At 62.9% G+C, this 55,058-nt stretch carries 56 protein-coding genes, 4 tRNA genes and 1 riboswitch (1 of these 61 running past the window's edge); of the genes, 36 read left to right on the forward strand and 24 right to left on the reverse strand.

The annotated features are described in order from the left end of the window. Positions 1–49 precede the first annotated feature (49 nt). A complete protein-coding gene (locus MOD31_RS15430; protein ID WP_142936987.1) occupies positions 50–259 on the reverse strand; it encodes a hypothetical protein in 210 nt (69 codons plus the stop codon). A gap of 135 nt (positions 260–394) precedes the next feature. Here MOD31_RS15430 and MOD31_RS15435 point away from each other — a divergent pair, with 135 nt between their 5' ends. Then, positions 395–1,132, forward strand: a complete 738-nt coding sequence (locus tag MOD31_RS15435; RefSeq protein ID WP_250821050.1) for a GAF and ANTAR domain-containing protein — start codon at positions 395–397, stop codon at positions 1,130–1,132. Here MOD31_RS15435 and MOD31_RS15440 read toward each other — a convergent pair. After that, positions 1,129–1,422, reverse strand: coding sequence for a hypothetical protein (locus tag MOD31_RS15440; RefSeq protein WP_250821051.1), 294 nt, complete (start codon positions 1,420–1,422; stop codon positions 1,129–1,131). The two genes, MOD31_RS15435 and MOD31_RS15440, sit on opposite strands and share 4 nt — an antisense overlap. Before the next feature lie 368 nt (positions 1,423–1,790). On the opposite strand from MOD31_RS15440, the gene MOD31_RS15445 reads away from it, so the two are divergent. Continuing rightward, positions 1,791–2,171, forward strand: a complete 381-nt coding sequence (locus tag MOD31_RS15445; RefSeq protein WP_250821052.1) for an META domain-containing protein — start codon at positions 1,791–1,793, stop codon at positions 2,169–2,171. A 31-nt stretch (positions 2,172–2,202) separates the two neighbouring features. On the opposite strand, the gene MOD31_RS15450 is transcribed toward MOD31_RS15445, so the two are convergent. Both MOD31_RS15450 and MOD31_RS15455 read right to left on the reverse strand, forming a co-directional pair. Then, positions 2,203–3,519, reverse strand: coding sequence for an MFS transporter (locus MOD31_RS15450; protein WP_250821053.1), 1,317 nt, complete (start codon positions 3,517–3,519; stop codon positions 2,203–2,205). A 78-nt stretch (positions 3,520–3,597) separates the two neighbouring features. After that, the gene (locus MOD31_RS15455; protein WP_165450140.1) at positions 3,598–3,765 is read right to left on the reverse strand and encodes a hypothetical protein; all 168 of its coding nucleotides are present in this window, start codon (positions 3,763–3,765) and stop codon (positions 3,598–3,600) included. A gap of 199 nt (positions 3,766–3,964) precedes the next feature. Between MOD31_RS15455 and MOD31_RS15460 the strand changes: the two genes are divergently transcribed. The 3 genes from MOD31_RS15460 to MOD31_RS15470 are packed head-to-tail and all read left to right on the forward strand — an operon-like array spanning position 3,965 to position 6,358. Continuing rightward, positions 3,965–4,780 (forward strand): hypothetical protein, encoded by an 816-nt coding sequence (locus MOD31_RS15460; RefSeq protein WP_250821054.1) that lies wholly within the window; start codon positions 3,965–3,967, stop codon positions 4,778–4,780. Further along, complete coding sequence (locus tag MOD31_RS15465; RefSeq protein WP_223941550.1) at positions 4,764–5,513, forward strand: LamB/YcsF family protein; 750 nt, start codon at positions 4,764–4,766, stop codon at positions 5,511–5,513. The genes MOD31_RS15460 and MOD31_RS15465 overlap by 17 nt, the downstream gene beginning before the upstream one ends. Before the next feature lie 35 nt (positions 5,514–5,548). Further along, on the forward strand, positions 5,549–6,358 hold the full coding sequence (locus MOD31_RS15470; protein WP_223941551.1) for a biotin-dependent carboxyltransferase family protein: 810 nt from the start codon (positions 5,549–5,551) through the stop codon (positions 6,356–6,358). 90 nt (positions 6,359–6,448) lie between these two features. Here MOD31_RS15470 and MOD31_RS15475 read toward each other — a convergent pair whose 3' ends face one another. Together MOD31_RS15475 and MOD31_RS15480 are read right to left on the reverse strand one after the other, a co-directional pair. Continuing rightward, positions 6,449–6,877, reverse strand: coding sequence for a VOC family protein (locus MOD31_RS15475; protein WP_142936979.1), 429 nt, complete (start codon positions 6,875–6,877; stop codon positions 6,449–6,451). Between the two features lie 40 nt (positions 6,878–6,917). Then, complete coding sequence (locus tag MOD31_RS15480; protein WP_250821055.1) at positions 6,918–8,264, reverse strand: DUF445 domain-containing protein; 1,347 nt, start codon at positions 8,262–8,264, stop codon at positions 6,918–6,920. A gap of 50 nt (positions 8,265–8,314) precedes the next feature. Here MOD31_RS15480 and MOD31_RS15485 point away from each other — a divergent pair, with 50 nt between their 5' ends. The 4 genes from MOD31_RS15485 to MOD31_RS15500 all read left to right on the forward strand — a co-directional run bounded on the left by MOD31_RS15485 (position 8,315) and on the right by MOD31_RS15500 (position 10,792). Then, positions 8,315–9,202 carry a glycerophosphodiester phosphodiesterase family protein gene (locus MOD31_RS15485; RefSeq protein WP_250821056.1) on the forward strand — a complete coding sequence of 296 codons (888 nt, stop codon included), beginning with the start codon at positions 8,315–8,317 and terminating at the stop codon, positions 9,200–9,202. A 98-nt stretch (positions 9,203–9,300) separates the two neighbouring features. Then, positions 9,301–9,735 (forward strand): hypothetical protein, encoded by a 435-nt coding sequence (locus MOD31_RS15490; RefSeq protein ID WP_142936976.1) that lies wholly within the window; start codon positions 9,301–9,303, stop codon positions 9,733–9,735. Next, positions 9,732–10,484: an AzlC family ABC transporter permease gene (locus tag MOD31_RS15495; RefSeq protein WP_250821057.1), complete on the forward strand. Its 753-nt coding sequence runs from the start codon at positions 9,732–9,734 to the stop codon at positions 10,482–10,484. Before MOD31_RS15490 ends, MOD31_RS15495 begins: the two co-directional genes overlap by 4 nt. Further along, entirely contained in the window at positions 10,481–10,792 is a 312-nt protein-coding gene (locus MOD31_RS15500) for an AzlD domain-containing protein (protein WP_142936974.1), read from the forward strand. Before MOD31_RS15495 ends, MOD31_RS15500 begins: the two co-directional genes overlap by 4 nt. A 7-nt stretch (positions 10,793–10,799) precedes the next feature. Here MOD31_RS15500 and MOD31_RS15505 read toward each other — a convergent pair whose 3' ends face one another. Then, a complete protein-coding gene (locus tag MOD31_RS15505; protein ID WP_250821058.1) occupies positions 10,800–11,429 on the reverse strand; it encodes a TetR/AcrR family transcriptional regulator in 630 nt (209 codons plus the stop codon). A 92-nt stretch (positions 11,430–11,521) separates the two neighbouring features. Between MOD31_RS15505 and MOD31_RS15510 the strand changes: the two genes are divergently transcribed. Genes MOD31_RS15510 through MOD31_RS15520 form a run of 3 tightly spaced genes read left to right on the forward strand, consistent with a single transcriptional unit; the run spans position 11,522 to position 13,073 of the window. Next, the gene (locus MOD31_RS15510) at positions 11,522–11,854 is read left to right on the forward strand and encodes a thiamine-binding protein (RefSeq protein ID WP_142936972.1); all 333 of its coding nucleotides are present in this window, start codon (positions 11,522–11,524) and stop codon (positions 11,852–11,854) included. A gap of 40 nt (positions 11,855–11,894) precedes the next feature. Beyond that, a complete protein-coding gene (locus MOD31_RS15515; protein WP_166841142.1) occupies positions 11,895–12,566 on the forward strand; it encodes an O-methyltransferase in 672 nt (223 codons plus the stop codon). Between the two features lie 3 nt (positions 12,567–12,569). Further along, on the forward strand, positions 12,570–13,073 hold the full coding sequence (locus MOD31_RS15520) for a GNAT family N-acetyltransferase (RefSeq protein WP_250821059.1): 504 nt from the start codon (positions 12,570–12,572) through the stop codon (positions 13,071–13,073). Positions 13,074–13,079: 6 nt separating this feature from the next. Here the strand turns inward: MOD31_RS15520 and MOD31_RS15525 are convergent, their stop codons facing one another. Then, the gene (locus tag MOD31_RS15525; protein WP_250821117.1) at positions 13,080–13,616 is read right to left on the reverse strand and encodes a hypothetical protein; all 537 of its coding nucleotides are present in this window, start codon (positions 13,614–13,616) and stop codon (positions 13,080–13,082) included. 14 nt (positions 13,617–13,630) lie between these two features. Here MOD31_RS15525 and MOD31_RS15530 point away from each other — a divergent pair, with 14 nt between their 5' ends. Beyond that, complete coding sequence (locus tag MOD31_RS15530; protein ID WP_250821060.1) at positions 13,631–14,836, forward strand: cupin domain-containing protein; 1,206 nt, start codon at positions 13,631–13,633, stop codon at positions 14,834–14,836. Positions 14,837–14,880: 44 nt separating this feature from the next. Then, positions 14,881–15,786, forward strand: a complete 906-nt coding sequence (locus MOD31_RS15535) for a sucrase ferredoxin (RefSeq protein WP_250821114.1) — start codon at positions 14,881–14,883, stop codon at positions 15,784–15,786. Between the two features lie 67 nt (positions 15,787–15,853). Here MOD31_RS15535 and MOD31_RS15540 read toward each other — a convergent pair whose 3' ends face one another. Beyond that, entirely contained in the window at positions 15,854–16,024 is a 171-nt protein-coding gene (locus tag MOD31_RS15540; RefSeq protein WP_166841145.1) for a hypothetical protein, read from the reverse strand. Between the two features lie 117 nt (positions 16,025–16,141). On the opposite strand from MOD31_RS15540, the gene MOD31_RS15545 reads away from it, so the two are divergent. After that, positions 16,142–17,068, forward strand: a complete 927-nt coding sequence (locus tag MOD31_RS15545) for a fused MFS/spermidine synthase (RefSeq protein WP_250821061.1) — start codon at positions 16,142–16,144, stop codon at positions 17,066–17,068. Here the strand turns inward: MOD31_RS15545 and MOD31_RS15550 are convergent. The 3 genes from MOD31_RS15550 to MOD31_RS15560 form a co-directional block, all read right to left on the reverse strand. Then, positions 17,051–18,805 (reverse strand): ABC transporter ATP-binding protein, encoded by a 1,755-nt coding sequence (locus MOD31_RS15550; RefSeq protein ID WP_250821062.1) that lies wholly within the window; start codon positions 18,803–18,805, stop codon positions 17,051–17,053. The two genes, MOD31_RS15545 and MOD31_RS15550, sit on opposite strands and share 18 nt — an antisense overlap. After that, entirely contained in the window at positions 18,802–20,589 is a 1,788-nt protein-coding gene (locus MOD31_RS15555) for an ABC transporter ATP-binding protein (protein WP_250821063.1), read from the reverse strand. Before MOD31_RS15555 ends, MOD31_RS15550 begins: the two co-directional genes overlap by 4 nt. Before the next feature lie 71 nt (positions 20,590–20,660). Continuing rightward, positions 20,661–21,557, reverse strand: coding sequence for a LysR family transcriptional regulator (locus MOD31_RS15560; protein ID WP_250821064.1), 897 nt, complete (start codon positions 21,555–21,557; stop codon positions 20,661–20,663). A 137-nt stretch (positions 21,558–21,694) separates the two neighbouring features. On the opposite strand from MOD31_RS15560, the gene MOD31_RS15565 reads away from it, so the two are divergent. Together MOD31_RS15565 and MOD31_RS15570 are read left to right on the forward strand one after the other, a co-directional pair. Then, positions 21,695–23,086: an MFS transporter gene (locus tag MOD31_RS15565; protein ID WP_250821065.1), complete on the forward strand. Its 1,392-nt coding sequence runs from the start codon at positions 21,695–21,697 to the stop codon at positions 23,084–23,086. 4 nt (positions 23,087–23,090) lie between these two features. After that, positions 23,091–23,840, forward strand: a complete 750-nt coding sequence (locus MOD31_RS15570; protein ID WP_250821066.1) for a 3-hydroxybutyrate dehydrogenase — start codon at positions 23,091–23,093, stop codon at positions 23,838–23,840. A 12-nt stretch (positions 23,841–23,852) separates the two neighbouring features. On the opposite strand, the gene MOD31_RS15575 is transcribed toward MOD31_RS15570, so the two are convergent. Next, positions 23,853–24,230 carry a helix-turn-helix domain-containing protein gene (locus MOD31_RS15575; RefSeq protein WP_024819232.1) on the reverse strand — a complete coding sequence of 126 codons (378 nt, stop codon included), beginning with the start codon at positions 24,228–24,230 and terminating at the stop codon, positions 23,853–23,855. A 104-nt stretch (positions 24,231–24,334) separates the two neighbouring features. Here MOD31_RS15575 and MOD31_RS15580 point away from each other — a divergent pair, with 104 nt between their 5' ends. Both MOD31_RS15580 and MOD31_RS15585 read left to right on the forward strand, forming a co-directional pair. Next, positions 24,335–25,198, forward strand: coding sequence for an SDR family oxidoreductase (locus tag MOD31_RS15580; RefSeq protein WP_250821067.1), 864 nt, complete (start codon positions 24,335–24,337; stop codon positions 25,196–25,198). A 127-nt stretch (positions 25,199–25,325) separates the two neighbouring features. Beyond that, a complete protein-coding gene (locus MOD31_RS15585) occupies positions 25,326–26,705 on the forward strand; it encodes a DUF222 domain-containing protein (protein WP_250821068.1) in 1,380 nt (459 codons plus the stop codon). A 109-nt stretch (positions 26,706–26,814) separates the two neighbouring features. Here MOD31_RS15585 and MOD31_RS15590 read toward each other — a convergent pair whose 3' ends face one another. After that, positions 26,815–28,275 (reverse strand): amino acid permease, encoded by a 1,461-nt coding sequence (locus tag MOD31_RS15590; protein ID WP_250821069.1) that lies wholly within the window; start codon positions 28,273–28,275, stop codon positions 26,815–26,817. A 316-nt stretch (positions 28,276–28,591) separates the two neighbouring features. On the opposite strand from MOD31_RS15590, the gene MOD31_RS15595 reads away from it, so the two are divergent. Further along, positions 28,592–30,601, forward strand: coding sequence for an ALF repeat-containing protein (locus MOD31_RS15595; RefSeq protein ID WP_250821070.1), 2,010 nt, complete (start codon positions 28,592–28,594; stop codon positions 30,599–30,601). Positions 30,602–30,784: 183 nt separating this feature from the next. Further along, a complete protein-coding gene (locus MOD31_RS15600) occupies positions 30,785–31,591 on the forward strand; it encodes an IclR family transcriptional regulator (RefSeq protein ID WP_142936957.1) in 807 nt (268 codons plus the stop codon). A 7-nt stretch (positions 31,592–31,598) separates the two neighbouring features. On the opposite strand, the gene MOD31_RS15605 is transcribed toward MOD31_RS15600, so the two are convergent. Beyond that, entirely contained in the window at positions 31,599–32,036 is a 438-nt protein-coding gene (locus MOD31_RS15605) for an SRPBCC domain-containing protein (protein WP_250821071.1), read from the reverse strand. A 162-nt stretch (positions 32,037–32,198) separates the two neighbouring features. Here MOD31_RS15605 and MOD31_RS15610 point away from each other — a divergent pair, with 162 nt between their 5' ends. The 3 genes from MOD31_RS15610 (at position 32,199) to MOD31_RS15620 (ending at position 35,969) form a co-directional block, all read left to right on the forward strand. Beyond that, positions 32,199–33,929, forward strand: coding sequence for a urocanate hydratase (locus MOD31_RS15610; protein WP_166841155.1), 1,731 nt, complete (start codon positions 32,199–32,201; stop codon positions 33,927–33,929). Further along, positions 33,930–35,522, forward strand: coding sequence for a histidine ammonia-lyase (gene hutH / locus MOD31_RS15615; protein ID WP_250821072.1), 1,593 nt, complete (start codon positions 33,930–33,932; stop codon positions 35,520–35,522). A gap of 198 nt (positions 35,523–35,720) precedes the next feature. Beyond that, the gene (locus tag MOD31_RS15620) at positions 35,721–35,969 is read left to right on the forward strand and encodes a hypothetical protein (protein ID WP_250821073.1); all 249 of its coding nucleotides are present in this window, start codon (positions 35,721–35,723) and stop codon (positions 35,967–35,969) included. Between the two features lie 126 nt (positions 35,970–36,095). Here the strand turns inward: MOD31_RS15620 and MOD31_RS15625 are convergent, their stop codons facing one another. The 5 genes from MOD31_RS15625 to MOD31_RS15645 form a co-directional block, all read right to left on the reverse strand. Further along, entirely contained in the window at positions 36,096–36,317 is a 222-nt protein-coding gene (locus MOD31_RS15625; RefSeq protein ID WP_089593406.1) for a hypothetical protein, read from the reverse strand. A gap of 158 nt (positions 36,318–36,475) precedes the next feature. Beyond that, positions 36,476–36,549: transfer RNA gene (locus MOD31_RS15630), tRNA-Cys, on the reverse strand. 217 nt (positions 36,550–36,766) lie between these two features. Beyond that, positions 36,767–37,231, reverse strand: a complete 465-nt coding sequence (locus MOD31_RS15635) for a hypothetical protein (RefSeq protein WP_142936952.1) — start codon at positions 37,229–37,231, stop codon at positions 36,767–36,769. 63 nt (positions 37,232–37,294) lie between these two features. Further along, positions 37,295–38,242: a formimidoylglutamase gene (gene hutG / locus MOD31_RS15640; protein ID WP_250821074.1), complete on the reverse strand. Its 948-nt coding sequence runs from the start codon at positions 38,240–38,242 to the stop codon at positions 37,295–37,297. 74 nt (positions 38,243–38,316) lie between these two features. Then, positions 38,317–39,759, reverse strand: a complete 1,443-nt coding sequence (locus tag MOD31_RS15645; RefSeq protein ID WP_142936950.1) for an NCS2 family permease — start codon at positions 39,757–39,759, stop codon at positions 38,317–38,319. A gap of 115 nt (positions 39,760–39,874) precedes the next feature. Between MOD31_RS15645 and MOD31_RS15650 the strand changes: the two genes are divergently transcribed. Together MOD31_RS15650 and MOD31_RS15655 are read left to right on the forward strand one after the other, a co-directional pair. Further along, on the forward strand, positions 39,875–40,510 hold the full coding sequence (locus MOD31_RS15650; protein WP_250821075.1) for a copper resistance CopC family protein: 636 nt from the start codon (positions 39,875–39,877) through the stop codon (positions 40,508–40,510). 150 nt (positions 40,511–40,660) lie between these two features. Beyond that, a riboswitch (cyclic di-AMP (ydaO/yuaA leader) is annotated at positions 40,661–40,852 on the forward strand. Positions 40,853–40,855: 3 nt separating this feature from the next. Continuing rightward, on the forward strand, positions 40,856–41,653 hold the full coding sequence (locus MOD31_RS15655) for an NlpC/P60 family protein (RefSeq protein WP_142936948.1): 798 nt from the start codon (positions 40,856–40,858) through the stop codon (positions 41,651–41,653). A 162-nt stretch (positions 41,654–41,815) separates the two neighbouring features. Here the strand turns inward: MOD31_RS15655 and MOD31_RS15660 are convergent, their stop codons facing one another. Next, positions 41,816–42,508, reverse strand: coding sequence for an FAD-binding protein (locus MOD31_RS15660; RefSeq protein ID WP_166841160.1), 693 nt, complete (start codon positions 42,506–42,508; stop codon positions 41,816–41,818). 418 nt (positions 42,509–42,926) lie between these two features. On the opposite strand from MOD31_RS15660, the gene MOD31_RS15665 reads away from it, so the two are divergent. Then, the gene (locus MOD31_RS15665; protein ID WP_166841161.1) at positions 42,927–43,964 is read left to right on the forward strand and encodes a universal stress protein; all 1,038 of its coding nucleotides are present in this window, start codon (positions 42,927–42,929) and stop codon (positions 43,962–43,964) included. 19 nt (positions 43,965–43,983) lie between these two features. Then, positions 43,984–46,746: a PEP/pyruvate-binding domain-containing protein gene (locus tag MOD31_RS15670; RefSeq protein ID WP_250821076.1), complete on the forward strand. Its 2,763-nt coding sequence runs from the start codon at positions 43,984–43,986 to the stop codon at positions 46,744–46,746. 12 nt (positions 46,747–46,758) lie between these two features. Here MOD31_RS15670 and MOD31_RS15675 read toward each other — a convergent pair whose 3' ends face one another. Both MOD31_RS15675 and MOD31_RS15680 read right to left on the reverse strand, forming a co-directional pair. After that, a complete protein-coding gene (locus MOD31_RS15675) occupies positions 46,759–47,679 on the reverse strand; it encodes a cation diffusion facilitator family transporter (RefSeq protein ID WP_142936938.1) in 921 nt (306 codons plus the stop codon). 10 nt (positions 47,680–47,689) lie between these two features. Then, positions 47,690–48,184, reverse strand: coding sequence for a metallopeptidase family protein (locus tag MOD31_RS15680; protein WP_223941580.1), 495 nt, complete (start codon positions 48,182–48,184; stop codon positions 47,690–47,692). 91 nt (positions 48,185–48,275) lie between these two features. Between MOD31_RS15680 and MOD31_RS15685 the strand changes: the two genes are divergently transcribed. Further along, positions 48,276–49,199 carry a carbohydrate kinase gene (locus MOD31_RS15685; RefSeq protein WP_142936936.1) on the forward strand — a complete coding sequence of 308 codons (924 nt, stop codon included), beginning with the start codon at positions 48,276–48,278 and terminating at the stop codon, positions 49,197–49,199. Here the strand turns inward: MOD31_RS15685 and MOD31_RS15690 are convergent. Continuing rightward, the gene (locus MOD31_RS15690) at positions 49,196–50,149 is read right to left on the reverse strand and encodes a DMT family transporter (RefSeq protein ID WP_250821077.1); all 954 of its coding nucleotides are present in this window, start codon (positions 50,147–50,149) and stop codon (positions 49,196–49,198) included. The two genes, MOD31_RS15685 and MOD31_RS15690, sit on opposite strands and share 4 nt — an antisense overlap. A gap of 316 nt (positions 50,150–50,465) precedes the next feature. Here MOD31_RS15690 and MOD31_RS15695 point away from each other — a divergent pair. From MOD31_RS15695 to MOD31_RS15725, 7 genes are all read left to right on the forward strand, one after another. Next, positions 50,466–50,538, forward strand: a tRNA-Glu gene (locus MOD31_RS15695). Between the two features lie 84 nt (positions 50,539–50,622). Further along, positions 50,623–50,696, forward strand: a tRNA-Asp gene (locus tag MOD31_RS15700). Between the two features lie 46 nt (positions 50,697–50,742). Next, a tRNA-Phe gene (locus MOD31_RS15705) sits at positions 50,743–50,818 on the forward strand. A 279-nt stretch (positions 50,819–51,097) separates the two neighbouring features. After that, a complete protein-coding gene (locus tag MOD31_RS15710) occupies positions 51,098–51,886 on the forward strand; it encodes a hypothetical protein (RefSeq protein ID WP_250821078.1) in 789 nt (262 codons plus the stop codon). Between the two features lie 243 nt (positions 51,887–52,129). Beyond that, positions 52,130–53,131: an SIS domain-containing protein gene (locus tag MOD31_RS15715; RefSeq protein ID WP_250821079.1), complete on the forward strand. Its 1,002-nt coding sequence runs from the start codon at positions 52,130–52,132 to the stop codon at positions 53,129–53,131. Positions 53,132–53,215: 84 nt separating this feature from the next. Continuing rightward, positions 53,216–54,106, forward strand: coding sequence for a PfkB family carbohydrate kinase (locus MOD31_RS15720; protein WP_250821080.1), 891 nt, complete (start codon positions 53,216–53,218; stop codon positions 54,104–54,106). Positions 54,107–54,192: 86 nt separating this feature from the next. After that, positions 54,193–55,058: the 5' portion of a LacI family DNA-binding transcriptional regulator gene (locus MOD31_RS15725; protein ID WP_250821081.1), read on the forward strand. The gene runs 244 nt beyond the window's last position; 866 of the gene's 1,110 nt are visible here — the first part of the coding sequence; its start codon is at positions 54,193–54,195; the stop codon falls past the right edge of the window.

A 55,058-nucleotide genomic window follows, 5' to 3' on the forward strand; every position in this document is an offset into this window, starting at 1 on the left:
GACGGCGGGGGTCCCCGCCGTCGCCCGCTGACTGTTACGGTGCTTCCGGTCAGAGTGGCGCGTCGATGCCGAGGTCTTCGAGTGCCCAGGACAATATCCGCAGCTCGAAGGGGTGCCGTTCCTGAATCTCAAAGACGTAGGCGTCAAGCTCGAGGACGGGAGCATTCCCTCCCTCGGCCCAGTACCTGATCCATAGGTCTTCGAGATCTATGGTCCGGTTTCGTATGAGCTCTCTCGCTGTTTTGCGTGGATCTTCCATGGCAGGTGTCCCGTTGCAAGCGGCGGGTCGCTCTCGGAGTAGATTAATCAGGTTCCTTACTTATGAACCATACCTTCTGCTCGGATTCCCGGGCAATGGGTGACGGGAAGCCGAAGTGTTCCTACGATTAGGCTCATGGAACCCACTGCAAATGCTGAACACATCAGAAGCCTGCACGAGCTGGTGGTCGGTAGTTCCGACATCCACGGGATTTTGAACGCGGTGACCGGCTTTGCCCGCGACGCGATGAGCAAGGTAGCAGGCGAAAACATCGACTGCGCTCTGACGCTGCGCCGGCGCAAACGCACCGCCACAGTTGCCGGCAGCAGCGAGAGGGCCGTGCAGCTGGACAAAATCGAACAGGAACTTCAGCAGGGACCCTGTTTGGAAGCCCTCGACGCCGGGCATCCTGTGCTTCTGGCTGACGTCGCCACAGACACAAAATGGCCGCTTTACAGCAGAGCGCTCGCAGCTGAGGGCGTCTGCAGTGCGTTGGGCGTTCCCATGGACTTGGGCGAGACATCTCAAGCGGTCATCAACTTCTTTGCACCCACAGCGGGCATCTTTACGGACGCTGTGATTGCTGAAGCTACCGCCTTCGCCGATGTAGTGGGCAGCACGTTGCGTCTGGCCATCAGGATCGAAGCGGTGGAGCAGCTCAACGCCGACCTCAAGACGGCGATGTCCTCCAGAACAGTCATTGACCTCGCATGTGGTGTCATCATGGCCCAGAACCGTTGCAACCAGGACGAAGCCTTCAGCGTGCTGACTAAAGCGTCAAGCCACCGAAACCAAAAACTGCACGCCGTTGCCTCGGAAATCATCGCCAACCTCAGTGGCAGTACTGACAATCAGTTGCGCTTTGACGACTAGTGGTCAGTGCAAGCGGCCCCTTGCTTGCCGCCGCCAAGTGACGACGGCGCTCGCGGCGCACCGCCGTCGGGCTTGCGGGCAGGGGCGGTGGAAACTGTGGCAAGCCTGCGGGGCCTGGTGCGCCCCAGAAAGAGCGTGGCAAAAGGTGCAAGCAGCAGGAGCAGGCTAACAGTGCCCAACCCGGCGAGGCCTGCAACGAAGACCAAACCGGCCATGAACAGAAGGTGGATGTCCGACTGTTCCGTCAATGACAGGGTGGTTACGAAGGCCGGACTTTGAGATAGTTTCATATTTGCTCCTGCGGGGCGTCATTTACTCACTTTTCCTACTGCTGATGAGTGTTGTGAAAAGCCGGAAAGTGTCGGCAATTTTGGCGTGTTTCTTTGGAGCTGAAACTTTAATCCGAATTCTGCATCACGTTTCCGCAGGTCAGAGCACATATCCAGTGCCCATGTCGTTGAATCGCGCACTGCGCCGTTGCCCTTTTCGGCCGCGTTGCGGTTCACCGACGGAGTTAGCAGTGGTGGGTGTGGCGGGTTCTGGGGCCCGCCCGGGGCGCCATCACTGCGTAAACCGGGCTAGTGCGGTCGGTCGTCTGAGTCGCGGCCGACCGCACGATCCGGTAGACGGCCGGATTGCGCAAACCTAGACTGACCGCATGGCGCACACCCAGCCCCGCATCCTCCGCGCTGTTTCCCTGGCATTCATTGCAGCCATCGTGATGGCAGGCTGCGCCGGAAGCGGCACCAGTCCTTTCGTCGGTGTCTGGGGTGACACCAGCGATTCCAAGCAACCCTCCCTGGACCTCACCTCAGATGGCAGTGCCACCGGAACAGATGGCTGCAACAGGCTCATGGGAACGTGGAAAGAGGACGGCAAGACCATCTCGTTCGGAGGTTTCGCATCCACCCGCATGGCCTGCGAGGGCGTCGATACCTGGCTTTCGCAGGCCGCGACGGCCAAGATCCAGGAAGACGGAAAGTTGGCTGTGTTCGGCCAGGGCGGGGAGGTTATCGGGACGCTCGCTCCCGGCAAGTAACCGAAACCCGATTGGAGCCCGAGGCAGCGAACTATACGGAGTCCGGCTGGGTGTCTGCAGATTCCGGATCCGCGGTGCTGGAGGACAAGGGGTTCTCAATCTCGTCGGTCATCATGCGTGCTGCGAAGAGCGCCACGAAGGCCATGATGGGGCACACCAAACCGGCAACGAAGAAGATGAGCCAGATAGGAATTACCTCGGCCATGGGCCCGGCCAGCGCCATGGACACCGGCATCAAGGCCAGCGAAACGAAGAAGTCCAGGCTCGAAATCCGGCCCAGTAAATGCCGTGGCACTCGCCGTTGCAGCAGGGTCCCCCAGATGACCATGCCAACTCCCTCGGTGGCACCGAAGACGAGCATCGCGGCGCCGAGCACCCAGAAATTGTCCATGAATCCGATCGCGGCAACCGGCAGGCTTCCCAACCCCCACGTCACCACCATCACGGTCAGATAGCGTCGGGGAAGGCGGAACGTTGCCGTGGCCAGCGCGGCCGCGGCGCTGCCTACTCCCATAACTGCCAGCAGGAAGCCGAACGTCCTCGAGTCGCCGCCCAATTGATCGCGGACCACGAACGGAAGCAGAACCTCGATGGGACCGATCAGGAAAAGCACGGACAAACACGCCCAGATGAGGGTCCACAGAAGCCACGGCGTGCGGATGGTGTAGCTGAATCCTTCCCGGAGGTCCTTCAATAGTGAGGACTTGCCAGTCGCTGCAGCGTCCGGTCCAGCGTCACCCCAGCCTGGAGCGAGTGGCGCTTGACGGCTCAGGAGGTTCACCATCCCAAACGCCAGCAGGTGGCAAACGGCCACCCCGGCCACTGCATGGGCCGGCGACAGCACTGCCACCAGGATTCCCGCGATGGCCGGACCGGCCGCCTGCTGCAAAACCGGCCGAACTGTTCCTTCCAGGCCATTTGCCGCCAGGAGATCGTCGGCGGGCAGGATCCGCGGGAGCATGGCCGAATACGCGGGGAAGAAGAATGCCTGGCCCACACCTATGACGAAAGCACCCACGGCCAGATGCCACAGTTCAATGACATTGAACATGGCAAGCGCTGTGATGGTGGCAATGACAGCCAGATTGGCGCCCTCCACCGCGATGATCAGGAGCCGCTGCGGGAACCGGTCCGCCGCGATGCCACCGGCCAGGACGAAGCCCACCAACCCGATGCTGGCTGCGGTGGCCACCAAGGACAGTTCAAGCGGGCCGCCGCCAAGGTGTATCACCTCATAAACCATCGCCACCGCCCACATACCGGAGCCGAAGATGGAAATGGACAGCGCGGAAATCAGCACCCGGAATTCCCGGTGTGCAAAGGGACGCAACGCTCTCAGCGAGGCCATTTCACTAGCCTAAACCTGTGTGTTGGTGGCGTGCCTGGCACCCCGGTTACCGAACCCGGGTCCGGGAGGAAACTCCAGTTAGGAAGCGCCCGACGGCGGCGCGTCGTCGTCGTCGATGTCCGCACCTTCTGCGGGGTCCTGGCTGTGCAAACCGGTATCGTGCGGAACCCAGCCTTCAGTTTCACCCTCCGCCGGTGTGTCGGCGTGGTGCCGGACGGCATGTTCGTTCCTGTCCGAGGCGTTCATAACGGATACTCCCTGTCCTTGATTGGACTGCTTCCGTGAGTGCATCCCAGTTTACGCCCGGAGGATGGTCGATGGGGGTCCGCTCTCCGCGGAATACTGTCCACATACGGCCTTTACCGTGTCTCGCAAAGCGAGGGCGTGGCATAGGCTGAAGCAAGCAGTTCCCCGTGAAACGACTAACTGCCAAGGAGAGGTGAAGATGCCCAAGCGCCCCAACCCGGCGGTGAAGATCGCCCAGGAAACAGCCCACAACGCAGTCTTTGACGCTGAAGGCAACACCAAGCCCGGAGTGCACAATATGCTGCTGAAGGCTGTGGAAGTCCAGCGACCCCTGGTCCTGGCCAACCTCCGCCGGCTCCAACGGAGGCACCCCAATGATTCACCGGCGCAGCTGGCCGCCAAGCTGGAGCGCCACTACCTGCTGGCCATATCCGGCGGGGGCGCGGCGGTGGGTGCTACCGCCGTCGTGCCTGGTATAGGAACCGCGGCGTCGCTGGGACTATCCGCGCTCGCAACCGTGGGCTTCCTGGAGACCACAGCGCTCTACGCGTCGTCGCTTGCGGAGCTGCACGGCATTCGGCTGACGGATCCTGTGCGCGCGCAAACCATGGTCATGGCCATCATGCTGGGAGAAGAAGGCACGTCCATGCTGGGTGCCCTGAGCGGTCAATCGCTGGGGCGCGGCAAAGGCGTGACCAATGCCTGGGGCCGGACGCTGACCAAGAAGATTCCAGGAAGCGGCTTCGGAGTCATCCGGGACTCCATCCAGCGCGCCTTCTTGAAGAACCTCCTGAAGCGGCAAGGAACCGCGTTCCTCGGACGCGCCCTGCCGTTCGGCATAGGCGCCGTAGTGGGTGGCGGCGGCAACCTGATGATGGGCCGTGCTGTGGTGTCCACAGCCAAGGAAGCATTCGGTCCGCTCCCGGATACCGTGCCGGGCGAGCTGCTCCCGAACGCACCAAAGAATGCCCTGAACACAACGCTGGAAGGCGGTAACGGTGGATCTGAACGCTGACCTCGGGGAGTCCTTTGGCTCCTGGACCATGGGAGACGACGCCTCGATGTTCCGCATCGTGAGCAGCGCCAACGTGGCCTGCGGATTTCACGCCGGGGATCCCCTCACCATGCTGGACAGCTGCCGTGCGGCGTTCGAACTGGATGTCCGCGTCGGCGCCCATGTGGGGTACAGGGACCTGGCCGGCTTCGGGCGGCGTTCCATGGACATGACTTTTGACGAGTTGTTCGGAGACGTTCTCTACCAACTTGGTGCCCTCGACGGCATGGCCCACGCGGTGGGAGCATCGGTGGACTACGTCAAGCCCCACGGCGCGCTTTACAACAGGATTGTCCGCGACGCTGAGCAGGCAGAAGCCGTGGTGGCGGCCGTCCATGCTTACGATCCCGGTCTGCCGGTTCTCGGATTGCCAGGGTCAGCGTGGCTGACGCTCGCCGAAGAAGCCGGGCACCCGGTGTTCCGCGAAGCATTCGTGGACCGGGCTTACCTGCCGGACGGGACCCTGGTACCGCGTACGCAGGAAGGCGCCGTGCTGCAAGACCCCGCAGCCGTGGTGGCCCAGGCCGTGCGGCTGGCAACACGCAAGGAAGTGCTGGCCATCGACGGAACAGTGGTGCCAGTGCAGGCCGATTCGCTGTGCATCCACGGCGATACGCCCGGCGCGGTGAACATGGCTGCTGCGGTTCGGGAGGGCTTGGAGAAGGCCGGCGTTGAGATTGAAGCGTTCGCATAAATCCGTGTCCGTAAACGTGTGACTGGGGAGGTCCGATGGGTGCGGTGGTGGTGGAGCCGGGATCGAGCACGCTGGTTCTCGGTCCTGAACACGTACTGGACCGCGCGTCCATGCGCTTGGCCAATGCCCTCTTGGGCAACCCGGACTCCGCCACTGGACTTGAGGTGCTGCTGGGCGGGCTGAAGCTGAGGTTCGTGACGGGCTCGGCTGTGGCGGTCACCGGTGCCGAGGGCCTGGTAACCCTCAACGGCAACGAACTTCCGCTGAACAAAGCCGTTAGGGTCCCGCCCGGAGCAGTACTTGAGTTCGGCCCTGCCCTGTTTGGTATTCGCTACTACCTGGCGGTCCAGGGCGGACTGTCGGCGCAAGGAGAGGCCCCACAAGGAAAGGCGCTGCGCGCTGGTGCGGCTTTAAAGTTCGGACGCCCGCATGGTTATGGTTTCCCCGACGTGAACCACCCTGCCCGGCGTGCTTTGGATCCGGAACGCCCGGTGGTGGTCAGGATTTCGCGCGGGCCGCAGGCAACGAACTTCGACGCCGGTACGTGGCTTCGATTGACCAGTGAACCCTGGATTCTCTCGCCGAAATCGGATCGGGTGGGTGCGCGGCTCGCTGGCCGACCACTTGACGGTGCTGCCGCTTCTTTGGATGCCGCTACGGAATCAGGCCAACCCCAACCGCGAATATCGGGCTCTGTCCTGCTGCCGCCGTCGGGCCTTCCTGTTGTTGCCCTGGCCGGCCACCCGGGTACTGCCGAGTCCCCGGTCATCGCAGTGGTCCGGGACGAGGACCTGGACCTGATCGGCCAAGCCAGGCCTGGACAAATGGTGCATCTTTTGGGCTGAGGGGGAAAGCTCAGCTCCGCCCACAGAACCGCGTCCGGGTGCCACAGCACATGTTCCCAATCAGGGTGCGTGGCATGGACGTGTCTCCCTTTAGAGTTTCTGCGCCAGCATGACCAGAATCCCGCTGGGGCCGCGAAGATACGTGAGCTTGTAGACGTCCTGGTAGTTCGCCACACCGCGCAGCGGGTGGCATCCGTGCTTGGCGGCTATCTCAAGGGCGTGGTCGATGTCGTCAACCGAGAAAGCCACGCGATGCATGCCGATCTCGTTGGGAAGGGTGGGATCTGTCTCTATCGCGTCAGGGTGCAGGTATTCGAAGAGCTCAAGTTGGCCCGTGCCGTCCGGGGTTTGGAGCACCGCGATTTTTGCGTGGTTGCCGTCCAACCCCACGGCGGTGTCGGCCCACTGACCGCTGACCGTATCCCGGCCCAAGACTGTGAGCCCCAGATCCGTGAAGAAGGCGATGGTTTCTTCGAGATCCCGAACCGCAATACCGACGTTTTCAAGTTTGATAGGCATGCGTTGAAGCTACCAAGGCAGACTTCATAGCTCCAGCGCCTTAGCCAAAGAGCAGATGCGCCACAGTGAAGATCGCCAAGCCGGCCAGGGCGCCCACCACGGTTCCGTTGATGCGGATGTATTGAAGATCTTTGCCCACCTGAAGCTCGATCTTTTGCGATGTTTCCTCGGCGTCCCAGCGGGCTACGGTATCGGAGATGACGCCAGCGATGTCCGAGCGATACGTATTCACCAGGTACCCGGCAGCATCGCCAATCCAGGTGTTCACCTTGCCGGCCAGTTCGTCATCGTTGACCAGGCGCGTGCCAAAGTCGCGGACGGCACTCTTGAAGCGCTGGCTCAGTTCGCTGTGGGGATCGTCGACGGCGTTGAGCAGCGCAGTCTTTACCGTTCCCCACGTGCGGGACGCCAGTTCGCGGACCTCGGGGTCGCCAAGGATCTGTGCCTTGATGGACTCGGCACGCTCGATCATGGCGGGATCATGCTGCAGGTCCTGGGCCAGGTCTGCAAGGTAGGCGTCGATCGATTGCCGTACTTGGTGGTTTTGGTCCGCCTGCACAGCGCGAACAAATTTGGATAGTTCCACGTAAACCCGGTCACCAACCAGGCCGTCCACGAACGTCGGCACCCACAGGGGTGAGCGATCCGAGACGAGCCGGTTCACCGTTGCATGGTTGGCGTCCACCCAGTCGGCCGCACGGTCTACCAGGAGGTCAACCAAAGTGTGGTGGTGGCCGTCAGCGAAGATCCGTTCGGCCATGCGGCCCACGGGTGGTCCCCATGGCGGGGTGAGCAGGTGCTTGCGGACCATGCCCTCGATGACCGCCTGTACATCGTCGTCATTCAGTACGGTGAAGGCGCCACGGATCACCGCGCCGCCTTCCTTGGCTACGCGCTCTGCACCGCCGGGCGCTGACAACCAGGTGCCGGCTTTGCGTGCGATGTCGATGCTCGCCAACTTGTCCTGTACAACCTCCTGGGACAGGAAATTGCTTTCTACGAAGTCGCTGAGGGATTCGCCGATCTGATCCTTTCGGCGGGGAATGATGGCAGTGTGCGGAATCTTTAGGCCCATGGGGTACTTGAACAGGGCGGTGACGGCGAACCAGTCGGCCAAGGCGCCCACCATGCCGCCTTCGGCCGCCGCCCGGACGTATTCCAGCCACGGGTACTGCTTCTGGAACGCGAACGCCACCGTGAAGATCACCGCCATGGCGATCAGTAGTGCCAGGGCCAACCGTTTCATGCGGAGCAATGCTGCCGCTTTTTCCATGTCTCCTGTGGGGGGAGCGACGACGCCGGAAGCCCTGCGTGGGGGCACGGCGCCAGTGGTGGAATTGGGGTTGGTGAGGTCTACGGTTGGGATTCGTTCAGAGTTCACCTGCATTAGCCCAGCGTAGCCCCCGAGCATGCAGCGGTGTGGGCTAACGTGTCTGCATGACTAGCGACGACTTCGCCCCAAGCCGGCCCAAGGTCTACGCACATCGCGGCGCCAGTGCTGCGTTTGCCGAGCACACCCGGGCCGCCTATTTGAAGGCCATTGCCGATGGCGCCGACGGCGTGGAGTGCGACATCCACCTGACCCGGGACCAGCATCTCGTCTTGCTCCACGACGCAGACCTGGACCGCACGTCCACCGGGACAGGCCCGGTTGCGGAGCGCACTCTTGAGGAACTTCGCGCCTTGGACTTCTCCTCATGGAAGGGTGCACGGATTCCTGAGGCTTATGGGGGTGTGTCGGATCAGTTCCTCACGTTGCCGGACCTGCTGGACATTTTGCGTGAGGCTGGACGCGAAATTGGCCTGGCCCTTGAACTCAAACACCCGAGTCCCTACGGACTGAAACTTGAAGATCGTGTTCTTGCCCTGTTGGAAGAAGAGGGTTGGACGCCGGAGGAGTCACGGCTGGAAAACATCCACATCTCCTTCATGAGCTTCGACTCGGACTCGGTGGGGCGCCTGCTGGAGACCGTTCCCGGGAAGCACATCTGCCAGTTGGTGGACAATTTCACGGCGAAGGAAATTCGTGAGGAGTTTGGTCTGGGATTCTTTACCGGCGGGGCTGTAGCCAACGTCATGAGGGCAACTCAAGAGGATGCGGAGCGTGTACTGGATGAGGGCTTGGTAGGTATTGCGGGCCCTGGCATCGAGTACGTACGTGAGCACGCGCGCAACGTTCAGCGCTGGTTAGAGGCGGGCCGCATCTTCCGGGTGTGGACCGTTGACTCGGAGAAGGACGTGGCCCTGTGTCAGGGACTCGGCATCCACGAGATCACCACCAACAAGCCGGCCCAGGTGCTCGCACAGTTGATGGTGTCCAAGTAGATCGCAGCAGAGCGCGTTTTGAGCGGTCAAAACGCGCTCTGCTGCGACTCAGTTGGGTCCGGCTTTGGACGCCACCCTGCCTGTGATTGAGTGGTCTCATGTCTTTTCGCTGGTCAGCCCAAGCAACCCGAACCACCTCCGCAGTCGCTCTGAGCGCATTGCTTCTGGCCAGCGCCGCGAAGCACTTCCGCACGCCCAGGTTCTATTACCCGGTGGTTCCGGATTACCTGTGCCGCAAGGATGAGCCCGGCAGTCGTCCGAACGGCCCGCTGGCAGTGATGTCACGCGAGGAATGGATCGCCACGTCGGGCCTGCTTGAGGTGACTGCCGGCGTCGGCCTCCTGATCCCCGGCACCCGTAAGGTAGCCGCGGATGCCACTACAGCGATGTTCACTGCATTCCTTGCGGGGCATATAGATGCTCTGCGACGCGCCTACGGTCCGAAGGGCACGGCCGCCGAACGGCGCATCCACACACTCCGCTTGCCTCTGCAGATTCCGCTCATTCTGTGGTCCTGGAGCCTGCGGAAATGAGCAGCAGTGCTCCTCCCATGAAGCTCAGGGAATCACCGGCATTCAAGGTGGCGCTGTCCCTGAGCATTGCGACCGGCCTCTACGGGGTGTCTTTCGGTGCCCTGGCGGTGGCATCGGGGTTTGATTTCTGGCAGACGATGGTGCTGAGCCTCCTGCTATTCAGCGGCGGTTCGCAGTTCGCCTTCATCGGCGTGGTTGCCGGCGGCGGCTCCGGGGTAGCGGCCATGACAGCCAGCGCGTTGCTGGGTCTTCGCAACGGTATTTACGGAATGCAGATCAACGCCATGCTCCGCCCCGGCGGGTGGAAACGTTACGTTTCCGCGCACATCACCATAGATGAATCGACGGCGACGGCGTCCGGTCAGACGGATCCCAACGAGCAACGACGCGGGTTCTGGACAGCCGGAATCGGAATATTCATCTTGTGGAATATTTTTACGGCCATTGGTGCGTTGGCTGGGGACGCCATGGGTGATCCCAAACAGTGGGGCTTGGATGGGGCTGCCGTTGCGGCGTTCCTGGCTCTGTTGTGGCCACGCTTGAAGGGACGCGAACCCTGGGCGATCGCCGCTGCCTGTGCGCTTGCGACTATCCTGGCCGTGCCGTTTGTTCCTTCGGGTGTTCCCATTCTGGTGGCCGCAGTTGTGGCCGGAGTGATCGGCTGGTTCAGCCACGCACGTTTGGATGAAGGTCTGGAACCGGACGTGGATCCGTATGCGGAGAAGCACCAGCGCGGGGGCGGAAAATGAACCTCTGGCTGTGGATCCTCATTGCCTGTGCGCTGGCGTATCTGACCAAGCTGGTGGGCTACTTTGTTCCGGCCAAGTTACTGGAGAGCCCGAGGATCATGCACGTCGCCGGGACCATGACCATTGGCTTGCTGGCATCCCTGACCGTGGTGAACGCCGTGGCGTCGGGACAAGGCCTGGTCCTCGATGCCCGCATGGGCGCGTTGGTTGCTGCCGCCGTCGCGCTGTGGCTGCGCGCGCCGTTCCTCGTCGTCGTGATTTCAGGTGCAGCAGCCGCAGCATTGCTGCGGCTGCTGGGCTGGGGGTAGAACGCGGTTAGTGAACTTCGGTCAGCGTCACGCCTGGTATGGCGGACGGTTCCGGAAGGGGCCGGGACGGCCGCTCGGTCCGGATAGCGTCTTCAATCAATGCCACGGGACGCTTCCACGCTGCTGATCCCGGTTCCATGGTGTCCACGGCGCCGATCAGCATGGCGACGAGCCGGACCATGTCCTCAATGGTGATATCGCGCCGCAGGGAGCCTTGGTCCTGACCGCGCTTGAGGAGGAATTCCATGGAACCGATGATGCCCCGGGTGATTCCAATCAGGAGCCCGCGTCTGCCGGCAACGGCGCCAAGAAGGTTCGCGTCGTCGCTCGCTACCTGCATCACGGCGTCGATGACTTTGATGAGTCCTTCGGCAGCGTCCATACCTTGCGCTGCTTCAGCGGCTACCGGGTCTACGTGCAGCCGCAATTGACGTGAGAGTGCTGCGAGCACCAGTTGCTCTTTGTCCGAGAAGTTGCGGAACAGCGTTGCGGGGCCAACTCCAGCGGTGGCGGCAATGGTCTGAAGCGGTACTTCCGGGCCGTGTTCCCGGAAGCACTGCCGGGCGGCGGTGATGATTTTGTCCACGTTTCGTGCGGCGTCGGCCCTGAGGGGCTTGCGTTCAGAGGGCTGTTCCATGCTTGTCAGGGTAGCAATGGAGCGCCTCGGGTCCGTTGTTACGCGGGAGTACGTTCTTATATGACAAACCGGTACATGAAACACTGGATTTCATGTTGCTTGCATTTTCAGTCGCCCCTTCGGGCCAGCCCGCTTCCGCCGCCAACGGGGGACCAACCCCTGACGCTTCCGTGCACGACGCCGTCGCTGCCGCGGTCAGGATTGTCCGCGAGTCAGGTTTGCCCAACCACACGGACTCCATGTTCACCACCATCGAAGGCGAATGGGACGAGGTTTTCGACGTCGTCAAGCGCGCCACCGAGGCGGTTGGCCGCTACGGCAGCCGCGTCTCCCTAGTCATCAAGGCAGACATCCGGCCCGGCTACAGCGGTGAGCTGACCGGCAAGGTTGAACGGCTCGAAGAGGCTATTTCCGCCACGGAGTAGATCCTTCCCCGAAGGTGCGGTGAGTGCCAGACTGGGGGCCATGATTGAACACGTAACCGAGCCTGGTTGGGTGGACGTAGAGCGTTACCTCACTGACGTCGTCGTTCGTCCTGATCCTGCGCATCAGCGCGCAGTGACATCCGCCGTGGAGGCTGGCATGCCGGCAATCGAAGTCGCCCCCAACGCGGGAAAGCTCCTCCGGATGCTCGTGCAGATGTCCGGTGCAAGGCGGGTGCTGGAGATCGGGACCTTGGCAGGGTTCAGCAGTATGTGGATGGCACAGGGGCTGCCCGACGACGGCAGGATAGTGACGTGCGAATTCCTCCAAAAGCACGCGGACGTGGCACGCGCCAATCTTGATGCCGCCGGTGTGGGCCACAAGGTGGATATCCGGGTGGGCGCTGCCTTGGACACCCTGCCCACCTTGGCAGGGCAGGAAGCGTTCGACTTCGTCTTCATTGACGCCGACAAAGAGAACGACTCCAACTACCTCGACTGGGCTATCCGCTTGGGGCGCTCAGGCACGGTGATTGTGGTGGACAACGTCATCTGGGACGGGGCCATCCTGGAGCCTGCACGGGACCCCGTTAACGCGCCGGGCATCGTGGCGATGCTGGAAAAGATGGGCCAGGATCCGCGCCTCGATGCCACGGCCATCCAGACCGTCGGCAGCAAGGGCTGGGACGGCTTCGCGATAGCCAGGGTGCGGTAGCCGATGGATTTCACGATTCGCCCGGCAACGGTTGACGATGCCGAGGCCATGGCCCACATGCACGTCCAGTCGTGGAAGGAGAGTTACGGGCACTTGCTGCCTCCGGAGTTCTTCGAGAAGCAGGAAGCGGCACTGCCGGACCGCATCGAACGGTACCGGGCGTTCATCGCTGCGGGCCACACCCGGATGTTGGCCCATGACCCCGACGGCCACTTGGTGGGCCTTGGCGCCGCAGGTCCCGGACAAGACGAGGACGGACCGTGCGAACGGGAGCTGTTCATGCTTTACACCTTGGAAAGCGTTCATGGGCGGGGTGTGGGGCAGGCGTTGGTGGAGGCCTTGATCGGCGACGGACCTGCTTACCTGTGGGTGTTGGATGACAACCCTCGCGCCCAGGCTTTTTATCGGCGCAACGGTTTTGTGCCGGACGGAAAGCGCCAACTCTGCGACCCGTCCTGGTACTCCCTGCCGGAACATCGGATGGTGCGTCCCGGCGTCGTGTCTTAGCGGGAATCACATCCGCCCAAGCTGTTCCCACAGCTGACCCATATGGATATGGTGATCACGGGCGGTGCGGCTGAAGATCGCCCGGGTTGAAAGCGGGCGCCGAAATCGGAGCCTGAGTACGCCATTCGATTCTCGGGAGGAAGCATGACTGATCCAGAGCAGGATCCAAACCAGCAGGAAGGCCCCGCGGATGGTGGCGCGGCTGGCGTCCCCGGCACTCACGACGGCGGTGCTGATGGTGGTGCCGATGGCGGTGCTGAAGGCCCCGCGGACGGTGGCGCGGCTGGCGTCCCCGGCACTCACGATGGCGGTGCTGATGGTGGTGCCGACGGCGGCGCCGATGGTGGTGCTGAAGGCCCCGCGGACGGTGGTGCGGCTGGCGTCCCCGGCACTCACGACGGCGGTGCTGACGGTGGTGCCGACGGCGGCGCCGATGGTGGTGCTGAAGGCCCCGCGGACGGTGGTGCGGCTGGCGTTCCGGGCACTCACGACGGCGGTGCTGACGGTGGTGCCGACGGCGGTGCCGATGGCGGCGCCGAACAACAGGGCAGCTGAATTTGAGCTCTACCAGCACTGATTTCCAGGAGCCCGGCGCAGTGAAGGGCGCCGGGGTCCTGGAAACACGACTGATCGACGTCGGCCTTGAAAAGTTTGCCGGCAACGTCTGGGGGCGCACCGCGCTGCTTAGCCGTGGCGTCAGCGACTTCTCCGACGTGTTTTCTGCCTGCGCCGTTGACGAACTGATTTCGCGTCGCGGTCTGCGCACCCCTTTTCTTCGCGTCGCCAAGGGCGGCTCCACGCTTCCCGAATCCTCTTTCACGTCCCCGGCGGGCGTTGGGGCCACCATCTCGGACCAGCTTGATGACACTGCTCTGTGGCGCAAATTTTCTGACGGAGCCACCCTCGTTCTGCAGGCGTTGCATCGAACGTGGGATCCAGTTTCACGCTTCAGTGCTCAGTTGAGCACCGAGTTGGGGCATCCTGTGCAGGCCAACGCTTACATCACGCCGCCTCAGAACCGCGGTTTCGACGACCACTACGATGTTCACGACGTTTTCGTCCTGCAGATCGAAGGAACCAAGCGCTGGATTATCCACGAGCCTGTCCACGTGGACCCGTTGCGTAGCCAGCCGTGGACCGATCGCCGCTCGGACGTCGTCGAGGCTGCTCAAGGCCCCGCTTACATTGACACGGTCCTCGAGCCCGGCGATGTCCTTTATCTCCCGCGTGGTTGGTTGCATGCGGCTCAGGCACAGGGCGAAGTTTCGATTCACCTCACGTTGGGAGTCCACACGTGGACTCGCCATGCGCTGGCCGAACAGCTCGCGCAGGCCGCGCTTGCTGCGCTGTGCGATGACCCGGAGATGCGCGGATCTTTGCCCCTGGGCGTGGATGGACCCGAGGGGGAACTCGCTGCTATCCGTGAACGCCTTGCCGCCGCCGTGCTTGAGGCTGATACCAGCTCCCAGTTCCAGCGCGCACGGAGGGGGCAGGGGCGTCCGGCCCCGCTTGGTCCGGTGGCCCAGCTCGCAGCTGTTCAGCGCCTCGGGCCAGGATCGCTGATTCGACTCCGGGACGCGCTGGAAGCCCGGCTCGAGGGCTCGCGGCTGAATACCCGCGTGGGGTGGCTCGACTTCCCCGAGGCCGATTTGCCGTCCGTGAAACGCCTGCTGGACGGAGGAGAGCACCTGGCAGAGGATCTAGGGGTTGATCTCGTGGAAAGGCTGTTGCGCGCAGGAGTCCTCGTCCCCGCTGAGCATTGATATTGATGAACATTGATATTGATGAACAGGGACGGTGAGCAGTGATGTCCCCGGTGGCTGCAACTCCAGGTTTCTTCTGTGCCAACAGCGCCCGCGTGCGCGGCGACTCGATGGCAGGCACGGCGTCACCGGGCACGGTTTGGGTCCTCATAGAGCATCGGGCCGGATGGCCGCCCAGTGGTTACGAAGGCCTTGATCTTGAGGCCGGGACCAAAGCCCTCGTTTCCAGGGCAGCCCGGACGGCCGGTGCAAGGGTCCTCTTAGTGCGACGTCCAGGCCCCCGCCCGCGGCACGGTCCAAAACGTTGGGCAGTATTGCGTTATGAGAGCTCCGGCGCCCATCGGCAGCTCTGGGGATCGTGGGAGCAGGATGCGGACCTCGCGGGGATCGTTCCTGCATTGGCATCCCCCGGAGACCCTGGACTCCCGCCGGTCATCCTGATCTGCGCGCATGGCCGGCATGATCCCTGTTGCGCAGTGCGTGGCCGGCCGGTGGGGCGTGCGCTGGGCGAGCGTTGGCCGGACCTGGTGTGGGAGTGCTCCCATGTTGGCGGTGACAGGTTCGCTGCGAACGCCGTGCTGGCTCCGGACGGTGTGTATTACGGAGGTCTGGACGCCGAGTCGTCCGTAGCCACGATTGAGAGTCATTTCTCCGATCGCATCCACGCAGAGTATTTGCGCGGGTACACGGACCTTTCCCCGGTGCAACAAGCGGCCATTGTGGCCGTGCTGGCCCGTTTCGGTCCTGCCGGCCGGCACCACTATGTGGTCACGGAAACCGTGCGCGACGGCGAACTGTGGCGTGTTCAGATCACCGGCAGGCCGCCCCGCCCGGCGAATATCACGGTGGACCTGCTGGCCCGCCGCTCCGTGCCGAGCCAGCTCACGTGCCTGGCGCCGTCGACGGGTTCTGTTGTGGTTTACGAGCCGACGTCAGTCCGGTCTGCCTGACGAAACGGCCGTCAGCCTCTCCCTGGGGGCCTCACCTCTCCTGGGGGCCTCACTTCTCCCCGGAGCCTCAGCGCGGTTTCGTTTCCTCGGGTCGATCCATGTCCAGGGGCGAGCCGTCCAGTGACGTGTCGAGCAGGCTGGGTGGTTTGGGCACGCGTGCCAGGAGGAGGCAGACTACCGTCAGCCAAGCGACCGCCACGGTCAACACCTCCGCCCATACCGATGCTCCGAGTTCCATGTAGAGATCATATGGCTCTTACAGGCAAAACTGTAAGTAGCCTTACTTTGTTGTGACGAGTAGAGGTCATGCAGTGCTCCACTAGGCTTGGAGTATGACTCAGGCAGGACGAAAGTAGTGGCGAAACGCGGCAGGATCAGTAAGTCGCAAAGGTCGACGGCGGGAGTCGTCGAGGTGCCCACAGGCACCCAGCCTGACGGTCCGGTGGCGGGGGTCTACTACATCGATACCGGCGATTGCGAGTTGCTTCAGGACCAGGACAACTCCAACGGCTGGCTGCTCAAGATCAACGGCGTCATGAGCTCGCACATTGACCTCTCGGACCCGCTGTTCCTCGATTTTGAGTACATGCGCTGGATTGCGGCGCTGGTGGAATCCCGGTGGCCCCGGGAGCAGAAACCCAAATTGCGTGCCCTGCACCTGGGCGGGGGAGCTTGCTCCATGGCGCGGTACTTCCATGCCGCCTACCCGGAAGCGCGTCAGGTGGTTGTTGAGCTCGATGGGAAGCTGGCCGAATATGTGCGTGGCTGGTTCGACCTCCCCAAAGCACCTATGCTGCGGATCCGCGTGGGTGAAGCACGGCAGGTCACAGAGTCCCTTACCCCGGACAGCCGGGACCTCATCATCCGGGATGTTTTCGCCGGAGCCTTCACGCCCCGCGCCCTGACCACCAGGGAGTTCACAGCTCATGCGGACTCAGTCCTGGCCCCCGATGGACTGTATGTGGTCAATTCCGGCGACGCCCCTGACCTCAAGAACGCCCGGGCCGACGCCGCCACCATCGCGGACACGTTCGAGCACACCATGATCATTGCCGATCCCGCCATGCTCAAGGGGCGACGCTACGGCAACATGATCATGGCCGGCAGCCACGCGCCGTTCGGCGACGACCCCACGTTGGCCCGGAGGCTCCTGGGTGGCGGGGTCCCGGCACACATCTGGGACGACGCCAAAGTCCGTGCTTTTGCCCAGGGAATCCCGGTGCGGCACGATCCCGTTACCGTGGAGACGCTGGGGGAGGGCCCTTCAGCTTCGGCTGAGTGAGCTGTTCCAGGCTTCCCACAAGTGGGCGTAGCGGCCCTCGGCTGCCAGCAGATCCTGATGGGAACCCGACTCGACCATCCGCCCCTGCTCCATGACCACCACGGTGTCAGCCGAGGCTGCTTGGGACAACCGGTGCGCGATCACCACTGAGGTCCTTCCGGCCAAGGCTGCTTCGGCAGCCTGATCCAACATGTGGGCCGATCCCGTTCCGGCCTCAGCTGTAGCTTCATCCAGGACTGCCAAGGGTGGGTCTTTTAGCATCAAACGTGCAAGGGCCAACTGCTGCGCCTGCTCGGGAGTGAGCTGGTGGCCCCCCGCGCCCACGGAAGTCCCCAGTCCGTCGTCGAGCGTTTCAACCCAAGTAGCCCCAACTGCCTCCAGCGCCTGCGTAAGTTCATCGGCGGACGCGTCCGGTTTGGCGAGCCTGAGGTCCTGGGCGAGTGTGCCCGAGAAGACGTGCACCTCCTGGCTGACCATGGCGATGCGCTCGTGGAGCTCTGACGGGGCAGCAGCGGCGGAGTCCAGCCCGCCCACCCATGCTGTCCCGCTGTAAGGGTGTTCCAAGCCCATGATGACTTTGGCGAGGGTGGTCTTCCCCGCGCCTGAGGTGCCCACAATGGCCACTCGCTCCCCGGGTTGCACCGTGAGGGAGACTCCGTGGAGAGCGGGCCGCTGGCCGGGGTAGGCGAAGGTGACGTTGTCCAGGACGATGCCGGCATCAGAGGCCGGTGACGAGGATCGGGCGGTGGTTGGCCCTGCAGCCATGGTGAGCCCAAACATCCTGCCCAATCCGGCCGCGGCTTTCTGAAGCTCATCGAACTGCCCAAGAACCAGCCCGATCGGATCGAACAGCCGGTAGAAGTACAGCGCCGCAGCAGTGGCCGCGCCGATGGTCACGGTTCCCTCGGCGTGAAGCCAGAACCCCACCACCAGGACTGCGGACAAGCCGATGAGTTCGGCCAAGTTGAGGCGATTGTAGAAGCGGGTCAGGTAACCCACCCCGCGCAGCGAATGGCCGATGTTCTCCCGGGACGCGGCCGCCACCAGATCAGCGTGGCGAGAGCCAAGGCCCAGCGCCACAACAGACGGCGAACCGTGCACGGTCTCAATGATCTGCTCGGTCCGGTTGGCCTCAGTGATACGAACGGTCCGGTAGATGGGCGCGGTTCGCTTGAGGAACCATCGCAGGGTGAAGACCTGCAGGGGCGCCGCCACGAGCACGGCCACTGCGAAGCGCCAGTCGATCACACCCAGGCCCAGCAGCGTCACGGCGATGGTGAAGGCAGCGCTGGTGAACGCCGGCAGCACGCCAGAGATGGCCTCGCTGACGGCTTCAACGTCGCCGGACACACGGGCCACGACGTCGCCGATGCCCGCCTTTTCCAGCTGGGCGAGCGGCTTCCGGACGGCGGCGGCGAACACTTCCTCGCGCAGTCCGGCGAGGGCTTCCTCGCAGATCCGTGCCAGCAGGTTCTGGCCCAGAATGCCCAGCAGGGCGCCGAGTCCACCAGCAACCAGCAGCCCGATTGCCAGCCAGAGCAGGGGCATGACGTCCCCGCCAGAGGCCGCGATGTTGACCATCACACCCAAAATTGCCGGGGCCGCCAATCCGCAACAGGACGCCGCCAGCAACACCACAATGGTCAGCGTGAGCCTGGCCGGGCGTTGCGCCAACAGGCGCCACATGGCCCTCCGGGTCTCACGTGGCGTGGCAATGGGCAGGATTTCCGCGCTCATGAGCCCACCACTGCGCGGTAGCCGGCGGACGTGGCAAGAAGCTCCCGGTGCGTTCCGGTTTCCGGTGGCCCATCGGCTCCGCCCACCACCACCCGATGGCAAATGCCCAGCAGTGTGGGGCTCGTGGTCACCAGCACCAGGGCCTTGTCCGGGAAGTTGCGCAAGCCATCGGCAATGACGGCTTCGGTAGCGGTATCGACGGCGGTAGTGGGGTCGTGCAGGACAATCACCGCTTGCTTCTGGTGCAGCGAGCGGCCGAGCACCAGTCGCTGCCGCTGGCCTCCGGAGAGACTCTGGCCGTGCCCGGTGAGAACAGTTTCCGCGCCTTCCGGCAGTTGCGAGACGAAGTCCCCGACGGCGGCAGCCACCAGGGCGCGTTCCTCAAGTTCCGTGCTGGCCACCGCCACGTTTTCGCGGACACTGCCGCGGAACAGGACGCCATCGTGGCGGTCGGCAAAGACCCGTGAACGAACGTGTTGGGGGTCAAGATGGGCGGCATCGCGGCCATCGACGGATATCAGACCCGGGGGAGCCGGTGTGCGGAAGCCAAGAGTGTCAACGAGTTTCCGCGCTTGGTCACCGTCCGGAAGAACGACGCCCACGATTTCGCCGATTGACGCAGTAAAGGGCGGGAACACGCTGTTGTCTGCCTTGCCGCTGAGTTCGAGCAGCGGCGCTGGTTCCCCGTATGGCGCTGGTTCCGTCGGCGAGGTGAGTGTTGCCGCTGAGCCAGCTGCCGCCGTCGTACGTTCTTCCGCGTTCCGGGCGGGTACAGCGTTTGGTTCCTCAAGCAGGACTGCGATGCGTGCGGCCGAGGCGCGTTTGCGTGCGAGTTCCACGCTGAGGAAACCCAGTGACGCCATGGGTCCCTGAACGAACTGGGCCACGCCAACAACGGCCACCAGTTGCCCTACTGTGATGGTTCCTTGGACGGCGAACCAGGCTGCGAAGAAGGCGATACCGGCCAGGAAAGCTGCGGACAGGGCTGTGCTGGCTCCTGTGTAAGCGGACTTGGCGCGAATGGCTTTCAGGGCGGAAGTGAGGGATTCCCGGCTCGCGGCACGGTAGCGCGCGATGGCCGCATCCTCGGCACCAAGGCCCTTGAGGGGTCGCGATCCGGTGATGAAATCGGTGGCAAGGGCGCCGGCCCGAGCAGCCGTGGACTGCTCCATGTCGCTGCGGTTCTCGAGCGGTTTAGTGAGCCGGTGCATCACCAGCAGCATGACCGGGGTTGCCAGGAGAACGGCAAGGCCCAGGGGTACCGAGATTAACAGGAGGGTAACGGCCGAGGTGATCACCCCGGCCGCGGCAGCCAGACCACCGCTGATCAGCCAGGACAGCCCGGCCACCCTGTCGGCGTCGGAAGAAGCAATGGCCACAATTTCGCCGGGTGCCCGCCGCGCGGCCATGCCGCGGTGGTGAAGTGTCCGTTCCACCACCAGTTGCCGGAGGTCATGGGAGCCGTAATTGAAGGATCGCTCAGTGGCCAGCGTGCCCAGGCGCCACGACAAAGCAAGCACAACGAACACCACAGCCAAGGCGCCCAACCATCTCAGGAGGGCGCCGACGTCGTTCGGTTCAATGGCGTTGTCCACCGCGGCGCCGATAGTTGCCGGCACCAAAGCCTCGCTGATCTGATGCAGGGCAAGTCCGGCGCAGCCCACCAGTAACAGCCTCCAGCGGCGATTGGCGAACAAGGTGAGGGTGAAGAGACGGGAAACAGTCCAAGGTGCTCGCTGTTTGAGCCCGGGCGGGCAGGACGTAGTGGCAGAACCGGAGGGCATGCTTAACATAGTAAGGCTTGCCTAACATCGAGAACGTCGGATGGCCCACCAAGCCCGCCACCCCGGGCACGCTATTTAGCCCCCAGCAACTCCTCCCGCCGGCTCTCCGTCTCCTCCCGCAAGGCCTGCACGACGGCGGCAACTGCGGGGCGGCGCATGGAGTCCGGGCGGAGGACCATCCAGTAGGGGAGGAGCTCGGCGAAATCCGAGGGCAGGAGCCGCACCAAATCAGCGTGCCGGTCAGCCATGAAGCACGGCAGAAACCCGACGCCGGCCCCGGCGCGGGTTGCCTCAACATGGACGAACACATTGGTTGAACTCAGGCCGTCGCGCATGGTGGGGACCAGCCGGCGGGGCGCATCCAGATCGTCCACTTGCAGCATCGAATCAACAAAATAGACCAGTTGGTGCTGAGTGAGCTCCTCAATGCTTGAGGGTGTCCCGTTGTCTGCCAGGTAAGCGCGTGAGGCATACATCCCCAGCCGGTATTCGCCGAGTCTGATGGCCTCAGCCCGGTGCACTTGCGGCGTCCCCACCACTACTTCGATGTCCAGCCCCGAGCGTTGTTGCAACGCCCTGCGCGTTACTGTGACGATCTCAACGCTGAGGCCGGGGTGCTGGCTTCTCAAGCGCGCCACGGCCGGAGCCGCGATATACGCGCTGAAGCCATCAGTCGCGGTCATGCGTACGACGCCGGTAATGGGGTCGGGTGCCCGGTGGCTGGGGCCCAGCGCGCCCACCGCAGCCTCGATCCGTTCCGCGACCAACACAGCTTCGGCTCCCAGCTCCGTCACCTCCCAACCACCGGCCGCACGCGCGAGGACCCTGCCGCCCAGAGCCTTTTCCAGCGCCGCTATCCGGCGCGAAACGGTGGTGTGGTTCAGTCCCAAGGCTTGTGCCGCCGTCGTAAATTTCCCGGAACGTGAGACGGCCAGGAGGATGAGAAGGTCGTCGGGGTTTGGATTCATATCTGCAATTTTGCACATACTCAGTGCCACTTTGGTCATTGAGCGCGGAAGAATCTGCAGCAATACTCAGTGGAGCATGTCGTGTTGTGGATCACATCACGTTCACAAGGGTCAAAGAGGACACTGAGGAGATGGATATGAGCGTAGAGCAGCGCTCCGCATCAAGGGCAGGGAAAGGCGCCGGCGAGGGTTCCGGACTTAAGAAGATCGTCGCGGCGTCAATGGTGGGCACCGTGGTGGAGTGGTACGAGTTCTTCCTGTACGCCACCGCCGCCACGCTGGTTTTCGGCAAGTACTTCTTCCCGAGCACCGGCAACGAGCTGGACGGCATCATCCAGGCCTTCATCACCTACGCGGTCGGCTTCGTGGCCCGTCCGCTCGGCGGAATCGTCTTCGGCCAGATCGGCGACAAGCTGGGCCGCAAACCCACCCTGCAGCTGACCATCGTGATCGTGGGTGTATCCACCTTCCTGATGGGCTGCCTCCCCGGCTTCATGGACATCGGCTACTGGGCGCCGGCCATGCTGGTGGCTCTCCGCTTCATCCAGGGCTTTGCCCTCGGCGGCGAATGGGGCGGCGCTGTGCTGCTGGTGGCTGAGCATAGCCCCAACAAGTCCCGCGGCTTCTGGTCGTCGTGGCCGCAGGCTGCAGTACCGGTGGGCAACCTTCTGGCCACGCTGGTCCTGTTCGTCATGTCCTCCACGCTGAGCAGCGAAGCGTTCCTCGGCTGGGGCTGGCGCGTCGCGTTCTGGCTCTCCGCAGTGATCGTCTTTGTGGGCTACTACATCCGCACCCACGTCACTGAAGCTCCCATCTTCCTCGAAGCCAAGGCACAGGTGGAGGAGTCCAAGGCCATCAGCTACGGAGTTGGCGAGGTCATCCGCAAGTACCCCAAGGGCATCCTTCAGGCCATGGGTCTGCGCTTCGCGGAGAACATCATGTACTACCTGGTGGTGAGCTTCGCGATCGTCTACCTCAAGAGCGTGCACAAGTACGACACGTCCTCGCTCCTGCTGGCACTCCTGATCGCCCACGTCATCCACTTCCTGGTCATCCCGCAGGTTGGACGCCTTGTGGACTCGTGGGGACGCAAGCCCGTATATCTGGTGGGTGCTATTACCGGCGCAACCTGGCCGTTCTTCGCCTTCCCCATGTTCGACACCAAGAACGCCGTGGTGATCGTGCTCGCCGTGACTATCGGGCTCTGCCTCCACGCCTTCATGTACGCAGGGCAGCCGGTTATCATGTCCGAGCTCTTCCCCACCCGCATGCGCTACTCCGGTGTCTCGCTCGGCTCGCAGGTCACGTCCATCTTCGCCGGCTCACTCGCACCGCTGCTGGCGACCCAGTGGCTCAAGGACACCGGCTCATGGGTTCCCACAGCGATCTACCTGGTGGTCGCCTGCGCGATTACCGTCGTCGCAGTCGTTTCGCTCAAGGAAACCAAGGGCATCGCGCTGCAAGAGGTGGACGAAGCCGACGCCATCCGGCACGGTCTGACACCGGCCTCCGCAACCTCGAAAGGCTAGTTCCATGGACAACTCCTTGAACGGACGCAAAGCACTGGTGACCGGCGGTGCCAGTGGGATCGGGGCCGCCTGCGCCCGTGCGCTCGCCGCCCGCGGGGCGAAAGTAGTAGTGGCCGACGTCGATGCCTCCGGAGCTGCGGCCCTCGCCGACGAGCTGGGCGGCACTGCCTGGACGGTGGATCTGTTGGATGTGGACACACTGGCCGCGCTGAGCCTCGACTGCGACATCCTGGTCAACAACGCCGGCATCCAGAAAGTTGCGCCGATCGAGGAGTTCGAACCCGCGGAGTTCCGGCGGATTCTGGCCCTGATGCTGGAGGCCCCGTTCCTCCTCATCAGGGCCGCGCTCCCGCACATGTACGCCAACGGGTTTGGCCGGATCATCAACATTTCGTCGGTCCACGGGTTGCGGGCCTCGGCCTACAAGAGTGCGTATGTCTCGGCCAAGCATGGGCTCGAGGGCCTCAGCAAGGTCACTGCCTTAGAGGGCGGCGAGCACGGGGTCACGTCCAACTGCATCAATCCGGGCTATGTACGCACGCCCCTGGTGGAGAAGCAGATCGCCGATCAGGCCCGGCTCCACGGGATCCCCGAGGCGGAGGTCCTGGCCAAGGTGATGCTCACAGAGTCCGCCGTGAAGCGGTTGGTGGAGGTTGACGAAGTGGCGTCGTTGGCCGCCTGGATGGCCTCCGACGACGCCGGGATGGTCACCGGCGCGAGCTACACCATGGACGGCGGGTGGTCGGCCAGGTAAGGCGCCGCCGGGTTAGTTCTGGCCGCCGATGATGGCGTCGGCGTTGTCGAAGGCCCATGTCACCAAGGGAATGAGCAGCGTACTGAGCTCGCGGCCGCGTTCGGTGAGGCTGTAATCCACGCGAGGCGGGATGACGGGCTGTGCGTCGCGGCGGACCAGTCCGTCCCGCTCGAGCGTCTTGAGGGTTTGGGCGAGCATTTTCTCGCTGATGCCCTCGGCCCGGCGGCGCAATTCGCTCCAGCGCTGATCGCCTTCGGAGAGTGAAAGCAGGATCAGCACGCCCCATTTGCTGGTGATGTGATCCAGCACCGTCCGGCTGGGGCAACCAGCCGGGAACACGCCGTCGGCAATGGTTGCGGGGAGCGGCGCCGGGAGGTCACTTACTTTCATGTCAGTACCTTACCTTAAAGTGCGTACTAACTTTTGGGAAGTTTCCGGATGTAGGGCTCGTTGTCCACCATGACAGAGCAAACTTCCGTTGAAAGGAACCACCCATGAGCATCGTTATCACTGGAGCAACCGGACAGCTTGGCCGCCACGTTGTAGAGGCCCTTCTGGAGCGCAACGTCCCCGCGGCGGACATCGTGGCCACCGGCCGTTCGGTGGAGAAGCTGGCTGACTTCGCCGAACGTGGCGTCACGGTCCAGGAGATGGACTACGAAAACCCGGCATCAGTCGCCGCGGCACTGAAGGGCGCCACCAAGGTGCTGCTGATCTCCAGCAGCGCAGTGGGCCAGCGGGTTGAGCAGCACCGCACGGTTATTGAGGCTGCCAAGGCGGAGGGCGTGGACCTTCTGGCCTACACCAGCATTGCCAACGCGGACACCACAGGCATGAAACTGGCCGCCGAGCACCAGGCAACGGAGGAGCTCCTCAAGGAGTCCGGTGTTCCGTTCGTCCTGCTGCGCAACGGCTGGTACTTGGAGAACTACACCGAGCAGCTCCCGGGAACCCTTGCCCAGGGTGCCATTGCAGGAAGTGCCGGCGAGGGCAAGGTCAGCGCAGCCGCGCGTGCTGATTACGCGCACGCAGCGGCGGCGGTCCTGGTGGCGGATGACCAGGCCGGGAAGGTCTACGAACTCGGTGGGGACCACGCGTTCACCATGGACCAGTTGGCCTCTGAAATTTCCTCCGCTGCCGGGCGAGAGGTGACCTACAACGATCTTCCTGCCCACGAATACCAGCAAATCCTGGTGGGCGTAGGCGTGCCGGACGCCTTCGCCGAAATCCTTGCCGACTCTGATCTGGGAATTGCGCGCGGCGATCTTCTGGTCACCAGCGGTGATCTCCAGAAGCTGATCGGCCGCCCCTCGACTCCGCTGTCCGAGGCCGTACGTTCCGCCGCTGCCTCCCTCTAGAACAACCCGCCGATTGGTGGTTGGTTCCAATGTTCGGCGAGAACATTGGAACCAACTGTCTCTTGGGTTTTCCACATAGGCAACTTTGGGTCTGATGTCCTGCGAAGGTGGCTGGAAGAGTGGCTTCATGGACGGAATTCGGCGATCGCAGCGGGCAACAGTGGCTCCTGCACCTTCCGTGGCGGTTGCGTCCGGAGTGGCAGTCAGCGGAGGGAGCATCCGGGAGCTCATCTTTGAGCTGGGGTCACTTCCGATCACCGCCGATAGCTCGGCGCTGATCGATGAGTTACGGGATCTTGAAGACCTGAAGTCTGCCATTTCAGCCCGGCAAGCCCGGATTGCAGTGGCGTTTGATCTGGCGCAGCGGGCCGAGCAGGCCCAGGCCGGGGTTCCTGCGGCTGAACGTGGCATGGGCGTTGCTGCACAGGTGGCGTTGGCGCGGCGGGAATCACCCAATAAGGGATCCAGGCTCTTTGGCTTTGCCAAAGCGCTAGTTACGGAAATGCCGCGAACCATGGCAGCACTGGAGTCGGGTCAGTTGAACGAATGGCGGGCCACGCTGCTCGTGAAGGAAACAGCTTGCCTGTCCGTTGAGGACCGGGCATCGGTGGACGAGGAACTCGCCCCGGACTCCGGGACCTTCGACGGCACGGGCGACAAAGCCATCATCGCCGCTGCAAAAGCCGCCGCATATCGTCGTGACCCGCGGTCCGTGTCGCAGCGAGCCAGCCGTGCGGCTGCGGAACGTACGGTCAGCCTCCGTCCTGCGCCGGACACCATGACGTACCTCACCGCACTGCTCCCGGTCGCCCAAGGCGTGGCCGTCTACGCAGCGCTGACTCGGACAGCTGATTCCGTCCGTTCCAGCGGGGACACACGGACCCGCGGCCAAGTCATGGCTGACACCCTGACCGAACGCGTAACGGGCACGTCGGGTGGCATTGCGGGCATCAACCTCAACCTCGTCATGACCGATCGCACACTCTTTCAAGGGGACCCCGAGCCTGCTCGGCTCGAAGGCTACGGAATCGTACCCGCTGAATGGGCAAGGGCACTTCTGGTTGATGAACAATCAGGGTATGAGGATCAGCTTCATGGGAACCTGGAGCCCACGGACCGCAGCGAATTTAGAGTGCTGCTCCGCCGCCTCTACACAGCTCCCAGCAGCGGCGAGCTCCTGACGATGGACTCAAAAGCACGGTTCTTCCCCCAAAAATTGAGACGCTTCATCCACATTCGGGACAACACGTGCCGTACTCCGTACTGCGATGCGCCTATCCGGCACATCGACCACGTCATTCCCTGGCATTCTGCAGGCAGCACCCACCTCAACAATGGGGCCGGGCTTTGCGAAGCCTGCAACCACACCAAGGAGACTCCGGGCTGGACCGCAAAGAGCATGCCCGGTGATGTGCACACGATCCGCGTCAGCACTCCCACCGGGCACAGCTACAAATCCAAAGCGCCACCGCTGCCGGGAAGCAAGTCCACACGGCTGAGAAACTAGACGCAGCCCGCGAACTACAGCGCAGCCAGCAAACTACAGCGCAGCCCGCGAACTACAGCGCAGCCAGCGAACTACAGCGCAGCCCGCGAACTACAGCGCAGCCAGCAAACTAGGTTGCCTTCACCATTGGCATTTGCGCCGTCTCGTCCACCAGCTCGGCCCGGCGGAGCCCGCCACCGCGGACCCACATCTTGTAGGCCACGAACAGCAACACCAGCCAGGTGCCACCAACGTACAAAGCAACACGCGTGTCCTCGAAGACGCCCAGGATCACGATCACCATGGCCATGAACGCCATGGTGAGAATGGAAGCGACAGGCCACAAAGGCGAACCGAATTCCGACGCCGGCAAGCCCTTGCGCTTGATCTCCCGTTTCATGGCAACGTGCGAAGCCAGGATCATCACCCAAACCCACACGGTGGCAAAGGTAGCGATCGAGGCAATGAGCACGAACACGTCCTCCGGAATCACGGCGTTCAACACGACGCCCACCAGCAGGATGCCGCCCATCATCAACACGGTCATCCAAGGGACGCCATGCCGGGAGATCTTGCTGAAACTCTTGGGTGCGTGACCCTGCTGGGCAAGTCCGAAGAGGATACGTCCGGCCCCGAAGATGTCGCTGTTGATCGCCGAGAGCGCGGCGGTAATGACCACGGCGTTGAGGATGTGCGGTGCGGCCGGGATCCCTAAGCCATCAAAGATCTGCACGAATGGACTACCGCTGCTGCCGATTTCGTTCCACGGGAAGATGCTCATCAGCACGCCCAACGTCAGTACGTAGAACAACAAAACGCGGACGGGCACTGTATTAACTGCTTGCGGGATGACCTTCTTGGGGTTCGTGGCCTCGCCAGCCGTGATACCGATCGTCTCGATCCCGCCAAAGGCAAACATCACGACGGCGAATGCGGCCAGGAGCCCTTCAAAACCGTTCGGGAACAACCCGCCGTGATTCACGAGGTTCCCGAGTCCCGGTGCCACGCCGCCGCCGTCGCCCGTTTGGAAGCCGAACACGACGATCGCTGCACCGCCGACGATCATGGCGATAATCGCCGCCACCTTGATCAGCGAGAACCAGAACTCGAGCTCGCCAAACACCTTCACGCTGAGCAGGTTCATGGCGCCCAGGAACAGGATGATTGCGAGTACCCAAATCCATCTGTCCACCTGTGGGAACCAGAAACCCATATAGATACTGAAGGCCGTGACGTCGGCGATGGCCACAATGGCCATCTCGAACACGTAAGTCCACCCGGTCACAAAACCTGCGAACGGTCCCAGGTACTTGGACGCGTATTGGCCGAAGGACCCGGATACGGGGTGTCGGACGGCCATCTCGCCCAGTGCTCGCATCACCATGAACACGGCCGCGCCGCCGATGATGTAGGCCAGCAGGACGGCCGGCCCGGCTTTTTGGATGGCGGAGGCGGAACCGTAGAAAAGGCCGGTGCCGATCGCGGATCCGAGCGCCATGAAGCGAACGTGACGGACGTTGAGGCCTCGGCTGAGCGCCGTACCCGCGGCGTGGAGGACAGAGCTCTCCACAGCCAGCTTGGTTTGTTGCATAGTAAAACCTTCTCGTCTTTGGGAGGGGATCGCTATCCAGCAGATCACTTTTGGGCGACTTGTGATGGGACTCACGGGGCTTTGGTGTCTTTGATCGCAGACAGTCAGTGGTGTCGACTTTCGGCAACGACATTCACAGTGGTAAAAGTCATAGTTCCCAGTCGGATATGATGACCGCGGACAGCTCGTCACCGGTCAGGCATCCCTCGCATCCGCGTCGCCCCCATTGAATTCCGTGCTGCCGCCGCATCCGTTATTTGGGGGACCCTTGTTTTCTTCATTCCGCGCTACCCGGCGCCGTGTTTCTGCTGCCCTGATGGCCGTTGTAGCTGGGGCTTCTCTGCTTTTCGCTGCGCCAGCCCAGGCCTATGACATTCCCGAATTCGAGGTGCCCCACGCCGCGCAGGCCCCCGTTCCGTTCGTCGAGCGGGCTACTGATACCGCTGGCGTTGTTGAGCTGTGGAAGACAGGTGGCCCCGCAACCCGTGCCGCTGCTGCGACCGCGCTGGTGGGTGGCGCAGATGCGCTTAATGCATTCCTCGACGCCGGACAGGATGTCACGCTCGCCGCGGATCGCAAGCAGCTGGTCACCGAGCTCACGACGCGGGGGAGTGCGCATGTTCGCTCATCTGCGCAAAAGATCCTGGCATTAAACGACCCGGCGGCCATCGATGCTTTTCTCTCGACAGGTTGGGCCGGAGCGTGGCAGCTTGACCTTGATATCACTGCCTACAGGTTTCTAACTCTGAACGGCGTAATCCGAACGCAGGCCTCCGACAGTTTGGACAAAGGCGACCAAGCAATAGAGGAGTTCGTTCTCGGGGGCTGGCTGGAAGCCGCCGAGATAGACGACCGCCAGGCTGCGTTCCAGCTCTTTGATTCTCCTTTTGTGGGTGTCCGCGCTGCGGCCAAGGCAGCGGTCATGACGGACGACAGGGAAATCGTTGCTGATTTCCTTCGCTACGGGCAGCTCGTTGCAGCCGACCGGGACGCTGAGTCGACGGCTGTTGCCGCTCTCCTTCAAAAGGTCAGATCAGACATTGCTTCGAACCCCAACGGCACCGCTGCGGTCGCGGACCGTGCGAAGACCGCTGTCGAACAAGCCCGGAGCACCGCCTCTGCGGCAAGGGCGGCAGACTCATCGCGGCTCGCGACAGACAGGGACCTCCTCTCATCGCAGGCCACACCGAGACGGATCGCGGACGAAACTCAAATGGCATCGCAGGAGCCGGCGAAGGCCGCCTTTGCAAAGGCGGCCCGTGAAATTCCGGAGCTCCTTACCAAGCTGGATGCCCCCGGAGCCGACCCTGACGCGCTGATCAGCGAAGCCCGTCAGGCCGCCTTGGATCTTGCCTTGGTGGGGACACCCAAGGTTCGGGAAGCCGCGGAAACGGCGCTGTCGGGTGGAGATACTTCCGTAAAAGCTTTCATCCTTGAAGGCCACGCAGCAGCTATAGAGCTGGACGCCATTAAGCCGTCGGCATTCACCGCGGATCGACAACGCTCTTACCAGCTTCTGGCAGTCGGAGGCGAATATGTGGAGAAGGCCGCCAAGAAAGCGCTCGAGTCAGTCAGCCACGCAGACGTCCGCTACTTCCTGGAATACGGTTTTGATCAAGCCCGGAATCTGGATAATCGCATCCAGACCAGTTATGCGTTGGATTCGACGCCGGAGGTTCGTGCGGCAGCGAGCGTTGCTCTTGACGGCAGCCGCGCAGATCTCAAGGCCTTCATGACCACAGGCCAGGCCGCGGCTGCGAATCGAGACGCGGCAACCACTGCCCACGTTGCCTCCATCGACGCCATGATCGCCGAGCTTGCCGGTTTGGCAGACACTGCAACCGTCGACGCCGGTAAGGCGGCTGACGCTGCCAAAGCCGCGGAAGCGGAAGCGGCTCGTCAAGCTGAAGCTGCCCGTCAGGCGGAAGCTGCCGCGGCCGCTGCTGGTGGACAGGCCGGGCAGGCTGCAGCCGGCCAGGTCGACGTTTCGCAACACTCCGGAACTGGAGTAGCCCCGATCGTCGTTCCTTGGCCGCGCGACTATGCTCCCGCCGTCGGGCTCGCCGAAACCGGTACGCCAGCCGAAGCGGCGGCAACACCTGCGGCAACTCCGTCGGCCATGCCCAGCATTTCAGTGCCGCCGGCCGCGTCGGCTGACAATGATGCCGCGTCGGTTGATTCGCAATCGCAGGAGGCAGCCACCCCGTTGGCCGCTTCGTCTGCCGGGATGAGCGGCTGGACCATCGGGCTGATCGTGGCGCTGGTCTTGGCTGCGGCCGGGGCCATCACGTTCCTGCTTCGGCGTAAGGGTGCCGCTTCCGCGTAAGGGCCGCGTTGCCTAGGGGTAGAGGTTCGGGCTCGCTAAGGGAGTCCGGCATCCCAGACACCGATCAATGCATTCGCGCTGGTGATTGACTCTCCGAGGGTGCACGCTTGAGTACGGGATACCGGACAGCGGTACCTGCATACACCGGACTAATCCCGCAAGCAGCCCGAGCAGCGAGGAACCATGACAACCACGCCAACCGCACCAGGCAAAGCCACGTCCAAAGTCCCGGCGGCCGAAAATACGCTGAGGATTTTGAAACTGTTGGCTTCGCGCCGCGGTCCCATGGCGGCGTCGAACATTGCCACCGCGCTCGGCCTGCCGCGATCCAGCGTGTACCACTTGCTCGGCGTCATGGAGGCGAACGGGTTCGTCCTTCACCTGCATGAAGAGCAGCGCTACGGGCTAGGCATCAGCGCCTTCGAACTCAGCTCGGCGTATTCGCGCCAGGAACCCTTGTCCCGGCTGGGCCGGCCGATGCTCGCCGCCCTGGTGGACGTGATCGGCGAGAGCGCGCACTTGGCGGTGCTTCACGGCCGTGACGTGCTCTACATTGTGGAGGAACGCGCCAAGAACCGCCCCAGCCTGGTGACCGACGTCGGGGTCCGCCTGCCAAGCCACCTCACGGCGTCTGGCCGCGCGATCCTGGCCGCCCTGCCAAAGTCGCAGGTTCGTGCGCTGTATCCGAATGCCGCCGCCTTCACTTCGCGGCATGAGGTGGAGTTCCCCATCATGAAGTATTCGGCGTTGTCGTCGCACTTGGACCAGGTCCGGCAGCGCGGCTACGCCACGGAAAACGGCGAAATCACGCCGGGATTCTGCTCCATCGCCGCCGCAGTAACGGACCATGTTGGATGGCCGACGGCGGCAGTCGCCGTCACGTTCCTTGAGGACAAAGTGCCTGCTGAGCAATGGCCGGTCCTTGCCGCGCGCATTCGGAAAGCGGCGGACGAACTATCGGTGCGGATCCACGGGCGGCCTGGAGCCTAACCCGGCGCTAGCTTCGCCCCGTGGATTCCTTCTCCACGAGTTTGCGGAAGGTCTCCAGTTCGCCTTTGAAGCTGCCCTTGTAGGAGCCCATGGCGAAAAGCCGCCCGAAAATGGCGGCGACGAATCCGCGGGTCACGAACTCCTGCCGGATACGGGTACCGTCCCTCTCGGCCGCAAACCGCACATCTGACTCGCCCTTGAGGATCGCATTGCCGAACCGCGTGCGGATGTGCCAAGGCCGTTCCACTGCGAGGATTTCGGTGGGGCTTTTCATCCTGCCGAACCACACCGTGTAGCGGCTGCCTGCCTCATCCATTGAACCGACGCGGTCAGTCACCCGGGTGACCCCACCGATCCACTCCTTGAACCGGTCCGGGTCTGTCCACATTGCGAAAACCCGCTCAGGCGGTGCCGCGACGAGCGTTGTTACCCGGTACGTTGCCATGGGTCCAGCATGCGCTCATTGTGGCGTAAATGCGAGAGGTTGGAGATGTCTGTAATCCCGGACGGTGCCACTCCAAAAGCCGTTCCGGCCGCGTGATAAAGGGGCTTTAGTAGAAGCAGAAGATCTTTCCACCACCTACTTCCCACAGACGAAGGAGTCACCATGGCACCCGCCGATTTCACCACTGGTGCCCGTCCGGTCAAGGCCGCCCGGGGTACTGAACTCACTGCCAAGTCGTGGCAGACCGAAGCTCCGCTGCGGATGCTGATGAACAACCTTGATCCTGAGGTCGCTGAGCGTCCGGACGATCTTGTGGTCTATGGCGGAACTGGCCGTGCAGTCCGGTCCTGGGCCGCGTTTGATGCGATCACCCGGACCCTGGAAACCATGGAGAAGGACGAGACCCTCCTGGTGCAGTCGGGCAAGCCGGTGGGTGTGTTCCGCACCCACGAATGGGCTCCCCGTGTGCTGCTGGCCAACTCCAACCTGGTGGGGGATTGGGCAACGTGGCCCGAGTTCCGCCGCCTCGAAGCCGAGGGCCTCATGATGTACGGCCAGATGACCGCTGGCTCCTGGATCTACATCGGGACCCAGGGCATCCTGCAGGGCACGTACGAAACTTTTGCCGCCGTCGGAAACAAGCTCGCTGCGGAAGGGCGCCACCCGGCGCCTGCTGCTGAAGGCTCAAACGAAGGTCCGTTGGCGGGGACGCTGACCCTGACCGGTGGTTGTGGTGGCATGGGCGGCGCGCAGCCGCTGGCCGTCACGCTGAACGATGGCGCCTGCCTGATTGTGGACGTCGACGAAACCCGCCTGCGTCGCCGCGCCGGCAAGCGCTACTTGGACGAGGTCGAAACGGACCTGGATACCGCGATCGCGAAGGTCCAGAAGGCCAAGGAGGAACGCCGGGGCTGGTCTGTTGGCTACGTCGGTAACGCTGCAGAGGTGTTCCCGGAGCTGCTCCGCCGTCACAAGGCCGGGGAGATCACCTTTGATGTGGTCACCGACCAGACCTCCGCGCATGACCCCCTTTCCTACCTGCCCGAGGGCATCACGGTAGCCGAGTGGCACACCGAAGCCGAAGCTGACCCGGAAGGGTTCACCAAGAAGGCCCAGGCTTCCATGGCCCGCCACGTACAGGCCATGGTGGAGTTCCAGGATGCCGGCGCCGAAGTTTTCGATTACGGCAACTCCATCCGTGACGAGGCCCGCAAGGGCGGTTACGAGCGTGCGTTCGAGTTCCCCGGCTTCGTTCCGGCCTACATCCGTCCGCTGTTCTGCGAGGGCCTCGGCCCGTTCCGCTGGGTTGCCCTGTCCGGTGATCCGGAGGACATTGCAGTGACTGACAAGGCCATCAAGGAACTGTTCCCGGAAAACAAGCACCTGCACAAGTGGCTCGACGCCGCGGCGGACCGGGTGGAGTTCGAAGGCCTGCCGGCACGTATTTGCTGGCTCGGATACGGCGAACGGGCCAAGGCCGGGTTGTTGTTCAACCAGTTGGTGAAAGAGGGCAAGGTCAAGGCCCCCATCGTGATCGGCCGTGACCACCTGGACTCCGGTTCAGTGGCGTCCCCGTACCGGGAAACCGAATCCATGGCTGACGGCTCGGACGCGATTGCTGACTGGCCGCTGCTCAACGCCCTGCTCAACACCTCCTCCGGTGCCACCTGGGTATCGATCCATCACGGCGGCGGCGTTGGTATTGGCCGGTCCCTGCACGCCGGACAGGTTTCCGTGGCTGATGGCACCGACCTCGCCGCAGAAAAGCTTGAACGGCTCCTGACCAACGACCCCGGCATGGGCGTCATCCGCCACGTCGACGCCGGTTACGACCGCGCCGTCGAGGTCGCCAACGAACGCGGCGTCCGCATCCCCATGAACGAAGGCAAGTAAGTGACTATCACTACCCATGAACCCCTCACCGTCACCCTCGGCTCCAGCGGCGTAACCCCGGAAGACGTCGTCGCCGTCGCCCGCCACGACGCCAAGGTGACCATCTCCCAGGACGCCCTGGACAACGTAGCCAAGGTCCGTGCCCACATTGACGATCTGGCCACCAGCGATGTCCCCGCCTACGGCATCTCCACAGGCTTTGGCGCCCTGGCAAACCGCCACATTCCCAACGATCTCCGCACCCAGCTGCAGAAGTCGCTGATCCGCAGCCACGCTGCTGGCATGGGCCCGGCTGTTGAACGCGAAGTGGTCCGCGGCATCATGTTCCTCCGCGCCAAGACCCTGGCATCGGGCCGCACGGGTGTTCGTCCGGTGGTCTTGCAGACCATGGTGGACGTGCTCAACGCCGGCATCACCCCGCTGGTCCGCGAGTTCGGTTCGCTGGGCTGCTCCGGCGATCTTGCGCCGCTGTCACACTGCGCCTTGGTCCTCATGGGTGAAGGCGAAGCAACAGGACCCGACGGCGAACTGTACGGAACCGCTGGCAAGCCTCCGGTTGCTGAGCTGCTCGCCCAGCACGGCATCGAGCCGGTCACCCTCGCCGAGAAGGAGGGCCTGGCCCTCGTCAACGGCACTGAAGGCATGCTCGGCATGTTGCTGATGGCCATTGCCGACATCCGCATGTTGCTGGCGACGGCGGACGTCACCGCCGCGCTCAGCGTCGAGGCCCTGTTGGGTACAGACCAGGTGTTCCTGCCGGAGCTTCACGCAGCACTGCGGCCGCACCCGGGCCAGGCAGCCAGCGCCGATAACATGCTCCGCGTGCTGTCCAACTCGCCCATCGTCGCATCCCACCGGATCAACGACACCAAGGTGCAGGACGCCTACTCACTGCGTTGCGCACCGCAGGTTGCCGGTGCTGTCCGCGACACCGTGGACCATGCAGCGCTGGTGGCTTCCCGCGAACTCGCCGCAGCGATCGACAATCCTGTGGTCCTCCCGGATGGCCGCGTCACGTCCAACGGCAACTTCCACGGCGCACCCGTGGCGTACGTCCTGGACTTCCTGGCAATCGCCGTCGCGGACCTCAGCTCCATCGCCGAGCGCCGTACGGACCGCATGCTGGACCCGGCCCGCTCACACGGTCTCCCGGCATTCCTCGCTGCGGATCCCGGCGTGGACTCCGGCCTGATGATTGCCCAGTACACGCAGGCCGGCCTCGTCTCGGACAACAAGCGGCTGGCCGTTCCGGCATCCGTGGACTCCATCCCGAGCTCCGCCATGCAGGAAGACCACGTATCCATGGGCTGGCACGCTGCCCGGAAGCTGCGCAAGGCCGTGGAGAACCTCCGCCGGGTGCTCGCCGTCGAGCTTGTCACCAGTGCCCGCGCCATCGACATGCGGACGCAGATGTCCGACGGCGAACTCACCCCGGGTCCCGCTGGCACGGCCGTGCTTGAGGTGCTTCGTGACGTGGTTCAGGGCCCGGGCACCGATCGGTTCCTGTCGCCGGAACTGGAAGCGGCTGACCGTTTGGTTGGCTCCGGTGCGGTCCGTGCGGCCGCCGAATCCGCCGTCGGGATTTTGGCCTGACGTCGAATAAAACGCTCATTTGATGGGCATATTTGTCACGTCCCGGTCTTTGTTCGCAACGCAATCACCGGGGCGTGGCAAATGTAGTAGAACTTATGGTGTACGTCACGTCCACGCCAACGATGTCGTGGGCTTGACGGTCAACTGTTCAATAACTCAATACACAACAGAGAACATCCACAAAGGGGTAGAAGTTCAATGAAGGCACGCGGAGCAGTCCTGTCCAGGCGAAGCGCTCACACGGCTACGGTTACCGACTGGAAGACGCTGAAAGTTGGCGAGCGGGTGGAAGTGGTCAAATACGCCCACGTGATCGCCGCCGGTCTGATCGAAGAAGTTTCCAGCAGCGGAAACGTGGTGTGGCTTGAGCATTCGGGGCCGGGCGTCACCGAAGAGGGCAAGGAACTGTTCATGAAGTCCGACGGCGTGGCTCTCCGCCGGGCGTAGGCGGCAGTTCCGCCCGAGGTACTTGTTTAACAGAAACCGGGGCTCGTTCCCTTCCGCGGGTAGTAGAAGCGGAAAGGAACGGGCCCCGGTTTTTGGCGTCGCTGCCCCGGAAATACTTTGGGGGTATCAGGCAGCGAGAACTTCGCGGGTCTGACCGAAGGGAACGGATTCGTCCAGAGCCACGGTGTAGGTGCCGGGCTCGTGGCGCGTCACCAGAATGCCGCAGGCAGCGTCTGCTGCTGCGTTTTCGATCAGGGCATCCACGGCGCGGTCGAGTCCGTCGTGGATCTCGTCTGCCTTCGAAAAGGACAGGCGAATTTCGCGTTCTGCAGTCATTGCAGGGGTCATTGGGGGCCTCCTATTACGTGCCGCATGCGAGGGCGACCCGTCAATCATAGTGGCCGGACCTGAAAATTTGTAAGATGACCGGCAGGCGAGTGACGTGGGTCTCCGCCTGGAGCCCGCCTTGGTGACATCTCGCGAAGGGGGGCGCCCTCTTGAACCCATGGACGTGGTGGCGGGATTCGAACCCGCGTACGCTGCTTTGCAGGCAGCTCCCTGGCCTCTTGGGTACACCACGTGCAAACGACACTAGGTGCCTGAACGCGGGCCGGGCAAAGTTGGTGTCCCCGCCTTTCGCAGGGCTACGAACCGTTGCTAAAGGTTGCTGCCCGTGAAGCCGTAAGCATCGTAAAAGGCTCATTACGAAGCAAAATCGCGTGCTCGTTGGGAGTCTCACTGGGTAAGTGGAAAACCGAGATCGGCGCGTCCGCCTGGTCCACCCTCCCGATGGTTGATTAAAGACTTTGGGTTGCCCGCCCGAGCGGCCTATCACGTTTCGGTGCCGCCAGCTTTGAAACTCCCGCAGCAAGGAGCAGCGTCAGGATGGCAGCAGCCATGTGCGTGTAGAGAAGGAGATGAACGTTGCCCCCGCTGGCGGCTGCCCCGGCGGGCACGTCCGCCAGGTCCTGGCCGCCGTGCAGGTGATCCAGTAAGCCGTTGCCGGGGAAGTAGCCCCCGAACGCGGCAAAGCCGAAATGAAGGAGTTGCTGCGCCACCCCGGACGCCAGCAACAACAGCAGAGGCCCGTGGATCCAACGGGCAATAACCTGGGCAGCCAACGCACCGATGGCGGCGAAGGCCACGAGGACGGGGATGGCCGGAGCGCTGCCGCCAGCCACCATGTGCGCTGCAAGTCCCAGGGCCACAGCCACCGGCCCGGCTACCCAAGCCCACTTGTCCTGCACAGGAGTTGCGCTCATTGCCGTCCTTCCCTCCCCACAGGCTAAGTGGAAGAGGAAGGCTGGAAAAGGGGCGGGGAATATCTAGGCAAGCAAAGTGTTGACTAAGCGGGCCGCAACCTTCGCGGTCCTGGAATCGATGTCGAACTCCGGATTCAACTCTGCGACGTCCACGTGGAGCAGCTTTCCGCTCGTAGCAACCTGCCGGCAGATGGCGCCGATCACCGGCAGCGGCACGCCATAAGCAGCGGGGGCACTCACTCCGGGCGCCACCGACGCCGGCATTACGTCCAAATCGATGGTCAGGTACAGCACATCAACGCCGGCCAGGAAATCAGCAACGAACACTTCCACGGCTTCCGGCGTGCAGAGCTCATCAAGGAGGTACTTCACGCCCAGCCGGTTGGCCGTATCGAAGAGCGTTCGTGTGTTGTTCGGCTCTGAAATTCCGACGACGGCGTACTGCAGTTGGCGCCCAGCGGCAGCTTCCGCGTGGGCCATCTGCAGGAACGGCGTCCCCGAGCTCGGCGTGGGTTCGTCGCGCAGGTCAAAGTGGGCGTCCAGGTTCAGCACACCCACGCGCTTGCCTCGAACAGCGTCAGAACCGGCTACGCCAAGGTAGCTGGCAAACGCGGTTTCGTGGCCTCCGCCCAGCACCACGGTGAGGTTGCCGGCGTCGAGCAGTCCCGAAATGGCGTGCCCGGCGCGCTCTTGGCCAGCCTCAAGTGAGTCGTCCTCCACAACCACATCACCGGCGTCGAACACGTCGCGGTCAAGGTGGAAAGCCAGCGGACCCAGAGCCGCACGGATGGCGGCTGGTGCGGCGGCGGCCCCCACACGGCCCTTGTTGCGGAGGACGCCGGCGTCGCTGCAGAAACCAAGCACGACGGCGGGGCGCGAGGCTGCTGCGGTGCCGGACACGGTGTGGGGTTCTACAGCTTGCCACCAGCGGCGGTGCTCGGCGCCGTCCCCATCAAAGCGGCCGGTCCACGGTGTGGGATTGACGTCAACGGTGGGGGCGCTTGTTTCCATGCTTCCAGCACACCCGACGCGGGGCCCAAAAACCAGTGGCCCAGCGCCGGGAGTGTCTGAAATCCCGGACTGGGCTACTTGACGCCCAGCAGCTCTTCCACGGTTCCGATGCCGAAGAACAGCAGGAAGGCAGCAGCCACAGCCCACATCAGCGGGTGGACTTCGCGGGCGCGGCCCTGGAAGGTGCGGATCAGGACGTAGGAGATGAAGCCCGCGCCGAGGCCGTTGGCAATCGAGTAGGTGAACGGCATGAGCGCGATGGTCAGGAACGCGGGAATTCCGACGCCCCAGTCCTGCCAGTCGATCTTGCCCACCTGGGAGACCATCATGAAGCCCACCACTACCAGGGCGGGGGCCACGGCCTCGAACGGCACCAGGTTGATCAGGGGAGTGAAGAACATGGCAACCAGGAAGAGTGCGCCGGTGACGATCGAGGCGAGCCCGGTTCGTGCACCTTCGCCGATCCCGGCACCGGACTCCACAAAGATCTGGTTGGACGAAACAGAGGCCCCACCGCCCACGATCGCGCCGAGCGCGTCCACTTGGAGTACCCGGTCCACGTTGGGGATGTTCCCGTCCTTATCCACTGTCCCGGCCTCGTTGGCCAGGCCCACCATGGTGCCCATGGCGTCGAAGAAGATGCTGAGCAGGATCACGAATGCCAGCAAAGCTGCACCGATGAAACCGAGGTGCTCAAAGGCGCCGAACGGGTTGGCCTTGCCGATCAGGGACAGGTCCGGTGCGCCCCATTCACTGAGCTTGGGGGCCACCAGGGACCAGCCGCGGGGGTTGACGTTGGTGCCGTCAAAGCTTGGGCCAATGTGGAGAGTGAACTCGAGGATGGCAGCCAGCGCGGTGGACACAACGATACCTATCAGGATGGCTCCGCGGACCTTCCGGACCACCAGTGCGATGGTGAGGATCAGGCCCACTGCGAATACCAGGGTGGGCCAGCCAAGGAGCTTGCCGTCCACGCCCAAACCGAGTGGAACGGTGGTTCCGGCGGCGTCGGGGATGCGCCGGACGAAACCGGCGTTAACCAGGCCGATGAGGGCGATGAAGAGGCCAATGCCCACAACGATTGCCGTTTTGAGGGCTTCGGGCACCGCCTTGAACACTGCAGTCCGGAATCCGGTCAGCACCAGGATGAGCATGGTGATGCCCGAAAGTACCACGAGTCCCATCATGTCCGGCCATGTCAGCCCGGGGTGCGATGCCACCGTGACTGCGACGAACGCGTTGACGCCCAAGCCTGTGGCCACGGCGAACGGGTGCTTGGCCCAGGCTCCCATGAGGATGGTCAGGATGCCGGCAACGAACGCCGTGGTGGCCGCCACGGCGGTGAAACCCAGCGACGCGCCACTCGAATCGGGTCCGGAGAGGATCAGTGGATTGAGCACCACGATGTAGCTCATGGCGAAGAAGGTCGCGAAGCCGCCACGGATTTCCCGCGAATATGTGGATCCACGTTCGGAGATCTTGAAGTAGCGGTCGACTGCAGAACCTTGTTTAAGCATGAAGGTCTCCGGGGATCGAGGGGGAGTTTGCTCTCAAATCCTATGTTGTCCGGTGCGGGCCCTCCCAACGATTCGCCTAGTCTGTAAGGAAGCCAACACTAGGAGAAACCGCCCCATGCGTACCATCCGCCCGCTTCTGGCCGCCGTCGTCGCTGCTCTTGCTTTTGCTTCCGCCCTGCTGTTTGCAGCGGCACCGGCGTCCGCGCACGACGTCGCCGAGTCCACAGCGCCAGCCAACGGTGCCCGCGTGGCGGAAGTCCCGGCGTCGGTCTCCATTACGTTCAACAACCGCCCGCTCGCGATCGGTTCGGGCGTAACGGTGACGGCCGGCGGCGAGAACTGGGCGGACGGTCCGGTCGAAATCATCGACAACCAGGCCGTTCAGAAGCTCCGCGAGGGTGCCCCTGCCGGCGAGTTCACGGTGGTATGGCGCGTGGTCAGCTCCGACTCGCACCCGATTGAGGGCACCTTCACGTTCACAGCCGCCGCAGGAGGCTCGACGTCGGCGAGTGGTACGGCGGGTGCCTCACCAGCGGCTTCGGCTTCCTCAGCTGCGGTACCAACAGTGGGCACCGCCGCACCAGGGACTGCCGGTAACAATGAGCCAGCCGCCGACGCCTCCCAACCTTTCCCTTGGAGCATTGTGGGGCTGGCTGTTGTGGCGGTGGGTCTCGTAATTTATCTCGCCGTTACCGCACGGAAAAAATTGGCGGCTTCGAACGAGCCAGATGCCGATATTCCCGCGGAATAGCGCGGTTTTCTACGTACCTGCGAATATCTCGAATCGGTTACCGCGACACGCCAGAAGCTCACTTCCCGTTACTTAAATGTGACTTCGGGAGAATCATCGCGTACCGTAGTTCCTGTGCCTGTTCCACGTAGCGGGCACTTCCGGCCTGATTGCCTAGCTCTGCCGCAGTCCGGAATCCGTTCGCAGACAAACCTACGGCAGAGACGGGGAACCCAATTTAGGTCGCTTTCGAGCGTGCCTTGGGGTGAAGTCACGATGCTTTCGCTGAACAGCGGGAGATAGTGGCCGGGTGACTCCCATCCGAATCCGACAGCTAACCTCGCAGGCATCGGGAGAGGCTCTTTCATGTCTTCACGCATTCTTCGCGGCCGTCGTAAGGCGGACAGCGTACGTCCTAATCCGTTCATCTCCATCTCGAAGGCAGTTGCCAGCAACGCTTCAGGCGCTGGTCGTCAGGCAGCTGTTATCGCAGCAGCCTCGGGCCTCGTTTTGACCGGTTCCATTGCTGCTCACGCAGCTGAGACCCCGGTTCAGCGCGATTCCAGCCCCGCAACGGTTGCCGAGACCGTTTCCGAGGCACCCACCAAGGTTGTTACCGCCCTGTCAACGGCTACCGTCAACTTTGAGCGTCCCGCAGTTGCTTCCGTAGCAGCTCCGGTCATCGAAAAGCCGGCCCCCGTTGTTGAGGCCCCTGTAGCCAAGAAGGCAGCTGTCACCACGGCTGCTGCTGCAGCTCCCGTTGCCGCTCAGGCCGCGGTTGCTGCTCCTGTTGCTGCCGCACCCGCACCGGTTGCCGCTGCTCCTGCAGCTGCCCCCGCCGCCGGCGGCGTCAACGCAGCCATGGTTGCTTCGGCTTACGCACAGATCGGTATCTTCCAGGACTGCACCGCCATGGTCGAAAAGGCCCTTGGTTCCGCAGGCATCCCCGTAGGCGACCTCGGTCCCATGCAGTTCATGAACTACGGCAAGGTCGTCAGCGATCCCCAGCCCGGTGACATGATCGTCCAGTCCGGCCACGTTGCTATCTACATCGGCAACGGCCAGGCCATCAGCGGTGGCATCAACGGCAACCAGACGGGCATCCACCCGATCAGCTGGTTGACCGCAACGGGTCCCCTGACCTACGTACGCGCTGGCGCATAAAGCCTCACGCTTCAGTTCAAAGGCCGGTGCCTTCGAAGACTTATGTCTCCGGAGGCACCGGCCTTTGGCGTTAAGTTCTGTTCGTAAAAGTTCAGTGCGGGACGTACGACGGCGGACTTGGCTGGCTTGCGGGGGTGGTAGCGCGTTTGCTTGCGGGACTTCCTAGGCGATGGCGACGCCGGGACCCGCCGGCAGGGCAACCTTGGAGGAGATGGCCTGACCCACTGCTTTGGCTTGCCGCAGCACTTCCTTGGGGGACGGAGTGATGAGGTCTCCGACGCCCACCAGGTGCATTCCCACGGCCCGCATGGCCGCGGCAAGATTCTGTCCGACTGCAATGCCAAGTTCGGCCAGCATGCGCCGTAGCTGGCTTTGGGCGCAGCGTGTCACTACTACGTGGTCTGCCAGAAGAACGCCTTGGGCTGTGTGGATTGCCCACTGGCGAGGATGGGATTCGTGGGGGCCGGATGCGTGGAGCCCGGTCCTCAGGCCTGTGGTTGTCATGCTGGCGGCCACACCGTATCCGATATGCCGTGAGGGATCTGAGCCCAGGAAATCCAAGCGGACAGCGCGAGTGGTGTTACGAACGTCCAGTTGATGACTGGCAGCGTAGTTCCTCAGGTGGCGAAGGATTTCGTTGCGTTCCTGCATTGCTGTCGGATCTGCGGCGTCGGTGCGTTGGAGCATGCCTGTATGGACGGACGGTCCAGTAGTGGATAACGCGCCGAACCCGTCTACCACGATCGAACCCACGCCGTAGCGGCTGAGTTCGCTGGCAACTGCCAAGCCGGACAGGCCGGCTCCGATGATCACGGTGGTGGTGCGTTCCGTGCCGGAATCAGGCGTGAGTGACACTGCTTGGTTCCTCCTTGACGTGTGTGCCTTTCGGCATCGCGTGGGATCGCGTCCGAGTTCCCCAAGCGGCCGCAAGTAAATGACCGGGGCGTGTGGTGTGAGACACGTTTTCCGGCCATTCGGTGACTCGAACACTACCGAACTTTTTCGGCCATGGATAGCCTCTCCGCCTGCGCGTTTTGTCTCTTCGCCGCGAGCACCCCAGGGACCGCCGGGAACCGAGCCCTGACCGTTATGCACATAGCCCAATGTCGTCTTGATTCGCCACTGCTGACCGAGAATAGTGAGCATTGGGAGGAGGAATTTCCGGGTTTCTCCTGCCCCGGCCGTTGGCAACAAAACAGTCTGGAAGTTCTAGGCCGGGATCCTCTGGCAGAATAGCCGGAACATCAAGCAGTAGGTGGAGAGGCAGGCCCCCATGGACCAGCACGGAAGACACAGTGAAGAGTCACCGGACGGCCAGGACCAGGTTGTGGAACCTGGTGGCATCGTCGTCGGGGTGGATGGTTCAGAGCACGGTCAGTGCGCCTTGGTTTGGGCCGCACGGGAGGCGGAGCGCCGCCAGCTTCCGCTGCATATTGTCACGGCGTACTCCGTGCCAATTTTCGCGGCCTCCGGCTTGGACGGTGGCTACGCAACAGTTGACGATTCCGTCATCCGCGAAGGCGCTGATGCGATCGTTCGTCAAGCCTTGGACAAAGTCTCCGGATATGCCATTGACGTCGATGCTTCCGTGGAAAACGGTGATGCCGCTGGTGTCTTGTTGGACCTTTCCGAGGAGGCCGCGCTGCTGGTGTTCGGCAGCAGGGGTCGCGGTGGGTTCGTCGGGCGCCTCCTGGGTTCGGTGAGTAGTGCCCTGCCCGCGCACGCCAAATGCCCCACGGTGACGGTCCCGCTCTATTGCGCTGACCGCCTCGGTGAGAACACCGAGGACAAACACATCAAGGCCGAGCACGCCAAAACGGGCCCGCGCACTGTGGAAAACGTGGTTGCAGTAGGCGTTGACGGCTCCGAGCAAGCACGCGTTGCTGTGCTCGAAGCTGCCGAGCAAGCGCAGCGTATGGGAGCCACACTGCGCGTCATCTGCGCTGTTCCGCAGTACAGCGGTTCCCTGGCGTGGGTTCCGGCTCCGTTGGACCGCGATGCCCTATTCGCCGATATCAGGGTCCAGCTTGACGCCGGTGTTGCCTGGCTCAGAAGCCACTTCCCTTCGTTGGCTATTGAGACGGACCTCCGGGATGGCTCGCCCGTTGATGTTCTTGTGGAAACCAGCCGCAGCGTCGAGCTGGTTGTTTTGGGAACCCGTGGCCGAGGCGGATTCGCGGGAATGCTGCTGGGGTCAACATCAGACGGAGTCCTGCACCACGCCAAGGGGCCAGTGCTGGTTGTTCCGGACAGGGAAGATCCCCGGCTGGCGGACCGTCACAAGTTTGGACCCATGCTCGGCGCTGCCTGAGTCGGCGCCCGGCACATCCATGGACAGTATGGAGCCCGAAGAGCCGGATCAGTATCGCGGCGCCAGCCTCGGCGCCTCGAGTTCGGTGTTCGTCCGGAACATCTCAAAAATACGTGGAGACATGCTTCCGGAGGTCGGTGGCAAGGCAGCCAATCTTGGCGAGTTAGCTAATGCAGGGCTGCCCGTGCCACCCGGCTTTTGCCTCACGACTGCTGCGTACCAGCGGGCGCTCTCGGGAGCTGCTCTGGAGCCTGTCCTTGCGGCTTTGTCGGAGGCTGATGCGGCGGGGTTGGACCGGCTGAGTGAGATCGCCACCCGTGCCCGGTCTTTGGTTCTCGACTCCGGGGTGCCGGCCGGGATCGCCGAATCGGTGAGATTGGCGTACGGGGAATTGGGCGATAACGTCGCAGTGGCTGTCAGGTCTTCGGCCACCGCCGAGGACCTGCCGTTCGCGAGCTTCGCCGGACAACAGGACACTTTCCTGAACGTAGTCGGCGTGAACGCGGTCCTGGACGCCGTAAGCCGCTGCTGGGCCTCGCTCTGGACAGATCGTGCCGTGGCCTACCGGACCACCAACGGGATTGACCACGCCACGGTGGCCTTGGCTGTGGTGGTGCAGGAGATGGTGGACTCCACTACGGCTGGCGTCATGTTTACCGCCAACCCCGTGACGGGGAATCGCCATGAAACCGTCATTGATGCCAGCCCAGGCTTGGGGGAATCGGTAGTCTCCGGTGCCGTGAATCCGGATCACTATGTGGTGGCCACCCTGCAGGGTGGCATTGTAAGCAGGACCTTGGGGGACAGACAGCTGGAGATCCGCGCCGTTCCAGGCGGCGGTACGGAGCGACTCGAGCGGCGCCGTTCTGCCGATTCAGACGTGGAGCCTTGCCTGAGTGATCGTCAGGTGCTTGCCCTTGTCGAGCTGGGCCGTGAGGTTCAGGAGCACTATCGCGCCCCGCAGGATACCGAGTGGGCCATCGATCCCGCGGGAAAGATATGGCTCACCCAGGCCAGGCCCATCACCACCCTGTACCCGCAAACTACGCGAAAGCCTCCTGCGCCGGGCGAGCACGCGTTCCTGAACTTCAGCCTGGCACAAGGCCTCACCAGGCCAATGACGCCCATGGGGTTGGCCTGTATCCGCCTCATCGCCTCATGTGTAGCCAGGACTGCTGCCTTCGATGTACCTGATCCCAGGTCCGGCCCTCCTCCGTATTATGAGGCCGGTCAGCGCATCTTCTTCGACCTCACGCCGGTGCTGCGGAGCCGGGTCGGGAGGGTCATCGTTCCGCGGGTCTTCGATGTCATGGAGGCCCGCTCTGCCGCACTCATGCGGGGTCTCTTCGAGGATCCACGCTTCACGGTGACCATCAAGACACCCCTGAAGCTGATTCGCCATGTGGGGCCGGTTGCGGCCAAATACCGCGTTCCCGAGTCAGTGATCCGGGGACTGTTCCAGCCGGCTGCGGCGATGGAGAGGGTGGAGGAACTCACCGCGGAACTGCATGAGACGTTGGTTGTGCCGGGGAAAGCAACGTCCCATCAGCGGCTTGCCCACGTGCAGAGAATCCTGGGAGAGGAAGTCTTCGCAACAGTGCCGCAGGTGCTGCCCCTTCCTGCGCTCGGCTTCGCGATGCTGGCGCTGGTGCGGCGCCTTCTTGGCGAGCAGGCGCCCTACAGCGAGCTGCAAACAGTGCTCCGCGGCCTACCCAACAACGTCACCACGGAAATGGACCTGGCGTTATGGCAGCTCGCCTCGGAGATCCGGGAGGATCCCGACGCCGTTGCCTCCATGGTTGGCCAAACGGCAGCAGAGCTGGTGGAACAGTACCGGGCGGCCAAGCTTCCCCCAATTGCACAATCCGGTGTGGCAAGGTTCCTGGGCATGTACGGGCACAGAGCCGTTGCCGAGATCGACCTCGGAATGCCCCGCTGGTCCGATGACCCGACCCACATCCTCGGCGTGGTGGCCAACTATCTGAGGCTCGCGAAGGGTGCGGAGGCCCCGGATCAACAGTTCAGCCGGGCAGCCCGTGAAGCCGATGAGCAAGTGGCCCGTTTCGTGGCCCGCGCCAGGGCGAAGAGTCCGCTGCACAAAGCGGTAGTCAAGATTGCTTTGGACCGAACCCGGCGCTTCGCCGGGTTGCGGGAGTTACCCAAGTACAACCTCGTCCTGGGGTTGGGGGCGGCGAGGGAGCAGCTGCTTCTGATCGGGAACGAGCTTGCGGCAGCACAACGGATTGACAGAGCCGAGGATGTCTTCTTCTTGGACCTCGACGACGTCGAGGCCGCCCTGGCAGGGGATGACCGCCGCGACGTGGTTGCCGAACGCCGTGCGGCTTACCAGCAGGAACTCCGCCGCAGGCACATTCCCAGAGTGCTGTTGTCTGATGGGACCGAACCCGAGGCTACGGCAGTCGGGAGCGGTGGCAAGCAGCGCCGGGGCATCGTGCAGCCAGGAACCCTGTCCGGCAGTCCGGCGTCGGCAGGTCTGGTGTCTGCACCTGCGCGGGTCATCATGGACCCGGTGGGTGCGCACCTGGAACCCGGGGAAATCCTGGTGGCACCGTCAACGGACCCTGGCTGGACGCCCCTGTTCCTCACCGCAGGAGGGCTGGTGATGGAGATGGGCGGACCCAATTCCCACGGAGCGGTGGTGGCCCGCGAGTACGGCATACCTGCGGTGGTGGGCGTCCCCGATGCAACCTCGCGCATCAGCACGGGACAGCACATCACCGTGGACGGAGCCGCGGGGACCGTTAGTACGGAAACCCCGTAGCGCTGAGGAGACTCAGGCGTGCTGGTGTGATTCGTGCTCGGAGTGGCTCACGGGCTCCAACTGGAAAGTGCAGTGCTCCGTGTCGAAGTGCCGGCCAAGGCACGAGCCCAGCTGGTCCAGGATGTTGTCCGCCCCCGTCGCGTTGAGGACCGCATCCTCCACCACCACGTGGGCTGAGAACACCGGAACGCCGGATGTGATGGTCCAGATGTGGATGTCATGGGCATCAACCACACCGTCCACGGCAACTATGTGTTCCCTGATCATGTTTACATCAACGCCCTTGGGTGTGGCTTCCAAAAGCACATCCACCACGTCACGGAGCAGATGCCAGGCACGCGGAATGATCATCAGGGCAATCAGTACCGATGCCAACGGGTCAGCAGCACTGAATCCCGTGGTCATGATCACCACGGCCGCAACGATGACGGCGATGGAGCCAAGAAGGTCGCCCAGGACTTCAAGGTAGGCGCCGCGGACATTGAGGCTTTCCTTCTGCGCCCCTTGGAGGATCAGCAAGGAAACGAGGTTGGCCACAGCACCCAAAATGGCAGCCCACAGCATGACGTCCGTTTGGATTTCCGTGGGTTCGCCGAAGCGGCGAATGGCCTCGATCATGATCACCACAGCGATCACAATCAGGATCAGGGCATTGGCCAGCGCGGCCAGAACCTCAGCTCGTTGGTAGCCGTATGTTCGCTGGTCGCTCGCTGGGCGCGTGGCAATCCACGCCGCCATCAGGGCGATGAACACCCCAGCGGCGTCAGAAAGCATGTGTCCGGCATCAGCCAGCAGCGCCAAGGATCCGGACACGACGGCGCCAACCACCTGGATGCCCACCACCCCTAAGGTGATGGCCAGGACGGCGATAAGCCGCTTCCGGTGCTTGCCGGTTGCTGTGACTCCGTGGGAGTGGTTGTGGTCGTGCCCCATGCCTACAAGGCTAGCCCCAGCCGAGTTCATGCAAGCGGTCGTCGTCTATCCCAAAATGGTGAGCTATCTCATGCACCACGGTGATGGCCACCTCATCAATAACTTCTTCGCGGGTGCTGCAAATGTTCAGGATGGGTTGGCGGAAGATCGTGATCCGGTCAGGGAGGGAGCCTGCTTCCCACCAGGAATCCCGTTCGGTCAACGGAACTCCCTCGTAGAGCCCCAGCAACACGGTGCCAGGATCTTCTCCGGGTTGTGGTGTGTAGTCGTCCTCGATGAAGATGGCCACATTGTCCATGGCGCTGGCCGCTTTGGGCGGGATCAGCTGCAGGGCGTCACTGACGGCTTCTTCAAAATCTTCGGCCGACATTTCGTAAGGCCCTGGAACATCATCAACACGCCTGTTTTCGACGGGACTGTGCACTGCGTTCCGTTCCCGTAGCGGCGAGGAGGGGCGATCGCCGTCGGGAATGATGGGCAGGCCGGGAGGAAGATTCGCGGGCATGATTCGACTTTAGTCCGCGAACGCAGCAATGGCTCCGTGTGTGATGGGAGATACTGAACTCAATCCTCTTTTCGACAGACACAGGAACCGCATGACCGGCACCGCTTCCCTTGCACCTGAGCCCCTCGACGTCGTCGTTGTGGGTGAGGCCCTGATTGACATCGTCCAGTCGACGAACGGGCAGAAGGAGTACCCCGGCGGTTCGCCGGCGAATGTCTCCTATGGCCTTGGCTTGTTGGACGTGAAAACGGGCCTGCTCACAGCGATCGGTCGTGACGAGCGGGGTGACGCCATCGCTGCGCACCTGCAAAAAGCGGGTGTTGTGTTGTTGCCCGGGTCCATGTCCGCGGGCAAGACAGCGACGGCGACAGCCAGGATAACCGCCGATGGTTCAGCAGATTACACCTTCGACATTGACTGGGCGCTGGCTCCACTCGCTTTGCCTTATGCGCCAAGAATCCTGCATACCGGTTCCATCGCCACGTTCCTGGAGCCCGGTGCAAGCGTTGTCCGGAGCCTGTTGGAACAGGCCCAGGGAGGGTGCATGGTCACCTACGACCCCAATATCCGTCCCGACCTTCTGGGAAGCCACCACGAGGCACTCTCACTGTTCGAGGAAATAGTGCCCCTGACGGACGTAGTTAAACTCAGCGGCTCCGACGCCCGGTGGCTCTACCCTGGCAAAGCGCTCGAGGACACCGCGAGCCACCTGCTGGCCCTTGGCACAGGGCTTGCTGTGGTGACCCAAGGAGTCAAGGGCTCGCTCATGGCCACCAAACACATTCAACTCAACGTTCCGGCCGTTCCGGCTACCGTGGCGGACACCATCGGCGCCGGAGACTCCTATACGGCAGCGCTCATCATGGGGCTGCTGCTGCGGGGCAGCGACGGCCTGGCGCCCACGGTGCTGGAACGGATCGGCACCATCGCCTCCATGGCTGCTTCCATTGCTGTGGGCCGGCCGGGTGCAAACCCGCCCACGCACCGCGAACTACTGATGGGCATGGCCCGCTAACTGCGGGGCTGGCGGGTCTGGCGTCGCGTCAACCCGACGCCGATCAGGCAGATGACGCCGCCGATCAATCCCCAAATGGTGGGGACCTCCTGGAGTGCCGCCCACGAAATCAGGATGGTGGTGCCCGGGACAAGGTAGGTGGTGGCGGCCAGCTTTCCAGCTGAGATCAGGGAAAGCGCATAAGCCCACGTGGTGAAGGCGATGGCTGTGGGGAAGATACCCAAATACACCAGCCCCAGGGTGGCGGGAAGCGGCGCTACCTGGACTTCTGCGATCAGCTGACCCGTCCATGGAAGGCAGCAGATGGCACCTACCATGATGCCGAACCACGTCGCTTGCCCTGCGGTGAACTTCCGCAGAACGGGTTTCTGCAGGATCGCGCTCACCGAGGCGAGCACAGCGGCAAGCAAGCACAAAAGCACACCGGCCACGTCCGCCGTCGAACGCTGTCCGGAACCCAAGGCAATCATGGCGACGCCGCAGAAGGCCACGCCGCTGCCGATCAGCAACCACCGCGGGAAGCCTTCCTTGAGGAAGATGCCGGCAAGAATCGCGATGAGGATGGGGGAGACGTTAATCAGCATGGCGCTGGTGCCGGCGTCCAGCATGTGCTCTGCGGCGTTCAGCGCCACGTTGTAGCCGCCGAACCACATCACCCCGTACGCCACGATCGGCAACCACTCGCGGCCGCTCGGCCAGACCTTCAGCGTGGGCAGCACCACGATTCCAAGCACCACGGCGGCAACCGCCAAGCGTCCGAGCGTCAAGGAACCGGGGGAGAAGCTTGGGCCCACTGCGCGGATGCCCACAAAGGCCGAAGCCCACAGGACCACCGTAATGATGACGGCCGCGATGCCGAGTTTGCTGATGGGTGCTCCCGGCGCGGGGGTGGTGCGCTGGGGCAGGCCCGGGGAAGGCTGGCCGGGTTCGGCCGGGGTGGTGGTTGTCATAGGGCAAATCTATCCGGCACGCGGCGGGGGTGGCTGGCGGTTTTCAGACACGTCAGGGCAAGATCCTGCCAATGTCGCCAGCCCGCGACCTTGCCGTACTGGCGAGGGGTGAGCTCTCGACTCTTTGGGTGCTTGGTTGAGGTGAGACGTCGCCCCTCGGTGAGCCTTCAGTTTGTGGCCCGGAACACTGCGCAGACCTCGATTTGGGAATATCGCCATCTATGCTCTAAAGTTTTAGAGTCCAGTTCGGACGAGCGAGACACGGAAAGAACGCGTAAAGCGTCCCTTTTCTTTGCGAAATCCGAATTGAGTTCAGGCCCCCATCGTCTAGCGGCCTAGGACACCGCCCTTTCACGGCGGCGGCACGGGTTCGAATCCCGTTGGGGGTACGCAAGGAAGTGGTAAACCGGATGAAAAAAGTCTGGTAAGCTAGAAGCCTTGAAAAAAACGCGGTAGAGATACTGCAAACGCAAGGCCCTGTAGCGCAGTTGGTTAGCGCGCCGCCCTGTCACGGCGGAGGTCGCGGGTTCAAGTCCCGTCAGGGTCGCTCTGAGCGCCGAAGAAATTCGGTTCTCAAGGTGACATGTCACCTAGGCTCTGTAGCTCAGTTGGTAGAGCGTTCGACTGAAAATCGAAAGGTCACCGGATCGACGCCGGTCGGAGCCACCACTGGGAAGCATCAGTTCTTCGGAACTGGTGCTTTTCTTCTTTAACATGCGATGACCTTGCCGGCGCGGACGAAGACCCAATGTGGCGTTTTCTCGCCGCTTCTGCAGGGTGCTCCTGTCGTTCGGGGATTTCATGAGTCGAACCCGACCTCGGTCGTTTTCTTCATTGTCACGGGTTCTCTACCGGAGGAGACTGAGGCGACGGCATCCCATCTCGGACCGCCTGCGAGGCCACCCGGCTGCGGGGCCTCACAGCGCCTTGTAGCGGCCTGGTGGATCAATGAGTTCCATGACACCCATCGAAAAGGCCGCTCAGCGTTCTCGCCATCTCTTGCCCTTGCTGACTATCGCACTGATTGGATGTCTCGGCGGGTGCGAATATGAGTCCGACGACGCATCCCTGCCGTCTGCCAGTTCTCCGATGACGGAGGCTCGCACGGTCTCACCGCTGCCGGAGAGTCGCGACCCTCGCACGGTCTCATCGCTGCCGGAGAGTGGCGATATCGACGCCGGCACATATCTGGTCCCCGTCGACGGCTACAAGGAGCCTTTCGAGATCACCGTTCCAGGCGGCTGGTCTGCTCTCGACGGTAACAGCCTGGGCAAGGATGACCCGGATCACCCGGCTGCATGGGCCGTCCACCTGACCCTTGGGTCCGCGTTCTATGTGTCGATGGACGCATGCAACTGGAGGGGTGCCCTTGCCGATGTCGGTCCTGCGGACTGGGCCTTCACTAGGGCTATGGCGGCGCAATCGTCAACGGCAAGCACTCCTCCCGTCAAGATCATGGTGGGCGACTACCCCGGCTTCGAGTTCGACCACTCCGTCGAGGGCGACGTGGACATCCCGGCCTGCGACAGCGGCAAGTTCTGCATCCACTCAGAAATGATGTACCACTGCACACACTGGTACTCGACTCAGAATGAACACGAAACCTACCGGGTAGTCGACCTGAACGGCAAGCGGGCTGTCGTCGCTGTGGGCTATGTCGACGAATCGATCAATCCGGAGCTGATAAGAGAGGCGCGCGCCGTCTTCGACTCGATCGTGTTCGGGTCATACAAGTGACCAGCTGATCCGATAAGCGATCCCGCCCCCGGGCTCCGACTCCTTCCCTGAACGCAACATCCTGGAGGGTATCGAGTAGGCCCTCACCTTTCAGAGCCCCGCGGTCATGTCCTTTCGCCTCGGAACCCTTTCCGAAGAAGCTATTGACGCTTCAGAATTCCCATGACAGCATGATGACCACCTATTGATACCGGTATCAACATGTTCCAACACTCCAAAAGTTGTCGTTCGAAAGGACCATCCGTGCTTGGCTTCAAAGAAGAGGAATTCCTCACACAGACCCGTAGTGCTTTGGCGCTGCAGGGGCAGATCGAATCGGTAGTCGACTCCATCCAGGAACGGCGGCTGACCAACATGTTCCTCATTGGTGCCGGCGGAACCTACGCCGCGATGCTGCCGTACGAGCACTTCATCCGGTCCCGCTCCACGTTGCCTGTCCGTGCATCCATCGGCAAAGAGCTGATGTTGGCCGAGGATCCCACGTTCGGCCCCGGCTCCGTAGCTGTCTTCGCTTCCGTCTCCGGCACCACCGAAGACGTGATCGAGGCCATCGAATTTGCCAAGGCCAAGGGCGCCTACACCATAGGCTTCACCGGATTCGGGGACAGCCCGTTTGCTAAAGCCCTCGACGTTGCCTTGGTGACCGAACCTAAAACCTGGCCCTTTGATATCCCCATGATTCTCTTGAGCACCCGCCTCCTTGCTGCTCGCGGCGAATTTGAGGGGTACGAAGAACTGGCGGCCGAGCTGCAAACCGTCCCCGAGAGCCTGGTGGGCGTCGCCCGGCAAGCAGAATCAGTGGCAGAAGCCTTTGCGGAGAAGAACAAAGACGCTGACTATCACTTCCTGGTGGGCACCGGAAACCTGTGGGGCCTCACCTACCTCTACTCCATGTGCATCCTGGAAGAAATGCAGTGGCTCCGGACCACCCGCGTGCACGGTGCTGAGTTCTTCCACGGCTCCTTGGAACTCATCGAAGAAGACACCAGCCTCATGCTGCTGGTGGGTGAGGACGAGACGCGTCCACTGATGGACCGCGTTGCCAAATTCGCCGAAAACTACAACAAGAACACCACCTTGCTGGACAGCAAGGACTACGATCTGCCGGGCGTCAGCCCCCGTTTCCGTGCGCTCCTGTCCCCGTTGGTTCTGGATACCGTCCTGGACAGGTTCAGCAAGCACCTCGAACGCGTCCGAAACCACTCCCTGGATCTGCGCCGCTACTACCGAGTGGTGGAGTACTGACCGTTCGCCGCACCCCGAAAGGGGAGGATCGCCACGCTGCGGGCCCGGCTCTGTCCGGGCCCGCAGATTCGAGACAGGAAGAGCATGAAAGTAATCGGATTCGGGGACAACATTGTGGACCGTTTTCTCGACCGCAAAGTGATGTACCCCGGGGGAAACTGCGTTAACGTCGCGGTATTTGCCCATCGGTTGGGCATCGAGTCCGCCTATCTGGGCGTTTTCGGCTCCGATCCCTTGGGTGCTTTTGTCCGGAACGCCATCGATTCGGAGGGTGTTGATACCAGCAAGTGCATCATCCGTGACGGCCTCAATGGCGTCACTGAAATCAAGGTAGTGGACGGCGACCGTATCTTCCTGGGATGGAATGAAGGGGGCGTCACCACAAGTGATCCCTTCATGCTTGACGTTGAACACCTCAGGTACTTGGCCTCCGCCGATCTGGTGCATTCGAGCGTCTATTCCGCGTCGGAGACCCAGTTACCGGCGGTCCGCAGCACTGGTGCCTTAGTCAGTTTCGACTACTCGTCGGAGCCGGAACGTCGATCAGACTCCTATCTGGAACTAACGGCGCCCTACGTGGACCTGGCCCTTTTGTCGTGCGGAAACATGACTGTTGCCGCCGTCGAGCATGACCTCAGGCGAGTATATGCAGCGGGCGTTCCGCTCGCGGTGGGGACGCGCGGGCAGTCAGGGGCAATGATGTACGACGGCGAACGCTTCCTCACGCAGGCAGCGGCACCTACTGATCCACGCCGGTTTGCGGACACGATGGGTTGCGGTGATGCTTTTCTGGCCGGACTCGTGGTCAATTTACTTGGCTCCGGTTGGAGTCGAACGTATCGGCCGCCGGCCGACGCTTTACAGAGAGCGTTGGCCCGAGGAGCTGAGCATGCCGCGGCGCAGTGTTATGTGGAGGGCGCGTTCGGTTACGGCCGGGCCGTCGAGGCAGCAACTAGTCGTCGAGGGAGCAACTAGTCGTGCAGGGAGCAACTAGGATCTGATGCAGGGACAAATCAACGGACGGAACTGCGGGCGCGGATTCCACAACTGAAGGGGGTCGGATGGCGACGGATCATCAGAACCACCCGGCTGCCCCCACCATTACCGAAGTAGCAGCAGCTGCTGGAGTGGGACGGGCAACGGTGGCTCGAACCCTCGGAAACTATGGATCGGTCAGTGAAGCCACCCGCGTCAAGGTGATGCGGGCGGCCGAAAAGCTGGGTTATCAGCCGAACACTCTGGCGCGCAGCATGACCACGGGAGTCACCAAAACCCTTGGGATTGTGCTGGCGGATGTGGCCAACCCGTTCTTCTCAGGCGTGCTCAAGGGCATCTCGGAAACAGCTAAAATGGCTGGCTACGACGCCATCATCCTGAGCACTGACGAGAAGCTTGAGCTGGAGCGCGACGCCATCGCAGTCCTGCTGGCAAAGCAAGTGGACGGCCTGGTGGTGGCGTCTGCTGCAGGTCGAAGCGATGACGTTTCACATCTATCCAATGCCATTCATCGCGGGACTCCTGTAGTCCTCATAGACCGTTTGGTGGACAAGCTGGAGACGGATTCGGTGGTGATCGACAACCGGGAGGCTGCACGGTCTGCCGTTGCATCGCTTATACAGAATGGTCACCGGCGGATAGCGTTCGCATGGGGGCCCGTCACCCTCAGTCCGGCGACGGACCTGAAGCAGATGCATAGCATCCTGGATGAAGCGCTGTGGAGTGATGGTGAGCGGCTGAGGGGTTATCTCGATGCCTTGGAAGAGGCAGGAATTCCTTTCGACACCGCGCTCATCACCCACGTTCTCAAGAATGAGGGCCAGGCGACGCGGGCTGTTAGCGGAATGTTGGCCCTCGCGGATCCGCCCACTGCCATTTTCACTACCGAAACCGAGGCGACGGTGGGGGCTCTTCATTCTTTGCGTGCCAA

The organism is Paenarthrobacter sp. TYUT067 (genome assembly GCF_023656375.1).
In the GTDB taxonomy this organism is placed as follows: Bacteria; Actinomycetota; Actinomycetes; order Actinomycetales; family Micrococcaceae; genus Arthrobacter.

Excerpts from the sequence above, each read along its gene's own strand:
- MOD31_RS15675 (WP_142936938.1), bottom strand. The coding sequence starts at position 47,679 with ATGGGGCACGACCACAACCACTCCCACGGAGTCACAGCAACCGGCAAG.
- MOD31_RS15570 (WP_250821066.1), top strand. The coding sequence starts at position 23,091 with ATGGACAACTCCTTGAACGGACGCAAAGCACTGGTGACCGGCGGTGCC.
- MOD31_RS15515 (WP_166841142.1), top strand. The coding sequence starts at position 11,895 with ATGATTGAACACGTAACCGAGCCTGGTTGGGTGGACGTAGAGCGTTAC.
- MOD31_RS15605 (WP_250821071.1), bottom strand. The coding sequence starts at position 32,036 with ATGGCAACGTACCGGGTAACAACGCTCGTCGCGGCACCGCCTGAGCGG.
- MOD31_RS15650 (WP_250821075.1), top strand. The coding sequence starts at position 39,875 with ATGCGTACCATCCGCCCGCTTCTGGCCGCCGTCGTCGCTGCTCTTGCT.
- MOD31_RS15430 (WP_142936987.1), bottom strand. The coding sequence starts at position 259 with ATGGAAGATCCACGCAAAACAGCGAGAGAGCTCATACGAAACCGGACC.
- MOD31_RS15540 (WP_166841145.1), bottom strand. The coding sequence starts at position 16,024 with ATGGAACTCGGAGCATCGGTATGGGCGGAGGTGTTGACCGTGGCGGTC.
- MOD31_RS15510 (WP_142936972.1), top strand. The coding sequence starts at position 11,522 with ATGTTGCTTGCATTTTCAGTCGCCCCTTCGGGCCAGCCCGCTTCCGCC.
- MOD31_RS15720 (WP_250821080.1), top strand. The coding sequence starts at position 53,216 with ATGAAAGTAATCGGATTCGGGGACAACATTGTGGACCGTTTTCTCGAC.
- MOD31_RS15680 (WP_223941580.1), bottom strand. The coding sequence starts at position 48,184 with ATGCCCGCGAATCTTCCTCCCGGCCTGCCCATCATTCCCGACGGCGAT.
- MOD31_RS15505 (WP_250821058.1), bottom strand. The coding sequence starts at position 11,429 with ATGGAACAGCCCTCTGAACGCAAGCCCCTCAGGGCCGACGCCGCACGA.
- MOD31_RS15455 (WP_165450140.1), bottom strand. The coding sequence starts at position 3,765 with ATGAACGCCTCGGACAGGAACGAACATGCCGTCCGGCACCACGCCGAC.
- MOD31_RS15460 (WP_250821054.1), top strand. The coding sequence starts at position 3,965 with ATGCCCAAGCGCCCCAACCCGGCGGTGAAGATCGCCCAGGAAACAGCC.
- MOD31_RS15495 (WP_250821057.1), top strand. The coding sequence starts at position 9,732 with ATGAGCAGCAGTGCTCCTCCCATGAAGCTCAGGGAATCACCGGCATTC.
- MOD31_RS15440 (WP_250821051.1), bottom strand. The coding sequence starts at position 1,422 with ATGAAACTATCTCAAAGTCCGGCCTTCGTAACCACCCTGTCATTGACG.
- MOD31_RS15710 (WP_250821078.1), top strand. The coding sequence starts at position 51,098 with ATGAGTTCCATGACACCCATCGAAAAGGCCGCTCAGCGTTCTCGCCAT.
- MOD31_RS15475 (WP_142936979.1), bottom strand. The coding sequence starts at position 6,877 with ATGCCTATCAAACTTGAAAACGTCGGTATTGCGGTTCGGGATCTCGAA.
- MOD31_RS15655 (WP_142936948.1), top strand. The coding sequence starts at position 40,856 with ATGTCTTCACGCATTCTTCGCGGCCGTCGTAAGGCGGACAGCGTACGT.
- MOD31_RS15480 (WP_250821055.1), bottom strand. The coding sequence starts at position 8,264 with ATGCAGGTGAACTCTGAACGAATCCCAACCGTAGACCTCACCAACCCC.
- MOD31_RS15435 (WP_250821050.1), top strand. The coding sequence starts at position 395 with ATGGAACCCACTGCAAATGCTGAACACATCAGAAGCCTGCACGAGCTG.
- MOD31_RS15535 (WP_250821114.1), top strand. The coding sequence starts at position 14,881 with ATGTCCCCGGTGGCTGCAACTCCAGGTTTCTTCTGTGCCAACAGCGCC.
- MOD31_RS15585 (WP_250821068.1), top strand. The coding sequence starts at position 25,326 with ATGGACGGAATTCGGCGATCGCAGCGGGCAACAGTGGCTCCTGCACCT.
- MOD31_RS15670 (WP_250821076.1), top strand. The coding sequence starts at position 43,984 with ATGGACAGTATGGAGCCCGAAGAGCCGGATCAGTATCGCGGCGCCAGC.
- MOD31_RS15595 (WP_250821070.1), top strand. The coding sequence starts at position 28,592 with ATGGCCGTTGTAGCTGGGGCTTCTCTGCTTTTCGCTGCGCCAGCCCAG.
- MOD31_RS15565 (WP_250821065.1), top strand. The coding sequence starts at position 21,695 with ATGAGCGTAGAGCAGCGCTCCGCATCAAGGGCAGGGAAAGGCGCCGGC.
- MOD31_RS15500 (WP_142936974.1), top strand. The coding sequence starts at position 10,481 with ATGAACCTCTGGCTGTGGATCCTCATTGCCTGTGCGCTGGCGTATCTG.
- MOD31_RS15625 (WP_089593406.1), bottom strand. The coding sequence starts at position 36,317 with ATGACCCCTGCAATGACTGCAGAACGCGAAATTCGCCTGTCCTTTTCG.
- MOD31_RS15665 (WP_166841161.1), top strand. The coding sequence starts at position 42,927 with ATGGACCAGCACGGAAGACACAGTGAAGAGTCACCGGACGGCCAGGAC.
- MOD31_RS15550 (WP_250821062.1), bottom strand. The coding sequence starts at position 18,805 with ATGAGCGCGGAAATCCTGCCCATTGCCACGCCACGTGAGACCCGGAGG.
- MOD31_RS15645 (WP_142936950.1), bottom strand. The coding sequence starts at position 39,759 with ATGCTTAAACAAGGTTCTGCAGTCGACCGCTACTTCAAGATCTCCGAA.
- MOD31_RS15575 (WP_024819232.1), bottom strand. The coding sequence starts at position 24,230 with ATGAAAGTAAGTGACCTCCCGGCGCCGCTCCCCGCAACCATTGCCGAC.
- MOD31_RS15450 (WP_250821053.1), bottom strand. The coding sequence starts at position 3,519 with ATGGCCTCGCTGAGAGCGTTGCGTCCCTTTGCACACCGGGAATTCCGG.
- MOD31_RS15490 (WP_142936976.1), top strand. The coding sequence starts at position 9,301 with ATGTCTTTTCGCTGGTCAGCCCAAGCAACCCGAACCACCTCCGCAGTC.
- MOD31_RS15485 (WP_250821056.1), top strand. The coding sequence starts at position 8,315 with ATGACTAGCGACGACTTCGCCCCAAGCCGGCCCAAGGTCTACGCACAT.
- MOD31_RS15445 (WP_250821052.1), top strand. The coding sequence starts at position 1,791 with ATGGCGCACACCCAGCCCCGCATCCTCCGCGCTGTTTCCCTGGCATTC.
- MOD31_RS15555 (WP_250821063.1), bottom strand. The coding sequence starts at position 20,589 with ATGCCCTCCGGTTCTGCCACTACGTCCTGCCCGCCCGGGCTCAAACAG.
- hutG (WP_250821074.1), bottom strand. The coding sequence starts at position 38,242 with ATGGAAACAAGCGCCCCCACCGTTGACGTCAATCCCACACCGTGGACC.
- MOD31_RS15560 (WP_250821064.1), bottom strand. The coding sequence starts at position 21,557 with ATGAATCCAAACCCCGACGACCTTCTCATCCTCCTGGCCGTCTCACGT.
- MOD31_RS15520 (WP_250821059.1), top strand. The coding sequence starts at position 12,570 with ATGGATTTCACGATTCGCCCGGCAACGGTTGACGATGCCGAGGCCATG.
- MOD31_RS15470 (WP_223941551.1), top strand. The coding sequence starts at position 5,549 with ATGGGTGCGGTGGTGGTGGAGCCGGGATCGAGCACGCTGGTTCTCGGT.
- MOD31_RS15620 (WP_250821073.1), top strand. The coding sequence starts at position 35,721 with ATGAAGGCACGCGGAGCAGTCCTGTCCAGGCGAAGCGCTCACACGGCT.
- MOD31_RS15610 (WP_166841155.1), top strand. The coding sequence starts at position 32,199 with ATGGCACCCGCCGATTTCACCACTGGTGCCCGTCCGGTCAAGGCCGCC.
- MOD31_RS15600 (WP_142936957.1), top strand. The coding sequence starts at position 30,785 with ATGACAACCACGCCAACCGCACCAGGCAAAGCCACGTCCAAAGTCCCG.
- MOD31_RS15685 (WP_142936936.1), top strand. The coding sequence starts at position 48,276 with ATGACCGGCACCGCTTCCCTTGCACCTGAGCCCCTCGACGTCGTCGTT.
- MOD31_RS15580 (WP_250821067.1), top strand. The coding sequence starts at position 24,335 with ATGAGCATCGTTATCACTGGAGCAACCGGACAGCTTGGCCGCCACGTT.
- MOD31_RS15590 (WP_250821069.1), bottom strand. The coding sequence starts at position 28,275 with ATGCAACAAACCAAGCTGGCTGTGGAGAGCTCTGTCCTCCACGCCGCG.
- MOD31_RS15690 (WP_250821077.1), bottom strand. The coding sequence starts at position 50,149 with ATGACAACCACCACCCCGGCCGAACCCGGCCAGCCTTCCCCGGGCCTG.
- MOD31_RS15635 (WP_142936952.1), bottom strand. The coding sequence starts at position 37,231 with ATGAGCGCAACTCCTGTGCAGGACAAGTGGGCTTGGGTAGCCGGGCCG.